The 56,479-nt window shown below is 42.7% G+C and carries 70 protein-coding genes (1 of these 70 only partly in view); 57 read left to right on the top strand and 13 right to left on the bottom strand.

The features are described 5' to 3' along the window. Positions 1–24 precede the first annotated feature (24 nt). The 5 genes from KJS65_RS11630 (at position 25) to KJS65_RS11610 (ending at position 4,313) form a co-directional block, all read left to right on the top strand. Complete coding sequence (locus tag KJS65_RS11630) at positions 25–411, top strand: DoxX family protein (RefSeq protein WP_213649960.1); 387 nt, start codon at positions 25–27, stop codon at positions 409–411. 40 nt (positions 412–451) lie between these two features. Continuing rightward, a complete protein-coding gene (locus KJS65_RS11625) occupies positions 452–1,222 on the top strand; it encodes a pirin family protein (RefSeq protein WP_213649959.1) in 771 nt (256 codons plus the stop codon). 124 nt (positions 1,223–1,346) lie between these two features. Then, entirely contained in the window at positions 1,347–2,543 is a 1,197-nt protein-coding gene (locus tag KJS65_RS11620) for an acyltransferase (protein ID WP_213649958.1), read from the top strand. Positions 2,544–2,895: 352 nt separating this feature from the next. Further along, positions 2,896–3,255, top strand: a complete 360-nt coding sequence (locus KJS65_RS11615) for a replication termination protein (protein WP_136604829.1) — start codon at positions 2,896–2,898, stop codon at positions 3,253–3,255. A 35-nt stretch (positions 3,256–3,290) separates the two neighbouring features. Then, positions 3,291–4,313 carry a Gfo/Idh/MocA family protein gene (locus KJS65_RS11610; RefSeq protein ID WP_213649957.1) on the top strand — a complete coding sequence of 341 codons (1,023 nt, stop codon included), beginning with the start codon at positions 3,291–3,293 and terminating at the stop codon, positions 4,311–4,313. 54 nt (positions 4,314–4,367) lie between these two features. Here KJS65_RS11610 and KJS65_RS11605 read toward each other — a convergent pair whose 3' ends face one another. Next, positions 4,368–4,937, bottom strand: a complete 570-nt coding sequence (locus tag KJS65_RS11605) for a TraR/DksA C4-type zinc finger protein (protein ID WP_213649956.1) — start codon at positions 4,935–4,937, stop codon at positions 4,368–4,370. Positions 4,938–5,046: 109 nt separating this feature from the next. Further along, positions 5,047–5,976, bottom strand: a complete 930-nt coding sequence (locus KJS65_RS11600) for a cation diffusion facilitator family transporter (RefSeq protein ID WP_213649955.1) — start codon at positions 5,974–5,976, stop codon at positions 5,047–5,049. A 261-nt stretch (positions 5,977–6,237) separates the two neighbouring features. On the opposite strand from KJS65_RS11600, the gene KJS65_RS11595 reads away from it, so the two are divergent. The 11 genes from KJS65_RS11595 to KJS65_RS11550 all read left to right on the top strand — a co-directional run bounded on the left by KJS65_RS11595 (position 6,238) and on the right by KJS65_RS11550 (position 12,648). Continuing rightward, complete coding sequence (locus KJS65_RS11595) at positions 6,238–6,615, top strand: DivIVA domain-containing protein (protein ID WP_136604833.1); 378 nt, start codon at positions 6,238–6,240, stop codon at positions 6,613–6,615. Between the two features lie 672 nt (positions 6,616–7,287). After that, positions 7,288–8,151 (top strand): GNAT family N-acetyltransferase, encoded by an 864-nt coding sequence (locus KJS65_RS11590; protein WP_213649954.1) that lies wholly within the window; start codon positions 7,288–7,290, stop codon positions 8,149–8,151. A gap of 27 nt (positions 8,152–8,178) precedes the next feature. Beyond that, a complete protein-coding gene (locus KJS65_RS11585; RefSeq protein WP_213649953.1) occupies positions 8,179–8,607 on the top strand; it encodes a GNAT family N-acetyltransferase in 429 nt (142 codons plus the stop codon). A gap of 58 nt (positions 8,608–8,665) precedes the next feature. Beyond that, positions 8,666–9,250 (top strand): GNAT family N-acetyltransferase, encoded by a 585-nt coding sequence (locus KJS65_RS11580; RefSeq protein ID WP_213649952.1) that lies wholly within the window; start codon positions 8,666–8,668, stop codon positions 9,248–9,250. 81 nt (positions 9,251–9,331) lie between these two features. After that, positions 9,332–9,883, top strand: coding sequence for a GNAT family N-acetyltransferase (locus KJS65_RS11575; protein WP_213649951.1), 552 nt, complete (start codon positions 9,332–9,334; stop codon positions 9,881–9,883). Between the two features lie 63 nt (positions 9,884–9,946). After that, positions 9,947–10,255 (top strand): hypothetical protein, encoded by a 309-nt coding sequence (locus KJS65_RS29835; protein ID WP_244864497.1) that lies wholly within the window; start codon positions 9,947–9,949, stop codon positions 10,253–10,255. A 9-nt stretch (positions 10,256–10,264) separates the two neighbouring features. Continuing rightward, positions 10,265–10,486 carry a hypothetical protein gene (locus KJS65_RS29830; RefSeq protein WP_244864496.1) on the top strand — a complete coding sequence of 74 codons (222 nt, stop codon included), beginning with the start codon at positions 10,265–10,267 and terminating at the stop codon, positions 10,484–10,486. Positions 10,487–10,543: 57 nt separating this feature from the next. Continuing rightward, positions 10,544–11,095 carry an HAD-IIIA family hydrolase gene (locus KJS65_RS11565; protein ID WP_213649950.1) on the top strand — a complete coding sequence of 184 codons (552 nt, stop codon included), beginning with the start codon at positions 10,544–10,546 and terminating at the stop codon, positions 11,093–11,095. A 111-nt stretch (positions 11,096–11,206) separates the two neighbouring features. Continuing rightward, entirely contained in the window at positions 11,207–11,512 is a 306-nt protein-coding gene (locus tag KJS65_RS11560; RefSeq protein WP_213649949.1) for a hypothetical protein, read from the top strand. 87 nt (positions 11,513–11,599) lie between these two features. Next, on the top strand, positions 11,600–12,169 hold the full coding sequence (locus tag KJS65_RS11555) for a GNAT family N-acetyltransferase (protein ID WP_244864495.1): 570 nt from the start codon (positions 11,600–11,602) through the stop codon (positions 12,167–12,169). Positions 12,170–12,258: 89 nt separating this feature from the next. Then, positions 12,259–12,648, top strand: coding sequence for a tautomerase family protein (locus tag KJS65_RS11550; RefSeq protein ID WP_213649948.1), 390 nt, complete (start codon positions 12,259–12,261; stop codon positions 12,646–12,648). Positions 12,649–12,759: 111 nt separating this feature from the next. On the opposite strand, the gene KJS65_RS11545 is transcribed toward KJS65_RS11550, so the two are convergent. Next, positions 12,760–13,824 carry an anti sigma factor C-terminal domain-containing protein gene (locus KJS65_RS11545; protein ID WP_244864494.1) on the bottom strand — a complete coding sequence of 355 codons (1,065 nt, stop codon included), beginning with the start codon at positions 13,822–13,824 and terminating at the stop codon, positions 12,760–12,762. Positions 13,825–14,110: 286 nt separating this feature from the next. On the opposite strand from KJS65_RS11545, the gene KJS65_RS11540 reads away from it, so the two are divergent. The 12 genes from KJS65_RS11540 to KJS65_RS11485 all read left to right on the top strand — a co-directional run bounded on the left by KJS65_RS11540 (position 14,111) and on the right by KJS65_RS11485 (position 22,695). Beyond that, complete coding sequence (locus tag KJS65_RS11540) at positions 14,111–15,118, top strand: phosphotransferase (protein WP_213649947.1); 1,008 nt, start codon at positions 14,111–14,113, stop codon at positions 15,116–15,118. A gap of 34 nt (positions 15,119–15,152) precedes the next feature. Further along, positions 15,153–16,079 (top strand): aminoglycoside phosphotransferase family protein, encoded by a 927-nt coding sequence (locus KJS65_RS11535; protein WP_213649946.1) that lies wholly within the window; start codon positions 15,153–15,155, stop codon positions 16,077–16,079. A gap of 4 nt (positions 16,080–16,083) precedes the next feature. Continuing rightward, the gene (locus tag KJS65_RS11530; RefSeq protein ID WP_244864493.1) at positions 16,084–16,755 is read left to right on the top strand and encodes an HAD family hydrolase; all 672 of its coding nucleotides are present in this window, start codon (positions 16,084–16,086) and stop codon (positions 16,753–16,755) included. A 70-nt stretch (positions 16,756–16,825) separates the two neighbouring features. Next, positions 16,826–17,365, top strand: coding sequence for a GNAT family N-acetyltransferase (locus KJS65_RS11525; protein WP_213649945.1), 540 nt, complete (start codon positions 16,826–16,828; stop codon positions 17,363–17,365). A gap of 60 nt (positions 17,366–17,425) precedes the next feature. Next, the gene (locus KJS65_RS11520) at positions 17,426–17,971 is read left to right on the top strand and encodes an NUDIX domain-containing protein (RefSeq protein WP_213649944.1); all 546 of its coding nucleotides are present in this window, start codon (positions 17,426–17,428) and stop codon (positions 17,969–17,971) included. Further along, on the top strand, positions 17,956–18,471 hold the full coding sequence (locus tag KJS65_RS11515; RefSeq protein ID WP_213649943.1) for a GrpB family protein: 516 nt from the start codon (positions 17,956–17,958) through the stop codon (positions 18,469–18,471). The genes KJS65_RS11520 and KJS65_RS11515 overlap by 16 nt, the downstream gene beginning before the upstream one ends. A gap of 17 nt (positions 18,472–18,488) precedes the next feature. Then, positions 18,489–18,821, top strand: a complete 333-nt coding sequence (locus KJS65_RS11510) for an HIT family protein (RefSeq protein ID WP_213649942.1) — start codon at positions 18,489–18,491, stop codon at positions 18,819–18,821. Positions 18,822–18,870: 49 nt separating this feature from the next. Then, positions 18,871–19,278 carry a DUF2500 domain-containing protein gene (locus tag KJS65_RS11505; protein ID WP_213649941.1) on the top strand — a complete coding sequence of 136 codons (408 nt, stop codon included), beginning with the start codon at positions 18,871–18,873 and terminating at the stop codon, positions 19,276–19,278. 382 nt (positions 19,279–19,660) lie between these two features. Then, the gene (locus KJS65_RS11500; protein ID WP_374706153.1) at positions 19,661–19,948 is read left to right on the top strand and encodes a DUF3977 family protein; all 288 of its coding nucleotides are present in this window, start codon (positions 19,661–19,663) and stop codon (positions 19,946–19,948) included. Positions 19,949–20,430: 482 nt separating this feature from the next. Continuing rightward, positions 20,431–21,591 carry an MFS transporter gene (locus KJS65_RS11495; protein ID WP_213649940.1) on the top strand — a complete coding sequence of 387 codons (1,161 nt, stop codon included), beginning with the start codon at positions 20,431–20,433 and terminating at the stop codon, positions 21,589–21,591. Positions 21,592–21,705: 114 nt separating this feature from the next. Then, positions 21,706–22,200: an NUDIX hydrolase gene (locus KJS65_RS11490; protein ID WP_213649939.1), complete on the top strand. Its 495-nt coding sequence runs from the start codon at positions 21,706–21,708 to the stop codon at positions 22,198–22,200. Positions 22,201–22,227: 27 nt separating this feature from the next. Further along, positions 22,228–22,695, top strand: a complete 468-nt coding sequence (locus tag KJS65_RS11485; RefSeq protein ID WP_213649938.1) for an SRPBCC family protein — start codon at positions 22,228–22,230, stop codon at positions 22,693–22,695. A gap of 96 nt (positions 22,696–22,791) precedes the next feature. Here KJS65_RS11485 and KJS65_RS11480 read toward each other — a convergent pair whose 3' ends face one another. Then, a complete protein-coding gene (locus KJS65_RS11480) occupies positions 22,792–23,604 on the bottom strand; it encodes an alpha/beta fold hydrolase (RefSeq protein WP_213649937.1) in 813 nt (270 codons plus the stop codon). Between the two features lie 179 nt (positions 23,605–23,783). On the opposite strand from KJS65_RS11480, the gene KJS65_RS11475 reads away from it, so the two are divergent. The 4 genes from KJS65_RS11475 to KJS65_RS11460 are packed head-to-tail and all read left to right on the top strand — an operon-like array spanning position 23,784 to position 26,556. After that, complete coding sequence (locus tag KJS65_RS11475) at positions 23,784–24,758, top strand: helix-turn-helix transcriptional regulator (RefSeq protein WP_213649936.1); 975 nt, start codon at positions 23,784–23,786, stop codon at positions 24,756–24,758. Further along, complete coding sequence (locus tag KJS65_RS11470) at positions 24,755–25,300, top strand: GrpB family protein (protein ID WP_213649935.1); 546 nt, start codon at positions 24,755–24,757, stop codon at positions 25,298–25,300. The genes KJS65_RS11475 and KJS65_RS11470 overlap by 4 nt, the downstream gene beginning before the upstream one ends. Before the next feature lie 42 nt (positions 25,301–25,342). Further along, complete coding sequence (locus KJS65_RS11465; RefSeq protein WP_213649934.1) at positions 25,343–25,756, top strand: DUF6508 domain-containing protein; 414 nt, start codon at positions 25,343–25,345, stop codon at positions 25,754–25,756. Between the two features lie 23 nt (positions 25,757–25,779). Then, positions 25,780–26,556, top strand: coding sequence for a Cof-type HAD-IIB family hydrolase (locus KJS65_RS11460; protein WP_213649933.1), 777 nt, complete (start codon positions 25,780–25,782; stop codon positions 26,554–26,556). Between the two features lie 77 nt (positions 26,557–26,633). Here KJS65_RS11460 and KJS65_RS11455 read toward each other — a convergent pair whose 3' ends face one another. Further along, positions 26,634–27,167 (bottom strand): SMI1/KNR4 family protein, encoded by a 534-nt coding sequence (locus KJS65_RS11455; RefSeq protein ID WP_213649932.1) that lies wholly within the window; start codon positions 27,165–27,167, stop codon positions 26,634–26,636. Between the two features lie 129 nt (positions 27,168–27,296). On the opposite strand from KJS65_RS11455, the gene KJS65_RS11450 reads away from it, so the two are divergent. From KJS65_RS11450 to KJS65_RS11435, 4 genes are all read left to right on the top strand, one after another. Further along, positions 27,297–27,728: a GNAT family N-acetyltransferase gene (locus tag KJS65_RS11450; RefSeq protein WP_244864492.1), complete on the top strand. Its 432-nt coding sequence runs from the start codon at positions 27,297–27,299 to the stop codon at positions 27,726–27,728. A 77-nt stretch (positions 27,729–27,805) separates the two neighbouring features. After that, positions 27,806–28,198, top strand: coding sequence for a zinc ribbon domain-containing protein (locus tag KJS65_RS11445; RefSeq protein ID WP_213649931.1), 393 nt, complete (start codon positions 27,806–27,808; stop codon positions 28,196–28,198). Between the two features lie 44 nt (positions 28,199–28,242). Further along, entirely contained in the window at positions 28,243–28,482 is a 240-nt protein-coding gene (locus KJS65_RS30270) for a DinB family protein (RefSeq protein WP_374706152.1), read from the top strand. 19 nt (positions 28,483–28,501) lie between these two features. Next, complete coding sequence (locus tag KJS65_RS11435; protein WP_213649930.1) at positions 28,502–28,927, top strand: NUDIX hydrolase; 426 nt, start codon at positions 28,502–28,504, stop codon at positions 28,925–28,927. Between the two features lie 81 nt (positions 28,928–29,008). On the opposite strand, the gene KJS65_RS11430 is transcribed toward KJS65_RS11435, so the two are convergent. The 7 genes from KJS65_RS11430 to KJS65_RS11400 form a co-directional block, all read right to left on the bottom strand. Beyond that, on the bottom strand, positions 29,009–30,781 hold the full coding sequence (locus tag KJS65_RS11430) for a stalk domain-containing protein (protein ID WP_213649929.1): 1,773 nt from the start codon (positions 30,779–30,781) through the stop codon (positions 29,009–29,011). 70 nt (positions 30,782–30,851) lie between these two features. Continuing rightward, positions 30,852–31,196, bottom strand: coding sequence for an EamA family transporter (locus KJS65_RS11425; protein ID WP_213649928.1), 345 nt, complete (start codon positions 31,194–31,196; stop codon positions 30,852–30,854). Positions 31,197–31,198: 2 nt separating this feature from the next. Then, positions 31,199–31,603: a DUF2304 domain-containing protein gene (locus KJS65_RS11420; protein WP_213649927.1), complete on the bottom strand. Its 405-nt coding sequence runs from the start codon at positions 31,601–31,603 to the stop codon at positions 31,199–31,201. Continuing rightward, entirely contained in the window at positions 31,593–32,345 is a 753-nt protein-coding gene (locus KJS65_RS11415; RefSeq protein ID WP_213649926.1) for a glycosyltransferase family 2 protein, read from the bottom strand. Before KJS65_RS11415 ends, KJS65_RS11420 begins: the two co-directional genes overlap by 11 nt. Then, entirely contained in the window at positions 32,323–33,600 is a 1,278-nt protein-coding gene (locus tag KJS65_RS11410; RefSeq protein ID WP_213649925.1) for a glycosyltransferase family 39 protein, read from the bottom strand. Before KJS65_RS11410 ends, KJS65_RS11415 begins: the two co-directional genes overlap by 23 nt. Positions 33,601–33,808: 208 nt before the next feature. Next, entirely contained in the window at positions 33,809–35,032 is a 1,224-nt protein-coding gene (locus KJS65_RS11405) for a sensor histidine kinase (protein WP_213649924.1), read from the bottom strand. Between the two features lie 6 nt (positions 35,033–35,038). Then, entirely contained in the window at positions 35,039–35,746 is a 708-nt protein-coding gene (locus KJS65_RS11400) for a response regulator transcription factor (protein ID WP_213649923.1), read from the bottom strand. Between the two features lie 340 nt (positions 35,747–36,086). On the opposite strand from KJS65_RS11400, the gene KJS65_RS11395 reads away from it, so the two are divergent. From KJS65_RS11395 to KJS65_RS11320, 16 genes are all read left to right on the top strand, one after another. Continuing rightward, positions 36,087–36,374 (top strand): hypothetical protein, encoded by a 288-nt coding sequence (locus KJS65_RS11395; protein WP_213649922.1) that lies wholly within the window; start codon positions 36,087–36,089, stop codon positions 36,372–36,374. 54 nt (positions 36,375–36,428) lie between these two features. After that, entirely contained in the window at positions 36,429–37,433 is a 1,005-nt protein-coding gene (locus KJS65_RS11390) for a serine hydrolase domain-containing protein (RefSeq protein WP_213649921.1), read from the top strand. A gap of 45 nt (positions 37,434–37,478) precedes the next feature. Then, positions 37,479–38,000 (top strand): GrpB family protein, encoded by a 522-nt coding sequence (locus KJS65_RS11385; protein WP_213649920.1) that lies wholly within the window; start codon positions 37,479–37,481, stop codon positions 37,998–38,000. 73 nt (positions 38,001–38,073) lie between these two features. Next, positions 38,074–38,331 (top strand): DUF2164 domain-containing protein, encoded by a 258-nt coding sequence (locus KJS65_RS11380; RefSeq protein WP_213649919.1) that lies wholly within the window; start codon positions 38,074–38,076, stop codon positions 38,329–38,331. A 276-nt stretch (positions 38,332–38,607) separates the two neighbouring features. Beyond that, positions 38,608–39,060: a VanZ family protein gene (locus KJS65_RS11375; RefSeq protein ID WP_213649918.1), complete on the top strand. Its 453-nt coding sequence runs from the start codon at positions 38,608–38,610 to the stop codon at positions 39,058–39,060. A gap of 24 nt (positions 39,061–39,084) precedes the next feature. Further along, positions 39,085–39,819 (top strand): class I SAM-dependent DNA methyltransferase, encoded by a 735-nt coding sequence (locus KJS65_RS11370; protein WP_213649917.1) that lies wholly within the window; start codon positions 39,085–39,087, stop codon positions 39,817–39,819. 5 nt (positions 39,820–39,824) lie between these two features. Beyond that, the gene (locus tag KJS65_RS11365; protein ID WP_280531313.1) at positions 39,825–40,181 is read left to right on the top strand and encodes a YrdB family protein; all 357 of its coding nucleotides are present in this window, start codon (positions 39,825–39,827) and stop codon (positions 40,179–40,181) included. A gap of 130 nt (positions 40,182–40,311) precedes the next feature. Next, positions 40,312–41,211 (top strand): homoserine kinase, encoded by a 900-nt coding sequence (locus KJS65_RS11360; protein ID WP_244864490.1) that lies wholly within the window; start codon positions 40,312–40,314, stop codon positions 41,209–41,211. A gap of 258 nt (positions 41,212–41,469) precedes the next feature. Then, positions 41,470–41,868: a VOC family protein gene (locus KJS65_RS11355; RefSeq protein ID WP_244864489.1), complete on the top strand. Its 399-nt coding sequence runs from the start codon at positions 41,470–41,472 to the stop codon at positions 41,866–41,868. Between the two features lie 48 nt (positions 41,869–41,916). Continuing rightward, positions 41,917–42,402: a GNAT family N-acetyltransferase gene (locus KJS65_RS11350; RefSeq protein ID WP_213649915.1), complete on the top strand. Its 486-nt coding sequence runs from the start codon at positions 41,917–41,919 to the stop codon at positions 42,400–42,402. A gap of 46 nt (positions 42,403–42,448) precedes the next feature. Further along, a complete protein-coding gene (locus KJS65_RS11345; RefSeq protein WP_213649914.1) occupies positions 42,449–43,048 on the top strand; it encodes a GNAT family N-acetyltransferase in 600 nt (199 codons plus the stop codon). Positions 43,049–43,106: 58 nt separating this feature from the next. Beyond that, positions 43,107–43,406 (top strand): antibiotic biosynthesis monooxygenase family protein, encoded by a 300-nt coding sequence (locus KJS65_RS11340; RefSeq protein WP_213649913.1) that lies wholly within the window; start codon positions 43,107–43,109, stop codon positions 43,404–43,406. 42 nt (positions 43,407–43,448) lie between these two features. Next, positions 43,449–43,988: an NUDIX hydrolase gene (locus KJS65_RS11335; protein ID WP_213649912.1), complete on the top strand. Its 540-nt coding sequence runs from the start codon at positions 43,449–43,451 to the stop codon at positions 43,986–43,988. A gap of 21 nt (positions 43,989–44,009) precedes the next feature. After that, on the top strand, positions 44,010–44,438 hold the full coding sequence (locus KJS65_RS11330) for a DUF6886 family protein (protein WP_213649911.1): 429 nt from the start codon (positions 44,010–44,012) through the stop codon (positions 44,436–44,438). A gap of 248 nt (positions 44,439–44,686) precedes the next feature. Beyond that, positions 44,687–49,213 carry a glycosyl hydrolase family 8 gene (locus KJS65_RS11325; protein ID WP_244864488.1) on the top strand — a complete coding sequence of 1,509 codons (4,527 nt, stop codon included), beginning with the start codon at positions 44,687–44,689 and terminating at the stop codon, positions 49,211–49,213. 154 nt (positions 49,214–49,367) lie between these two features. Next, a complete protein-coding gene (locus KJS65_RS11320; RefSeq protein WP_213649910.1) occupies positions 49,368–49,985 on the top strand; it encodes a histidine phosphatase family protein in 618 nt (205 codons plus the stop codon). Here KJS65_RS11320 and KJS65_RS11315 read toward each other — a convergent pair. Next, positions 49,980–51,437 carry an ATP-binding protein gene (locus tag KJS65_RS11315; protein WP_244864487.1) on the bottom strand — a complete coding sequence of 486 codons (1,458 nt, stop codon included), beginning with the start codon at positions 51,435–51,437 and terminating at the stop codon, positions 49,980–49,982. The genes KJS65_RS11320 and KJS65_RS11315 overlap by 6 nt on opposite strands. 246 nt (positions 51,438–51,683) lie before the next feature. On the opposite strand from KJS65_RS11315, the gene KJS65_RS11310 reads away from it, so the two are divergent. The 5 genes from KJS65_RS11310 to KJS65_RS11290 all read left to right on the top strand — a co-directional run. Continuing rightward, positions 51,684–52,142 (top strand): RidA family protein, encoded by a 459-nt coding sequence (locus KJS65_RS11310; protein WP_136604877.1) that lies wholly within the window; start codon positions 51,684–51,686, stop codon positions 52,140–52,142. Between the two features lie 104 nt (positions 52,143–52,246). Beyond that, positions 52,247–53,191 carry an aminoglycoside phosphotransferase family protein gene (locus KJS65_RS11305; RefSeq protein ID WP_244864486.1) on the top strand — a complete coding sequence of 315 codons (945 nt, stop codon included), beginning with the start codon at positions 52,247–52,249 and terminating at the stop codon, positions 53,189–53,191. A gap of 2 nt (positions 53,192–53,193) precedes the next feature. Beyond that, positions 53,194–53,811, top strand: a complete 618-nt coding sequence (locus KJS65_RS11300; RefSeq protein WP_244864485.1) for a histidine phosphatase family protein — start codon at positions 53,194–53,196, stop codon at positions 53,809–53,811. A 179-nt stretch (positions 53,812–53,990) separates the two neighbouring features. After that, positions 53,991–56,309 carry an AraC family transcriptional regulator gene (locus KJS65_RS11295; RefSeq protein ID WP_213649909.1) on the top strand — a complete coding sequence of 773 codons (2,319 nt, stop codon included), beginning with the start codon at positions 53,991–53,993 and terminating at the stop codon, positions 56,307–56,309. Positions 56,310–56,458: 149 nt separating this feature from the next. Then, a protein-coding gene (locus KJS65_RS11290; RefSeq protein ID WP_213649908.1) for an ABC transporter permease crosses the window boundary here: on the top strand, positions 56,459–56,479 show its 5' end (the start). The gene runs 891 nt beyond the window's last position; the window shows 21 of its 912 coding nt (coding positions 1–21); the start codon lies at positions 56,459–56,461; its stop codon lies beyond the right edge, outside the window.

The following is a 56,479-nucleotide window of genomic DNA, read 5'->3' as shown; positions in this document are numbered from 1 at the left end:
TAATGAAAATGGAGGAATATAAAAATGATAGCATGGGGATTGCTGATTATCAGATTGATCGTTGGATTGACGTTTGCAGGACATGGGGCACAGAAATTATTCGGTTGGTTTGGAGGTCCTGGCTTGAAAGGAACGGCCGGCTGGCTTGGTTCCATGAATGTAAAGCCTGCGCTACCAGCAGCAATCGTTACGGGTTTGTTTGAGCTTTTGGGCGGGCTGCTCTTCGCAGCTGGCGTGTGGACACCTGTTGCGGCAATCATGATTGCATTGACGATGATTGGGGCCATTGTGACAGTCCATGGTAAAAACGGCTTCTGGGCTACAGCGAATGGCTTTGAATATAACCTGATTCTGATTGCTGTTGTTGTAGGTGTGGCATTAACCGGCCCTGGAGCGTATCACTTGTTTTAATCGTAACCATTCCGTCTATCAGGATAAGGAGGGTTTACCTATGAAAATGCGTTTATATACACCAGCAATGCAGGGCAAAGGGATTTTTGGCGGCGGTAAAATTACGGAACAAAAGCCCATTGGATTTCCGGGAGAAGGCTCAGTGATCAACCGAGTCGGTCCTTTGTTTTATTGGGCATGGGCACATACTCCTGAGGAAGGTTATATTCCACTCCATCCCCATTACAGCTTTGAGATCATGACGTATGTGCTGAAGGGCAAAGCCGAGCATGGGGATTCCCTCGGAACTCGCAGCACCGTGGGCGAGGGTGGAGCCCAGGTCATCAAAGCCGGTAGCGGCGTCAGCCATGAGGAACATTTTTTTTGCCCGGATATGGAAGCATTTCAAATCTGGTTTGAGCCAGACCTGCAATCAGAAGCCAAGAAGAAACCTGCGTACGAGCAGTATGAGCATGACGAGTTTCCGATTGAAGAGCAGGAGGGCTTGAGCGTAAAGCAGATCCTAGGCGACGCTTCCCCCATTCATCTGACCGCCGAAGCACGGATGTGGGATATTGAACTCATGCCGCAGCAAGAATTCAGTCAACCGCTGACCAAAGGCAAAGCTTTGGCTGCACTTGCAGTAAGAGGAGGAGGAAGCTGGAAGTCAGGCGAAGGACATTATGAAGGCTTTCATGAGCGGGACTTTATGCTTCTATCTACGGATGAGGATGAAGCGTTATTGCTGCAGGCAGGAGATGAATCTGTCCGGATTTTCCTGATTGAAGTTCCTGAACGGGTAAACTATGGGCTCATCCCCAAAAAATATTAAAAACATTTGTCAAAAGAGCGCGTCAGATGATATATTCTGGCTGGCGCTCTTTTTTGTTTTTGTTTAGGTGAAAGCATGGGAGTTTATATTTTTATGAGCTATTCTTCAGGACAGGAGTGAGCTTATGCCGAAGAAAGCCAGAATTCGTGAAATAGAGCTGCTGCGCGGGCTAGCCTTTCTGGCCGTAGCACTCCAGCATGCGATTGCCCACTTTTCCGTAGTGGAGGGCGTTAAACTGGAAGACGGTGTCATCATGACGTTATTACTGATGGCCGCCAAATTTGCCGTGCCAGTGTTTATTTTTATTACAGGGCTGGTGCTCTTTTATAATTATGACGGGCAGATTAATTATTTTTCTTTTGTTCGCAAACGTTTTATGGATATCCTTGTGCCCTATATACTATGGTCCGCTATATATTTCCTGGTAAGCCCTGCATGGAATGTGCATCAGCTTAGCAAATGGGTTAATATGCTTTTCACCGGTAAAAACAGTTATCATCTCTGGTATATCGTTATGATTTTTCAGTTTTACCTGCTGTTTCCTCTGTTCCGGTACTTCATGCGGAAATGCACGCAATGGTTTCCTTATAAATGGCGCGCAGTTGCACTCACTTGTGCAGGGTTTCTCTGTCTGCTGCTGTTGGAAAATCTATTTCGGATCAGTGATGTCATGACACGGGTAAATCTGCCTTTTCTTACGCCATTTTTAACGAAGTACGCGGACAGGAATTTCCTGTATTTCATGATTTATTTTATTCTTGGCGCTGCAGCCGGGATGCACCCGGATCGTTGGAAGCTTTGGCTGGAAAAAGGAAAGCTGATGTATTGGACTGCTTTTATAGGCTTGTTTGGATATTACACGTATATTACCGTTCGAAGCTTTGGTTCCGGTTCAGAAGCCGGGCTTCATATTTCGTTTAACCAGCTTAATCTGCTAAGACCGCTGATCACTATTTTTCTCGTCTGTTCGATTTTTGTATTCTACGAGTGGTCCCAAAGAAGAACCCAGCAATCGGGACCAACAGAGCTGGATTTCATGAATACGCTTGGTAGATATTCGTACGGCGCCTACCTAGTGCATGCATTGATGCTTAGACAGAGCTACAAGATCGACGAATGGCTGTTCGGAGGCTGGAATGTGACGCTGCGGATGTTGATGACCTTCCTGATCTGCATCATTTTATCCTATGGATTAACGATAGCGATGTCTTATCTTCCTTTTGGGAAATGGACGGTTGGGGTCTCCTCGCTTCCCAAAAAGCAACGCCGTTACGTCCCGAGTCAGGGACAAACCCCCTTGCGTTCAGTGGACGGAAGTTGATTTATTAAAATGATAAAGAACCTGCTCTGGAGTAGGCCATCCTTCCTTTGAACAAGGAAGCGGCTGAAAAAGCGGAGCGGGTTCTTTTTTTACCTCTAACAATATTATTTCAACACCTGAAAAATTCACAAAAGGAAACAAATCCAATCTGATCCACTATCTGCGAAGATGACTTTTTACCGTTCCCGCAGTACAAATCAAGGTATAAAAAATGTTCTTCGGCCTATTTTTGAATGATTGCAGATCGTATTCGATATAAAGTGAAAATTACATGTTATGCAATATGGAAAATAGTCGTTTATAATGGATTTGAATTGGTTAATGAAGGAAAAGAAGCAAAGGGGGAAACGGTGTGGCTTTTATGATCGCCCAGCGTGCTTTTATTAAAACGTATCTGATTACAATGGTTGAACAGCATCGGGGATACGGGTATCAAATGCTGGAGGAAATGAGACAGGAATTTAAAAGCTACGGTTATTCTCCCCCGCAAAGTGAAATATACCGGGCGCTGCATGAGCTGGTTCAGGAAGGGGTATTTTACCGGACCAAACAGCTGAAGGGGAATGATCCACGTGTGGATTTTCAGGAGATTGTGCTGTACCACTTTACCCAAGATGGTCCTGAGAAGGCCAAGCTGTACAAGAAGCAGGTCAAAACGGATTTGGATCGCTGCCTCGGCATGCTGAACAAGGCGGTCAAGGACAATTATTAACAGGGTACCGAAAAGCTGAAGGAGGAGAAGGAGAGATGGAAAAGAAACTTCGCTGGGGAATACTGGGTACGGCCAGCATTGCGCAAACTGCTTTTATACCTGGAGTTCAGGATTCTCGAAAATGCATCATTCAGGCCATAGCAAGTCGTCAGCCGCAGAAGGCTGCAGAGGCAGCGGAGAAATTCAATATTCCGGCCTCCTACGGCAGCTATGAGGAGCTTCTCCAGGATCCTGAGGTAGATGCAGTATATATTCCGCTTCCTAACCATTTGCACAAGGAATGGACGCTTAAAGCGGCTCAGGCGGGTAAGCATGTGTTATGTGAGAAGCCTGTGGCACTGAATGCCGTTGAGGCTGCAGAAATGGTTACGGCTTGCAGCAAGGCGGGAGTGATCTTCGCTGAGGCATTCATGTACCGGTACCATCCCAAGCACCGCCGGATTCAAGAGATTGTGGATAGCGGGGAGATTGGTACTATAAGAGCCATTCATGGCTGCTTTACTTATAATGATCTGAAAGATAAAAGGAATGTAAGATATCAGAAGCATATGGGTGGGGGTTCCATCTATGATGTAGGCTGCTACCCCATTTCCGCCGCACGGATGATTCTCGGACAGGAGCCGCTTGCTGCAGCAGTTCTTGCTTCATTTTCCTCGGAGCATGAGATTGACCTGATGGCCTCAGGCGTTATTGAATTCCCGGATGATGTTGCACTAACGTTCGATTGCGGTATGTCTGCATCTCCGCGCTGTGAGCTGCAAGTGCTCGGCAGCAAAGGGCGAGTTGAACTGCCGCTGGCTTTCGGCTGGGAGCATGACGAAGAACCTCCGCAGCTAATCGTATACGAGGGGGATACCAGGAGGGAAGAGCGCCTGGGTGTCTTCAACTCCTTTGCACTCGAAGCAGACGCTTTTGCCGACGCGGTGCTGGAAGACGAAATGCTGCCTTTCGGTCCGGATGATGCCGTGAGCAACATGAAGGTCATTGACGCCTGCATGAAAGCAGCTAAGGAAAAGGCTTGGGTACCCATTGAAGCAGATCCGGCGCAGCGCATATAAAAGAAATCCCCGACTCTCATGATGAGAATCGGGGATTTTTGTGAGCCAGGATGATTACATGCCATCGTCATAATCCTCGACGTCACGTTTGGCAGCCATAGCCGGGGAGTTGGAGGTGCCGTATTCTTCAACAGATTCCCAAGCATCCGCGTCATCGAAACGACGATCATACTCTTGCCTGCGCTCGCCTGCTCCGGTTGGAGGTGGGGTAATGACCTGTTCTTCGACAGGACGGTCATTACGCAGCGACTTCTCTGGTGTATCCTTGATGCAGTATGCAGTATAGGGGATAGCCTGCAGGCGTTCAAACGGGATATCCTGGCCGCATACCTCACAGACGCCATATGTCCCTTTTTCCATTTTTTCCAAAGCTTGATTCACCTGGTCCAGTTCATCATTCAGAGTATCATTGACCGCAAGGTCGCGTTCCCGCTCAAATACCTCTGTTCCCAGATCCCCAGGGTGGTTATCTACGGTAGACAGGTCGCCTGTCGAGTCGGTTAAGGATTCGCCAAGGGCAGCATTTTCTTCTCCGTTAACTGAAAAATGATTTTCCAAATCCTTCTTTTCATTAAGTAGTGTATGTTGGAGCTCCTGGAGCTGAGCATCGCTTAAGTGGCTCATGATTAAAACTCCCTTCAGTATGTTGTAAGATAAGTTTCTGTACTGTTTCCTTACCCTAAAGCACACGGAGGCAATCACGGATGCTGTACTTGGAGCATTTTTACCGATGTTAAATTGTGTATTCGTCTGCCATACGACAAGGGAATGTTCCATTTTCAATCTGAAGGGTCGGATGCTCGATCCCGAATCGTTCATGGAGCTCATGTGTTGCTTGTTGAATGATCTGATCATTGTTTCCTGGTTCACTGATCACCAGATGCACCGTCAGGGCGGTTTCCGTAGTACTCATACCCCAAATATGAAGGTCGTGAACATCCGTCACGGAAGGAATTGATGCCAGATAGCTCTTGATGGCTGCTGCATCAATTTCCGGAGGGACGCTGTCGAGAGCCATATTGAGTGAGTCTTTTAGCAAATTCCATGTGCTGATAAAAATCACGACCACGATAAGCAGACTGACTACGGGATCAAGCCACTGCCAGCCAGTAAACATAATCACGATACCCGCGATGACTACTCCGAGCGAGACACCAGCGTCCGCTGCCATATGAAGGAAGGCGCCACGAACATTCAGATCACCTTTTCTGCCGGAGAGAAAGAGTAGGGCTGTGCCGGCATTGATAGCGATACCTACTGCGGCTACCCATATGACGGTTGAACCGGTGACAAGCTCAGGATTCGCAAACCGTTGAATGGCTTCCCAGGCAATGATGAATATTGCGGCCAGCAGGAATATGGCATTAAATAATGCGGCTAAAATGGACGAACGCCTAAACCCGTAAGTTCTGCGCTCGGTAGGGAGCTTTTTGGAAAGAAGACTGGCAACCCAAGCCAGAACAAGCGCAAGCACGTCGCTCAAATTATGTCCTGCATCCGCCACCAGCGATAAAGAATGACTTAGATAACCATAAGCGGCTTCTACGATGACAAAAGCCATATTCAGTATAATTCCGATCAAAAAGGCTCTGTTATAGCTGGCAGGTCCATGGTGGTGACTGTGACCTTCGTGTGAATGACTGTGAGCATGAGATGCTGACATGATAAAGACCTCCTGTAAGCTGAGAATATGATTATTTAATTAACATATGAATATGTACTCATGTATTAATAATAACACAATGCATTAATAAGTCAATGTCTGGAAAAAAACAAGCGGTAAGGCATGTTTTCTTTGGAACATCCTCCAAAAAATCGCGGAACCATTTTCATATTTACCCGGGTTGTGATATAAAAAATAAAGGGGATGTATATAATTAAATGATTACCCGTTTAAGTAGCAACCGATTTGGAGGTATTGGCAATGGATGAGCATATGCAGCGCCGACTGGATAAACAGAGAAAGCTGTTTAAGCAGCTGGGTATACAATTGGATGCTCTCTCAATTCACGAGAAGGTGTTCAATACAAAGCTTAGAGGGTACGATCCGGAAGAGGTGGATTCCTACCTTGATGAAATTATTAGCGATTATGAACGTTTTTACGCGACCATCGCCGATTTGATGGATAAATGGCAGGAGCAGCAGATTGCAATGCGCGATATGAAGACAAGTTCCCGTCCCGAACCCGAGCGTTTCGCAATCGATCCGAAGCAAATTGAGGACATCGTACTCAAAATGGAGTACAATCTCAGACAACTCAAGACTAAAATTAGACCCGAACCTGATTTCTTCGTGGATTGATACAGCAGCCTACATATGAAATAACGAACTCCTCCAGGAAAGCGAAAGCTTTTATGGGGGAGTTTTGTTATGCGGAGGGGAATGAAAAAGGGTGTAAGGGAGTGTTTGAGATGGTAAGATGGTAAAATAAGGTTGTGAGTTATTTGAAATTGGTACGATTACTAAAATCATATTTTCTTATCCATTAGTCAAGAGATTTATAGTATTTCAAGGAGGTTACGACTTTCTGATAAAATCGGGAGATATGCGGAGTTAACTCCAGCAGACAATAACACCTTAAGTTATGAAGTGTGGTCTAATACTGCACATAACCAAGTTTTCACGCATGGGGCCAGTCATCTGAAATACGTGTAATCATATATAGTGAAAGGATGAAAGACATGACGTTCCATTGGGCTACTGTGTTGTATCAACTAATATTCATTGCCGTAATTTTTTTGTTTTTTTACAGCTTATTTAGATTTGCTCGAAAAATCATGCTACATATTAAAACAACTAAACAAACATTAGAAAGATTAGAAAATAAAATAGATTTGATAAACCGGAAAGATAAATAATCATCATCATAAGTCCGACGTTCCCTTTGGTCAATTAAGACACTTGAACCTTAGGAGCGCGGAACGATAGTTGCAACTTCTATAACAAACAAAGTTAATTTGGAGGAATAACATTATGGAGCAATGTAGATTAGAACAGGCTGATAAAAACTCATTTGCAGTTCATCAAGTTATATATTCCAACTCCGATATTGAGATGTGGTATGACTGGAATACTCGCTTGAATGATACGCAGTTTACAGATCAATGTTTTTGGATAATGTGTGGGGATGACAGGATTGGAGGGGTGGTAAAGATTGATGATACTCTAATGTTTCCTTTTGTAATTCCTCCATTTTCTGATCGACAGCAAATGTGGAGGATCCTATTAAAATGTTGCAAAGATATAAGTAATATCAACGGAGTTCTGCAAGATGACGTAGATATACTGCTGTCATTAGGTTTTAAAGCCAATGTAATTCGGCAGGTCATGTGCTGTCCTACGGGTGCAAGTAAAAAGCCGGTCATTCCAAATGGATTGTCTCTTTATATGTTGGAGGATTCTTTTGACATAACAAAAATTAAAGAGGTAATGAAGGAAGGATACCGTGGGGGAATTGACTACGAGACCTTCGGTGTTCCCAATGATGAGCAGATAATGGAGGATATATCGTATCTTTTGCAGGTTTACAAGCATAGGAATCTTTCGATATATGTCGTAAATGAACAGAACCAAGAAATCGTTGGACTTTGTATAGCGGGTATCAGTAAAAACATGCCATTAGGATTTGCGGAAATCGGAGAATTATGTGTTGTTCCTCAATATAGAAACAAGGGAATTGCGGAATTTATGCTAAATTACATAAAAGACTCTGCAAGCGTTTATACAGAGGTTGTGAAATTATGCGTTACTGTAGGCAATTATGCAGAAATACTTTATCGTAAAGCAGGATTTCAAGCAGGACCTAGATTTGTGAAAATGACTAAAAGATCAATGTAGCAATTTTTTATTTTAAAGGGGATAACAATGAGCGAAGAATATATAACACTTAAAAGAATGCCTACTATAGCAGAATATATAAACCTTTGTAATGCAGTTGGTTGGAAAGCGTTTATGAATTTTGAAGTTGCAGAAGAATCCTTGAACCAGTCATTATTCGGTGTCGTTATTCAATACAAAGATGAAATAGTAGGAATGGGAAGAGTCGTTGGAGATGGAAAGATATATTTTTATATTCAAGACATCGCAGTCATGCCGGAGCATCAAAGCAAAGGTATCGGAAGTATGATCATGGAAGCAATCTCGGAATATTTAAACGAAAATGCACCGGAAAAATCATTTATAGGTCTATTTGCAGCCAAGGGGAAAGAGCCATTTTATAATAAATATGGTTTCAATAAACATGATGGAATGACAGGAATGTTCGGAGTCATTCATGAAAGTAAAATAATGTGATTCTTGTGAGTGGATCCATCAAAAATAACAAATAACGCTTAGTCATGGGGGAAGAACTATGAAAGAAATAAACTATACCCATTATTTTTGGCAAGATGAAGTACTCAGATTACGCTCGATTCAGGCTGAAGATTGGGAAGGGCATTATTATAATCGCTTTGATACGCCGGCACGTCGTTTATTGGAATGTGCAGTTGAATTACCACCCACAATCACAGAGGCGAAGAAATTCGCTGAATCATACTCTGATTTTGATTCTGGGAACGGTCGGATCATGTTTACGATCGAAAGTTTGCAGGGTGAAAATATTGGAGGAATAAACTTAAATAGCATTGATGAGAGGAACGGAACTTTTAGTATAGGTATACAGGTTGATCAGGATTTTAGAGGACAAGGCTACGGTACGAGGGCTGTTAGAATTCTTTTAAGATATGCTTTTTTCGAAAGACGGCTTCATAAATTTAATGATTGTGTTCTTGAAGGAAATGAACCTTCTGCAACCATGATGAAGAAACTCGGATGTGTACAAGAAGGGATTCGACGTGAAGTTATTTATACAGACGGACAATACCACAATCTAATTCTATTTGGTTTAACGAAGAATGAGTTTATAGAGCATGAGAGATTAAGAGAGACTTTGTAAGAAGCATCGCCTAACAGATAATTATAGCGTCAGCTAGCACCTTGGTCAGACAGAGGCATAGATAACAAGGGAGTGAAGCATATGCCACATATTATTGGCTCAAGAATCATTTTAAGAGAGTACAGGAAAAAAGACTTAGAATCAATGAGGTTGTGGGTGAATAACCCTGAAATAACGAACAATTTATCGGATGTGTTTTTATATCCCCATTCACAAAATGCAACAGAATCATATCTGAATTCTTTACTTGAGGGGAAAACAGAACAGAAAGGATTTGTAATTGCTGATAAGGAAACAGAAGAGTATATAGGACAAATCGATTTGTTTCACATGGATTGGAAGAACAGAAGTACCGAAATGGGGATCGTTATTGGTAATCCTAAATTACATAACAAAGGATATGGGTCTGAAGCTATCCAATTAATACAGAAATTCGTTTTTCTGCAACTAAATTTAAATCGACTACAACTTGAGGTACATGATTACAATGATAAGGCAAAAAAATGCTATTTAAAATGCGGATTTAAAGAAGAAGGACGACTAAGACAAAAACATTTTTCGAATGGTCAATACACTGATGTCGTATATATGGGTATCTTGAGAGAAGAGTTTGTCAACAAGAAAGAAATATAATGTATTCCATTAGCTTTTGTATCTAAAAAATTCTGTGAGTGAATTAGAGAAGGGAAGAGGAAGTTGAAAAGAAGGCTGCTTTCTTTGGCCATTTTTGCAGCGCTATTAGTTGCTTGTTCCAATGAACAAACTTTTGATGATTTTTTTTATGCGAAAATGGAAAAACATAAAAAGGACTTTGATGAAGAAGTTCATTATTCGTATTCTCTTGTTCATAAGGAAGAAAATGTTGTTAAAGAAAACGATGCGATTACTATTTTTAGAGAAAATAATCTTCAAGGAGATCAAATATTCATTGCATATTTTGAGCGAGAGAATGGTATATGGATGTGGAAGAATACTAGAGGGGCAGAGTGGAATTCTTTTGTGTAATGGTCTTCAATGCAGGATGAACCATACATATTTTCAGGAACTATCAATGATAATTCCATTTCAAAGGTGTTTGTAGGTGAGGAACAAGCAAAAATAATCGACGTCGATGGAGACAAAAGGTATTGGTATGCCATCAGTCATGTTAAAGATGCAGTAGTAAAAAGAGTGAAAAAAGATGGAACACAAGAGGTAGTTGAAGAAATAGACGAAAATTATAAAGGATCTAAGTAAAACGGTAATAGGTTAAATGCTATCATGCTGCTTGTTCAAAATAATGGAGGGGCACACATGCAAACGTTCAAGTTAGAAGCTGTTTTTATTGACCGTGATGGAACAATCGGTGGAACGGATGAAGTAGTATTACCCGGAGATTTTAAATTATTTCCTAAAACGAAAGACAGCATTGAAAAATTGAAAAAATTGGGAATCAAGCTTTTTGGATTTACAAACCAACCGGGAATCTCACGTGGGGAAGTGACAAAAGATGCTTTTGAGAGTGAGATGAAAGAATTTGGGTTTGATGATGTCTACATATGTCCTCACCAACACACCGAAGGCTGTGAATGCCGGAAACCCAACCCCGGAATGTTACATCAAGCTGCAACTGAGAACGAGCTGAATCTGTCCAATTGTATAGTAATAGGTGATAGATGGTCTGATATTTTAGCTGCAAATCGTGCCGGTTGTAAGAAGATCTTAGTATTAACAGGAGCAGGTAATGATGCCCTTCATAAATATAAACATATGTGGTCCAATATTGAAGCGGACTTTATCGCAAATGATTTCGAGGATGCCGTTCGATACATTATAAATTTAGTAGGAAACCTAGGAAACTCCTAAATAAATACGAACCCGAAATGAACATGGAATAGTTGATCTCTTACCGTATCCATCGTTCTTATTCAGTCCGTCGGCCCCGTGAGTTCCGTATGTACCAGGAATATATAAGGAGTGATTGAAATCGATAAGAGCATATCAAAAAGAAGTATTCTCTTGATCAGTTATATTGTTTTGATTTTCTTTGTGGGTATTATTTTTGTTCCTTGCTTTGAAGTATGGGGACCGGAGAAGAATGTATCTGGATATAGCTATGTGTTTATTTTTAATTCTGTGGTTGATCGTACCGATATCAATGGATTTTTAGTGCTTTACCAAATTGATTACTTAAGAATTGCTTACACCATTGGTATTATTACTCTGATTTTCTACAGTGTATGGAGATTATTTAGATTATGGGATAAAGAAGATTCCAGGTAACAAGATCCATGTTTATTAAAAATAAGGGCATAGCATATAAATTTGATCAAAAACTATGGCTTCATTGGAGAGAATAGGAGAGATTATATGATGACAGAAAAATTGACAGAGTTTCGTATTGAAAGCAACAACATTTATTTACGCTTAGTGCAGGAGTCTGATCTGGAGGACTACTACGCATTTTTGCAAGATCCTCAAATGATTCGGCTGACTGGCTCACAAAAAGAGTTCACCCGCGACGAGATTGTGGATTGGATCAAGAAAATCAGTTTGATAAACGAGGATCGTATTGATTTAATCATCATGTTGAAGGAAACGGATGAGTTGCTGGGAGAAGTCGTCTTGAACGAAATCGATTCCATCAACCGTAGTGCGAATATACGCATCGGTATTCAAGGGACGCAACATCGCGGCAAAGGCTACGGCACGGAAGCCATGATCTCTATGCTTCGTTACGGTTTCGAAACGATGAAGTTACATCGAATCCACTTAGGAGTTTACACTTTTAATCCACGTGCCATCCATGTATACGAGAAAATTGGTTTCCTACGGGAGGGTATACAGCGGGACGCTATATATTTGGACGGAGAGTTTCACGATATGATGATTATGGCTATACTTGAAGATGATTTTCGCTCGTTACATGGAGTAGGTTAGGCCTGAATTATTCACATTACTTTGCAGAATTATTAATTATCTTAACTGCCATATATATTGGAATCAATGACTAAAAGGGGACGGGGACAATGGCGCAGGTTAAAGTATATGGTTTGAAGGAGTTTATGAAACCCAAACAAACCCTTCTTTCGGAAGTTATTCATTCATGCATTATTGATGCATTTCAATATCCTGTGAAGAAGAAGTTCCACCGATTTTTCAATCTGGAAAGGGAAGACTTTATTTATCCAGAAGACAGATCGGATAGATATACCATAATTGAAATCAGCATTTTTGAAGGAAGATCCGTAGAGGCAAAAAAGATGTTGATCAAGTTATTGTTTGAGCGAATATATCATGAAGCTCAAATTGATATGAACGATTTGGAAATAACAATTTTCGAAACGCCAAAACATCAATGGGGAATTAGAGGACTACCAGGGGATGAGCTCCAACTGAACTATAATGTAAATGTGTAAAAGGAGATATGGATGACGAGTGTGACCCAAAATGACGATCGAGCTGTTTCAGGTATGCGCCTATCTCCCTTAGTTAAAGTAATATAAGGAAGATGGACGATTGAAAACCACTTATTTCTTATCCCAATTCCATACTTCGATACGCCCCAATCGGAATTCCCGGAACTGGGGTTGTTCTTTCAGCTTTTCTAGCTCCCGTACAGGACCTGTGACAGTCGCACCGTAAACCTGAACTTCATTTTTCAATAAAAAAGCAAGTCGCTCTTTATCTTGGTTCACACCGTTATATTCGATGTTGGTGGTCATCCATTCAAGTTCAGACATCATATTCTCTATATGCTCAGACATTTTGCTTTTATCTGCCGCCGCAAAATATAGCTGCCACGATGAAAGCTCATTATTATCTTCATACCCAGACGTTGGTCTAAGGTTTAAATATGGAACGTAATAATCCGTGCCCCCAGCAACCGAATGAGAAGTGTCGAAAGCTTTAAGTTCTCCTGCATATACGGGCATTCCTGTCGCTACAACATTATACTGCGCAAGCATTCCCATAAGATGCTCTGGTGACATTAACGTGTTTATAGAAAATGATAACTCTGCTACGTTTCCGTCTTCAATTTTACTTAACTGTTCAAGATCGCCTTCCTGTCGTTGTGTGTCTTTTATTGGTTTATCAAACATAATGGATGCCGGCAAAATAAATGCAGTATGACTGTTTTTATTCAAATAGGTACTCATATTCTCGATGGAATAGGTTAGCTCGCCAAACATGCTTTTTTTCGCTCGAATCTCTCCTGTAATGACCTGCCAATCCCCTACATTTCGATAAAGCTTAAGTGTTGCCTTTTGTGTCAGAAATGGGGAAACCTCGATTGTTGAATTTACGGGCCTTTCCACTCTAACGCCATTTTCGTGCAGCTCTACGATCGTAATGATTGATCTAATAAAAGTAGCATTTACACCTGAAGTATTAAAATAAATGTGAATGACAGAAATATAGACCGTATACAATAAAAATAATAGGATTACTGCAGATGCTGCATTTCTCAGCTTATTCATTCGTGTCCGCCATATCATTCGATTAAACTTCTTCTTACTCCATTTCGGAGGTTCAGTAATTAAATCCTCGTACCTGTGCACATCGGTTTCCTGCTTTTCAAACTCATCCTGCATCGTAGAAGCGCTCCTTCCCCTTGAGTCATATAACAGAAAATTTCCATGATCAAGAGATACGATTTTTTCTCATTATTATACTATAATTACATTCTAAGGGATGTATTGGTATAAAATAGAGTCAGGTATATGATCTATCTAATGGTCTCAGGCGGGGGCCATGATTAGAAGGGAGCAATCCTAGTGGAGTTAGAAAAAGAACTGAAAGAGATTAACGAAAGGCTGAATCAAGGATTGCTGATTGATGTTCGAATATCATTAATGAACAAAGAAAGAGGACACTGTATTGGAGTATTTAATTAAAGAGCTGATCACGTATTATTTTCATGAATCAATAGAAAAAATAGAATCGGTTCCATTTGGACTCACTAATTATTCTCAAGTACTTACGATAAATCATAAGAAATATGTTGCAAGAATATATGATAAGCACTCTAAAAATCTTGAGAAACTAAAGTTTGAAATCGAATTAACAACATTTTTGGAACAAGGTAATTTATCATTTAAGGTTCCAGGATTTTTAACAGCCAGTACCGGGGAAAAATACGTCAAGCTGTCGAATGGGCAATTAGGGTCCATGATGTATTTTATCGAGGGAGAAGTCCCGGACTTAACACAGATAACAGATGCACGTGAATATGGAAGAGCCGTTGGAGAACTCTCGGTTATATTCAAGGAATTCAAAACGAATTCGAATGTGAAAAAGCTGCAATTTCATGATATATATAACCTTCATCCATTAAGTAATGAAAGAGCTGTATATGATTTTTTGAATCAACCGCCTTTTGAAATAGATCGAAACCAACGGTCTATTTTAACGAATGCATTTCAAACGGTGATAAAGAATGAATTACTTATAGACTCCTTACCTAAGCAAATCATTCATCATGATCTGTTAATTTTTAATTTACTAATTGATCGTAACAAAAGAACGATGAATGGTGTTTTAGATTTTGACTTTGCTTCGCATGATGTTCGTGCTTTGGAGTTAGCCATTTGTATTAATCATCTTTTTCAAATTAACGATAGTTCACTCCCCTTGCTGCAACTATTCTTAGATGAGTATGCTCAATATATGACATTGACAGAAGAAGAAATTGAATGCATGCCCTTTTTAATGAAGATGTACTATGTAACACTAATAAGTATTTATATAGGGCAATATTATTCAGGGCAAGAGGTAGGAAATCATTTTCGATTCATACTGAATCAATTAGTTAGTAGAACAGAATGGTTAAAGCAGAATGAACATGGACTGCTGGAAACCTTAAAGTTGAGTTTTAAAGCAAAATGAAATATTAAGATTATGGAGAGAGGCTGAAGATACGATGGACGAAAAGATCCAGGAGCTTTTAAACATAATCCGGCAAAGATTCGACTTCGGTCGAGCTGAATTACTTAATAAAGTCTACTCAACCGTAAGGAAGTATATGTTGTATCAATCCGAAAAACCGTTATATTTACTGCGTGTATATGAATTGGATTCCCATGCTCGCCGCCTTGAGGAGTATCAATACCTGCGACAACACTATGATAATGGGGTGAAATGTCAAGAACCGGTTTTTTTTGAAGTTATCAAAGACCTGAAGCTTTGCTGTTTACTGCTTAGCTATACAGAAGGAGAAAGCGGTGAAGAGGTTCTGCCGTACTTGACACCCCAATCTCAATTCAAACAAGGAATAACCGCAGGGGAAGAGTTAAAAAAGATCCATATGATTATTCCTGTCATCCCCATAAACTGGGTTGAACGAAGATATGATAAATACATTCAGAAAAAAATGAAAGTGAAAGAACTGGGTATTCCATTTCATAAGCAGGCGTACATTGAACATTATATTGAGAATAATTTTGATTTGCTTAGCGATAGCTCCGTATGTTTCCAACACGATGACTTTCATCCATCAAACATGATTTTTAAAAGAGAGAAATTCGTTGGAGTTATAGATTTTAGCAGCTTTGACTGGGGTGATCCCTGGGAAGAATTTTTCAAGCTGCCGAAGTATACCTGTTTCATTAGCAAACGATTTGCTTATGGGCAAGTTCAAGGTTACTTTAATGGATCTATTCCGGAAGATTTTTGGTTGAAATATAATTTATTTGTTGCACTTAATCAACATGCAACATTAATTGGCGGATTCCAGAATCATAGGACCAAAGAGGCGCTGGATAAGATAGAACAAATCATTGAAACGCATGATTTTAGTAATGGCGGTCCTCCGGAATGGTACCAAGAAAATAAAGCAGTTATGGGGTAACATTATGAAAAATATGAATAATATCAAAGCAATCATCTTTGATCTAGATAACACAGTCCTCGATAGAACGAGTACGTTCAGTCAATTCACGAATTTATTTTTAAATACTTATTTTAATCACTTGGAATCAACTCAAGAGGTATTTGATCGAATCATTTTTCTTGATCAAGATGGGTATAAGGACAAAAATGAGTTATTTTCTGAGCTGATTGAAGAGTTACCATGGAAGGCGATGCCTCAGCATCACGAATTACTGGAATTCTATAAAACGGAGTATGTTAAGAGCGCGGTCTTGATGAATGAGGCAAGAGAAGTTATCACATATTTGCGAAAAAAATACAAAACGGGATTAATAACCAACGGAAAGACCTCCATACAATATGGAAAGATGGATACATTAGGAATTAGAGATCATTTTGATTTGATTATTGTATCGGAAGAGGCAGGAGTAAAGAAACCTGATCCGCGGATATTTGAGCTTGCACTAGACGGACTTCATTTAAGACCTGAGGAATGTATCTACATAGGAGATCATCCGGTTAACGACATTGAGGGAGCAGCTAAGATAGGCATGGAAACCATCTGGATTAAAGTCAATCAGCCATGGAAAGACGAACTAATGGCTAGACCTTTATATTCTATTGAAGAATTAAATGAATTATTGGAGCTGCTCTGAGAAATGGAATAGAGCAGCATAATTTTAGTACATAAACGGTTTATGACTGGACGGGAGGAAAGAAGATTTTATGAAAGTCTCGATTAGTTTGACTGACCATTCTACAAAATTTATTGCAAACAATCTTTACCCGTTATATTTGCATGATTTATCCGAGATATGGGGATGGAAACCCAATAAATATGGTGTTTATGAAGATGACGACACGTTGACTTTAAAAGATCAGAATAAGGTTTTCGATATATGGTGGGAGAAACCAGATGTGCTTTATCCCTATTTAATTCGAGTAGAGGGAATTCCCGCAGGTTTCGCGTTTGTAGCAACTCCACCATACACCCCTCATGGGAGTGAATTTTACTTGAATGAGTTTTTTATGTTAAGGCCGTTTCGAGGTAAAGGCATGGCTGAAGCTGCAGCGGTTCAAGTGTTTCATAGCCATATCGGTGCTTGGGAAATACAAACGAATCCTACAGATACCAATAAGAGAGCTCAATCATTCTGGAGAAAGACAATTCATAACTATATCCCTGGATCATACCATGAGGAGTTCGCCGAAACAAAGAATGACGGATACAAGTTGATTTTTCGATTTAATAACAGTCATTTATAGAAGATAAAAGCGCAGTAACTGAATGAAACGTTTAAAGATCTCATATGGGAGTTGTACTTCATGGAGCTATTAGCTGAGCTGTCTGACTTCGACGCAGGAGTCGGCCGCGTGACATTAAATAATAAGTATCAGCTTAGGAGGGCATCAAGAGCAGTAATCTTCAATGAATTCAATCAAATTGCTCTTCTGTTTGTATCAAAGCATAATTATCATAAATTACCTGGTGGAGGAATTGAGCAAGGAGAGAATGTAACAGAGGCGTTGATACGGGAAGCACTTGAAGAAGTTGGAGCTGAGATTAGCGTTCACTCCGAGGTCGGGGTCATTATTGAATATAGAGATAAACATGAAATGATGCAATTATCTTACTGTTTTCTAGCTAGTCTTGAGAAGATCAAAGAGGTTCCATCATATACAGAAGAAGAAAAGTCTAATGGCTTTGCCTTGAAATGGGTTGATATGGAGGAGGCCCTAGCTCTTCTTAATGATGATAGACCGAAGGATTATGTAGGTAAGCTCATTCGAAAGAGAGATTATATATTTTTGACAAAAGCAAAGGAGCTAATCATGAATGCGAATGGAGAAAAGAAATGGAACAAGTCATAGTCTCTGAATATGACCCGCAATGGGCTAATGAATTTGTACTAGAAAAAGCTAAAATCATGAATGCATTAGGTGAACTTTTATTGGGCATAGAGCATATTGGAAGTACCTCCGTTCCTGGATTAGGAGCAAAACCGATCATAGATATCATGGTGGGTATAAACGAATTGGATGAATTGAATCAACCACATATGACTGATTTAGCTCGAATAGGATATCAATTTATCAACCATGCGAACTTTCCGGAGAGAAGATTTTTTCGCAGAGGGGAATGGCGAGCAGGTACACATCATTTACACATTTATCAATACAAGGGTGACAACTGGAACGAGAATTTATTATTCCGGAATTATCTCATCAATCATCCTGAAGCTTTGACTGAATATATCAAACTGAAGAAGGACTTAGAGAAACGATACAAGAACGATCGGGTTAAGTATACGGAAGCTAAAGGGCCATTCATTCGTAAGATTATTGAACAAGCAATAATGGAGAATAAGTGAAAACCCGGGAGGTAATTATGACGCATGATTTTTATTGTGATGAAGTTTTAAACGGAAAAACACAAGTTAACAAAGTAATGGAGACGGACAATGTTCTGGCTTATCATCACACTAGACCGTTCTATGAACATCATATTGTAGTTATCCCCAAGATTCATGTGCAATCTTTGATATCTGAAGAAGAAGAAAATAATGATAGCCTCTTATTAGAATTAATGAAGGTTGTTAAAAGAGTTGCATCAGAAATGACAATGAAAACCGGATCCTCAAAGATTATTACCAACTTAGGAACGTACCAAGACTCAAAACATTTTCACTGGCATGTGGTAAGTGGTGAGAAAGTCAGATAGAGAGTTTTTTGTGAGAAGAACAGTAAGTATCAAATGAAGGAGATAACTTATGCATAATTATGGTGAACCGAATGGTTTTATGGGCTTCATAAGTGAATTACCCTTGTTTTTCAAGTTATTCGGAGGGGTATTAGTAACGTTTGTGGTAGTAATCTTTTTGGTTGTTATCATTAAAGGACTAAAAACTTGGACTTCAAACAATAACTCTGAAGTTCTAAGAAGAAGATGTAAGGTCGTTGATAAGAGAACGGAAGTATGGGGTGGATCGGGCGAATCGAGTGCCAGTACGAATTACTATATTACTTTTGAATTTGAGGACAACAGCCGAAAAGAATTGTATGTAAAAGATAATCAATTTGGGATGATTGTTGTTGGAGACATCGGAGAATTAACCTTTCAAGGAAGTAGATTCAAAGAATTTAGCAGAATAAATGAACAAGGCAGCTCACAATTGTAAATAGGAGAGAATAATAATTTCGTTATTGCCTGGAGGAACTTATGTCTAATCATTCCGAGATCAATCAAAGCATAAAAATTGGAAGGAGAATACAGTGAAAAGGGGAGTCCTATCCGTTATTTTATCATTCTTTATCATTGGAATATCATCATATAAATTATGGTCATTATATCAACCGAGAGTGGGTCCGGTGGGTGATGGTTATCCTGATTATGCTTATACCTCAATGTATATAGGGATAATTTTAGGGATTTGTTGTTTAATACTTGGAATAATTCATATCATAGTCGAGAAAATGAAAATAAAGGAGCAAAGCAATAAGAATAGACCTCCAAAATGAACACAGGGGAATAAAGAATGTACCAATTTAGGAGAGGCTCCAATGAACTCGAAACAACGTGTTGAGATGAGGGTGGATTCAAAACCGGGTTTGAAGAAATACATAGAAATCGGGTATGGAAACAGATGGTTTGTTAGAACCGAGATTGAAAACAAGGACGGAACCGAAACGGAAATCAGAGGGATGATAACGCCATTTAAATTACTGTCCATTTATCTACGGATATGGATTGGCTATAAAGTATTAGTTATTGATTTGAAGGAAGGCATAAAAATCAGTACAAAGCCGAAAAAATGTATCAAGTTCATATTGGGGTTTTACGGGATATAGCATCCGCTGAATAGATCCCTCATACGTTGCCTTTTTTATCAACATCTATTAAAATAGACCAGACCATTTAGTTAAGAAAGGAGGCAAAAAGTCATGGAAGCTGTTTTCAGAAGTATAGAATTAGAAGTGAAGTCATATTTACATCTAGGAGATTTGCTTACAACGGGATTAGTCTGCCCATTTTTAAGCCAATTTCATATTGAGAACAGCAACCGGAAGCTTTTTGTCTTTTGAAGATCCTTCATTTGTTTGTGGATTTTGATTAAATACGAAGCAATTACTAGGGCGCCGGTTTTATAAGGCGTTTTTTTGTGTTCTAAAAGAAGAAAAATTGAGATGAATATGTATAAATGGAATCTTATTGGATGATGTCTAATTGTAGAAAGGGTGAGACAATTGCTTAAGAATCTTAGGCAATATAGGAACGTTTCAGTGTTTCAAGCGCTTCTAAGTTAAAAAAATTTAGAAGCGAGGAATATGATATGGAAAATCAAAAAATATTTAATAAATCATTTCTTTTTTTGTTGATCAGTAACCTTGCCGTTTTTATTGGGTTTGAAATGCTGCTTCCTATTTTGCCGGCTTATTTGATAAGTCTTCATGCGACTACCATTCAAGTGGGTTTGGTGACAACGTTATTTACTGTAGGCGCTGTACTCATCAGGCCTTTGGTAGGATTCTATTTCATTGATAACCAGCGTAAAGCTCTAGCCATTGGCGCTACTGTGGTTTTAATGAGTATTACATTCGTGTATCCTTTCCTGAATATATTATGGCTTTATTTATTGTTACGATTTTTTCATGGCATTGCATGGGGCGTATCAACAACAGCTAATGGTACAATTGCAGTCGATCTGATTCCTAAAACTCGGTTAGGAGAAGGAATGGGGTATTTCTCTATTTCAACGACTGTGGGGGCTATCATCGCACCGAGTTTAGGTATATTTATATATGACTCATTTTCCTTTGACATCTTAATTTGGTCATCCGTAATTCTTAGTCTAACGGCAGTCATTGCGCTTCAATTTTTGCATTCGCCTGCTCCAGTAAAGAGGGAGAAACCGCCATTTCAATTTTTAAAAATGATTTTTGAAAAAGATGCGTGGTTTCCTGCATTACTGTCGGTCATTACCACATTTGCTTATGGGGCGATTGTTACATTCTTAGTTCTTTTCGGAAAACAAAAGGGGTTAGAGCATATTTTTCTGTTCTTCCTTATTAATGCCGTGGTTTCAACTGTATTACGTCCGTTTACCGGAAGATGGTATGACAAAAAGGGACCTTGGATTATCATCATTGTGGCGGCTATGTCAGGGTTCTTGTCACTCGTTATCCTGTCTTATGCAACAAATGATTTTCATCTTATTGTTGGTGCGATTCTGTTCGGTGCAGGCTATGGAACTGTCTCTCCATGCTTGCAAACATGGGCAGTTCAAAAGGTAAGTGAAGAAAAAAGCGGTGCAGCGAATGCGACGTTTTATTCCAGTTTTGATGTTGGTATTGGAATTAGCGCATTTATATTAGGTATTTTAGCTGAGTGGGTTAGTTTAGAGATGATCTTTCGCATGGTCAGTCTAAGTTTTATTGTTGTTGCTGTGTTGGTCTATAAGGATTATTTAAATGAAAAGGGAAGACATAAATAATCCGAATTAAAAACAAATCCACTTCTATGTTCATAGAGGTGGATTTGTTATGATTGAAATATTCGATTCTGGGAGCTAGAGTGAAGAAAAATAAAATGATTAGGGGGAACAAGGATGACAATGCCGACCCATATCGTAGCCGCAGGTGGAATCGTAGAAAATGAACTAGGTCAGATTCTTTTAGTAAAGACACAACATGGTGGTTGGGTTTTTCCCGGTGGACAAGTAGAGGTTGGTGAAAATTTGGTGGATGCATTATGTAGAGAAATAGAAGAGGAGAGCGGTATTATTGCCATAGTATCCCACATGATTGGGGTTTATTCAAACACGGGAATATATAAATGGCATGATGGAATAACCGATGTGCCTACAAAGTTGATGCTGGATTTTGTATGTAAGCCAGTGGGCGGAGAATTATGTACTTCAGAGGAAACATCGGAAAGCTGCTGGATTGATAAAGGAAAAGTGCTTGATATGGTGACTGCACCTGCCATTCGTACCCGATATCAAGTTTATTTGGATTTTGATGGACAGATTCAGTACATGGATTATGTCACCAAGCCACAATTTGAAGTGAAAATGCATAAGACTATATCCGAAAAGCAATGAAATCACAGACATAATGAGGTGTCCCGCTTGATCATCGTCGAAACCGAAATTCTCATTGATCTACCTATAGATGCTTGTTTTGATCTAGCAAGGGATATCACGGTACACACCCAAACGGTGTGGAAGCATACAAGGGAAAGGGCAATTGGGGGAACGACCGAAGGCATGATTGGTGAAGAAGGAGTTGTAACCTTCCAAGCTACCTATTTTCTGATTAGACAAAAGCTTACATCAAAAATCGCTCATTATAAGCGACCATATGTTTTCGTGGATGTAATGATGAAGGGGGCATTTAAGAGTTTAAGACATGAGCATACTTTTGAAGAGGTTAACCGAAAGACATTAATGAAGGATAAGTTGATTCTTGAAGCCCCATTCGGAATCCTAGGCTGGATCACGGAGAGATTAATATTAAAGAAATACATGAAGAGTTTTCTGGAGCACCGAAACAATCAATTAAAGCTGGTGGCTGAATCAATACATGACCGTACCTAACCGGCCAAAAAGGTGGATCGCAGGATCCACCCGGGTTTCCTCTTAACCTTCTAATGTCTACACGCTGAAACAGCCGGCTCTTTTCCTTGATAATTCCTACAGCTCGTCGAGAAACTTCTTTACAACGCGATAAAATCCCTCCAGATCATCGGAATGGACGCCGTGACCGCATTCTGCAAAAACTTCAAGCTTGGTGTTGGGTCTTCTGGATACCATAAGCTCAGCATGATTTGCATCCATGACGAAGCTTTTTTTACCGTGAATCAGCAAAATAGGGCAAGTCGAGGACATCCAATCCTCCCACCAAGCTCCGTTGATGTGTTGTTGGGAAATGCTCATCCCTGCTAGATCTGAACGAAATCCCCAGCCTGCCTCATCTTCAAATACGCTTTCAGAAAAATAATCAATGGCTTTAAGCCCTGCTTGCAGGAGCGAGTCTCTTAATTCCTTTAGAGAAGAGGATCGTGTAGGAAGCATTTCGGCAAAGTTCAGGTTACTGTTTATTTCAACGCCAATGTCTTCCACAATTACAGCGTTGACAAGCTCAGGATACCGGGCTGCAAACTGGTAGGCGTTGACACCACCTAAAGAATGACCCAACAACGTAACAGGTGTTTCACCAAGCTCTTGGCATATAAAATGATGAATATCGGCCAAATAACCTTCTCTTGAATAATCCTTCTCAGGAGCATGCTCACTCCAGCCATGTCCACGCTGGTCCAAAGCGATAACATGCCATTCAGGAAATTTGTAAGCTAGTTCCGAAAAGGTTCTTGCGTTGCCCATGTGACCATGCAGCATAAGTAGTATATTTGGATTTTCTCCGCCAAAATCAAGATAAGAAAGCTTTAAAGTACCTGATGTAAAATACTTTCTGACTGGCAAACGACTGTGATGTGAATGCAGCATATGGTTGTTACCTCCTAGTAGGTTAGTAAAAGTTAACTCGATTGCAATCTGGCTTTTACAGGTTATCCGGAATACAAGTTCATTTCCTTCACGCCATGCGCTCAGGCTGGACTTGAAATTCATTTTAAATGATAATAGTGACAAGTATTGTCATAATCATAAATAACGGAGTAAAAGCGATGTCTAAATCCAAAAGACTTATGGAACTAATGATGACCGTTAATCGGAAACGTAAGTTTACAGTGAAGGAGCTCGCACAAGAGTATGGGGTGTCATCGCGAACGATTCTCAGGGATTTGCAGGAATTAAGTGAATTGGGAGTTCCTTTATATTCGGAAGTAGGGCCGCATGGGGGCTACCAAGTGTTAAGGGAGAGAACCTTGCCACCTATAGCGTTCACCGAGGAGGAAGCTGTTTCGATATTTTTTGCGATCCATGCTTTACGTCACTATTCTTCCCTTCCTTTTGAGACGGAATCAACTGCGGCATTAAGCAAGTTTTATTACTACATGTCCGGCGACACCCGGGATCGTATTGATCAAATGAAAAATCGTGTTGATTTTGTGACGCCGGAAAGGCAGGTCACTGCACCGCATTTATCCATATTGCTAGACGCTGCTATTCAGCAGAAAGTCCTGACCGTTGAATATGAATCAAAAGACAATCAAACGAGCAGGGAAATACAGCCTATTGGAATTTATACAAGGAATGGATTGTGGTACTGTCCTGCTTATTCTTTTCGAAATCATGAAATCCGTGTGTTTCGATGCGATCGAATACATTCTGTTGACCTTTCGGAAAAGGCACCGATGGATATTCGGCATATCCACCTAGAGAATAGAGAATTGATCCGCCAAGTAGATCAGGAGTATGTCCATCTTTTCGCGGAATTGACCAAAGACGGTGTTCTGACGTATGAGTCTGAGCCATGGCCTGTGCTTAAGCTTCAGACCCGTGAGGATGGTACCGGTTGGCTGGAAGGAAATATATTAAAGAGCGACATTCCGTTCTTTGCACAATTTTTTATTGGTTTGGGCTTAAAAGTTACTGTGGAGAATCCTCCAGAGCTTCTGAGCTGCATCCAAAAAATTCTGTCCGAGCTCATGTCCAAATATGATCAACAGACCATGAACCGAAGAAAGGGCATCACATGAATAATGAAATCATTGTTGCACCCTACAATCCTGAATGGGCGATTGAGTTCAATGAGATCGCATATAGAATCCGAAATGCACTTCAAGACATTGCACTAAGAATAGATCACATCGGATCAACAGCGGTAGTTGGGCTGGATGCAAAACCGATCATTGATATCCAAATATCTGTCCAGGCATTAGAGCCCGTTGGCGTCTACCAAACACAAATGGAAGGCTTGGGGTACATTTTTAGAGCAGATAACATGGAAAGAACCAAAAGATATTTTAGAGAAGGCAGCGGAACGCGAAGAACCCACATTCATATCAGAGAAGCTGGAAGTTTCTCTGAACAATTTGCCTTATTGTTTAGGGATTACTTACGGAGTCATGCGGAGGACGCGCAAAAATATGCTGAACTCAAGTATACTCTCATGAAATTGTATCAACAGGATCGGCATCGGTATGTCGAAGAAAAAGAGCCTTTCATATGGGAGATAATGAGAAGGGCAAGTCAGTGGAGCCAAGATATCGGATGGAGGCCCGATAGGTCGGATATGTAGCGTCTATAGACACTTTGAGGGATCAGGTGAGGAGGAACCATTTTGCAGGATAATGCAATCATAACTGCAACCGAAATCGATAGATTAATCCAATATCTTGAATTTTTCCAGGGGCCTGCCGATACCTTTTGCAGGGAAGTGAATGGCTACACATGTGAAGCAGAGACCATACTTGCATTCCGCAAGGAGCTGTATGATACGGGTTTCCTAATCGTGTTCGATTGGGGTGCATGGATCCGCGAATATGAGATCTATAAGGATATAGACGGGGATATAGAGGAACATATTATGAGTGCTGATCTGGAGACCTTGAGAAAGCTTGTAACCAGCTATATACGAGGTGATCGGTTTATGGAAGGTTTATTTCTTGCTGTCGCGATGAACGGCAAAATTGCTCAAGTTTTAACAAGGCTTCAGCAATTCGCTTACGGAGGAACCGAAGAGAATGAATCGTAATGACAAAGGTGGCTTGCACAGAAATGTATAAAATCGTATTTTTTGATGTAGACGGAACCCTGCTAAGTGAAACGGACAGAAGTATGCCGCTTAGCACCCAACAAGCCATTATTCAGTTGATGGAGCAAGGAATAAAAGTCGTTATTGCGACAGGAAGGCCTTATAATCTGTGCCAAGAGTTTAAATTGATTGGGTTTGATACATTTATATCTGCCAACGGAGCATTGGTGAAATACAATGACCAAACGATCCATAAATCGGTCATTACGGCGGAAACGGTTCAGGGGGTCTCGGCTTTTGCGGAGCTCAATGGACACAGCCTCTCCTATTTTACGGAGCAATACATGATGAACGGCATTGGACATGATAATCAGCGGGTGATCCATACTTTGAAAGAGACATTGTCGATTATCGATTTTCCGGAAAAGATGATTTCAGTCACAGAAGAGATTTACGGAATGTGTTTATACGCCGATGACAGCGAGGCTCAAAAATTCGTAGACAAATTCCCAACACTGAAATTCAAACGCTGGCATAACTATGTGATGAACGTGTATGAGGAATTCGAGGCCACCAAATCATCTGCGATAAAAAAGGTGCTGGAGCATTTCAATTTTAGCAGTTCTGAAGCGGTTGCCTTTGGTGACGGAGGAAATGACATCGATATGCTGGAGTACGTGGGACTTGGAATTGCCATGGGAAACGGGGAGCAAGAGCTTAAAGAGAAAGCAGATTTTGTAACCAAAAAAGCCAGTGAAGACGGAATTTCCTATGCGCTAAAAAAGTTCGGCATTATTTAATGCCAACCCAATGACTGGGGTTCATTCCCGCCATTAATAGATCAAGATGAAAAAACGGTGATTACATCACCGTCTGTTTAATCCTCTTTCTCATCTTCTTCTTGCAGGCAGCGTTCAATAAAATCAAAGAGATTTCTAGCCTCAACAGAACGGTTACCCCAGTCATGCCAAAAATATAACACCTGCCCGTAATTGCCTTCCTCCGTGGGATCTGTATCCAGACAGAGATAGTCACCTGCACCGTTTTCCGCAATCGGAATCCACTTGGCGTTCCAGAGCATCGGCTTAATTCCAGATTCGATATCCTTTTCCATATCATCCGGATCGAATTCTTCCTGTAAAAAAGCCCAGTTGTCCATCACTGCAGCAATCGGCGTCAGTGTCAGATTTCGAACGAAGCTATGTGAACCAGCAGACCAATTCTGTCCGTTATGTACCTTGTAGAAGCTTTTCATTTCTTCGGGCAGCGTCAACCCTAACTTGACCTCAAGGGACGCAAATTCTTCATCCTCAGCCCCCGGCAGCAGGTTAAGAGCATCTTTAAAATCCGCTGTATGTGAAGTACCCTTTTCAAAAATCTGCTGCCATAGCAGCTCAGCTTGGTTGTTCATATGGTGACCTCGCTTCCTTTAAACCTATCATACCGAAAATTCTTCATTTATGCATTATGGCTTCTTGCCAGCAATCCAGGTACACTTGCATTATGGAAGTGAATTCATCAAGAAAGCAGGAGATCCATAATGACCGTTAAACCAATTACAGAAGATGATCTTTTGGCATTGAGCCATTTATATGAAGAGTTGATGGGAATACCGACCAACGAGGAGCGCATGAAAGAAGTATTCAAGTCTGCTGTAGCCAGCGGCAATTATCATATCTTAGGCGCTTTTCATGAAGGAGAGTTAGCCGGTTCACTGATGGGTATTATTTGCCTTGATTTCGTTGGTACGTGCAAACCATTCATGGTAATTGAAAATGTAATCGTGTCCGATCAAATCCGCAGGCAAGGCATCGGGAAGAAGCTGATGGCTGAAATCGAACAGATTGCAAGAGATAAGGGCTGTGCCTATATTATTTTTGTGTCTGGCGAGAAGCGCAAGGAGGCTCATATTTTCTATGAGAAGCTGGGGTACAGGGACGAACAGGTCGAAGGCTTCCGAAAGCATTTATAGACCCACAGGAAGAGAGTAATGTGTGATATGGATTGCTGCGGCCGAGGCATATGAATGGTAACAAAGGGGGAAATCCAATGATTCAATGTCCTTGGTGCGGACAAGAGGTTGAACTGGTGGATCAGGTATGTCCAGAATGCAAAACTGAAGTATTACCGGAACATCTCATGGGTTCCAATGGAGAAACAAATGCTATTGGGGATGTAGAAGCAGATACGGCTGATTTGGATATTGAAACGGTGATTATGAATGAGTTCAAGTGTTCCAAATGCGGGCATGACGAGTGTATCACGGATGAAGTGGCAATGAGCGGTACGGGAATCAGCAAAATTATGGATATCAATTATCATCATTTTCTGTTCGTATCATGCACGCATTGCGGATTTGTAGAAATATATAATCCCGATGTACTGCGTGGATACAAGTCCGGGAAACTCAGCACGGTGATGGATATTTTGTTTGGACGATAGGTTATAAAAAGGAGATTCCTTTTCGTGAAGATCTCTGGGCTGAGTTGGGTGATTACCGGGATTTACCTGTTGAGAGTTCTCTTTTGTTTATGGAAGCACTGCATCAGCGCTTTGTGATTCTACTGAACAGTTTAGATCCGGATGATTTTAAGAAGAAGCTCTGCACTCAGGTGCTGGGGCAAATTACGTTAGAAACAGCACTCCAGCGATTCATATGGCATAGTCGGCATCATATAGCCCAGACCCAGGCATTCATGAGGTCTGATAACGGGCATATGCTTTAATTACTAGGGAGGATTCAAGATGCACCGTATAGACGTCGTTTATTCCTTAATAACCAATGAAGCTAAAACTAAAGTTCTGATGGTGAAGAACAAGGACAATGAGCATTGGACTTTACCAGGTGGCGCGGTAGAAAAGAATGAAACATTAGAAATGGCTGCGGTTAGAGAAGCACAGGAAGAAACAGGACTGGTCATTAGAGTGTTTGGGATCGTAGCTGTGAATGAGCTTTTCATGGAAGAGAAACAGGAGCATGTTGTTTTCTTCACTTTCAGGGCTGAAATAATCAGCGGACATGAGGGAATTATTAGACCTGATGAAATTCTGGAGATCAGTTGGATAAACCTGGAGCAGGCGGATGAGCTAATGCCTTACTATCGAGGAGGGCTATCTGCGGTCGTGAAAAAGAATATAGAAGTGGATTATTTTTATGAAGGAAAAGTATAAAGATTAACTTGATGAAAGTGGGCCCGGCTCTAAAGCCGGGTCTCCTGCGTTTTAGGTGGAAGTAAATTATCCAGTGAGGGCTTATTTTTTTGCTTCAGATATGGGCAGAAATAATAACGAAAATGGCAGATTACTTCCGGGTGCGGGCGACAGCCATATCTCCACTTTTTCCTCTTGGCTTTGTGTACGGTACAGCACGCTGGCGGAATTTTGCGTATCGCTGCTGTGCTTGATATCCACGATGTCCTGATTCACCCTTGCAGAACCGAAATATCTTCCTCCCCGCGGATTAAAGGAAATAACTGTATCTGGGGCTACATGGTTCAAAATAATTTTGTACATTACCCCGTAGTTCCCCGAATTGATAGCTACGCGATTCTGCAACCCATCCATCCCTTCTTGAAAAGGATCGGTCGTATTGTCTGTTAATGGCAGGCGCTCCGCTTCATCCCCAACGATCCCATCGTAATTAAATATCCGGGTTGAATCCGCAAAGGTTCCGCGAACAATAGATTCATGGGGATCCAGATCGGGCAGGGTGGAGATGGCTTCCAGGGGTTCCTGATCCGCGTGAACCATTAACATCGTATATTGAATCGGTGAGTCACTGACAAGATCGGCATTCATGGACACGACATCACCGGGTGCGGCAGCAGTAGAATTTAGCTTATTGAAGAGGATCGTACTTTCACCGGCAGCCAGTTGAAGACTTTGCTGATCATTTTCCGTAATAGTGGACTGCAAGTATCTCGCTCCCGCCAGTCTTCCGGATAATTCCGGATAAGGTGACGGCCCAGCTATACCCTCGTTCTGGATATGGATGGAGGCAGCTGTGTCATTGTTGTTATGGGCTATCAAATAGAACCTGGCTTTCGTGGTCAAGTTATTTTTGTGATGGATCATAAACCGTGTGGGTCCCGAAATCGTGTCCTGATACAGGATACCTTCCGAATTGACGGTTTCCGGTCCGCTGGCCCGAAATAAAATATAAGGCTCTGTTGTGTACTGATAAGGCAGAGATGTATAAGACAATACTGATTTTCCATTGATTTCAAACGTATTCCCGACCGGTGTGAACCGCTTAGCATATTCGTCCTTAGTGTAAAGAATATCTGGTGTAATCTCAATTTGCTTACGGTATTCATTGGACAAGCCACGCTGATCAGTCACTTCCAGTTTGATCTCGACGATGCCGGCTTCAAAAAAGGCAGAATCATTGTTCTCCCACTTTCGATTCACGATGGCGTCCTCATCGTCAGTACTCTTATCCGTGATGGAAACCGGCTCCCCAATCCTGTATTGATCCTTATCTGTTGTAAAATAGGCTTTTGGCGCTTCATTATTCTTTGCAGTAGAGGACGAGGCTGATCCCGGAGTCAAGAAATTCAGGAGTATCTGATTCCCCTGCAGGGTATATGGAATTTGAAAGGCCGCGATAAGTGAGGTTAACGGAACCATAAGGACACCATGATCAGCATAGGCGGCTCCCTTCATGACTTGCGGATCTCCATTTACTTGATAGGTATTCGAATTCACCAGATATGCAGCCTTGATACCGCGGTCATTCACCCGCGTTTCTTTCGTTTGGGCACTATAGCTTACCGTATACCCCAAACTTTCGGATAATGAGCGGAGGCTGACATAAGTTACTCCTTTTTTCACGGTCGTGATACGACTCAGTGAATAAGAACTGCCATTATGGAGCAATTGGCTGCTGTTTAAATAAATAACGGTCACAGTAGTTGGATCTTTGAGCTCCTGCTTGTCCATAGCGGATTCGGCATTTGCCGGTAATGTCACTTGAAACGGAGCCATAAGGATGAACATGAGGAAAATAGCTTTTTTTAACTTCATTAGATTGTAAACTCCTTTATCCATATCGATATTTCAAATCAAAAATCTTCTCGACGTCGCGGCAGATATTTTACCTCACGGCAATAATCACTGCACCCATGACGATAACACCTGCTCCGATCCAGCGGTTAAGTGGAATGGATTCTCCGAAGATATACCATGCTGCAAAAATACCGATGGCGTACGCCAAGCTTTGTAAGGGATACGCCAGGCTTAACGGCAAACGGGATAAGACCAAAAACCATAATCCTGTAGCGATGGCATACAATGCTAAGCCTAATAGAATCAGCGGGGAGAACACCACGGATAATAGACTGCTGACATGCAGGCCACCCCGCGCCTGCAATCCCATTTTCCAGATGATTTGTCCAGCAACAAGCAGCATAATATTAAGAAGAAGCATGAAGTAAGCCATATTTAGCTGATCACCTCCATGGAAGCTTCCTTCTTTGCTGCTGTTTGCCCGATGCCGACCTGCATTTCCAGCTTCTGGATACGCTGTTCCTGTAACCCCAAGGTCTGGGTCAGCACAACGACACGGTATGTCAGCGAGGAAACAGCCATCGTTAAATGCAGCAGGATAAACAGCATGGACACAACACTCAGAAGATAGAGGAGTGAAGGTGCGTAGAAAATATGAATTTGTGCCGCGATATCGTTCAAGAGAGATGGGAACAGCGACAAGATCATCATGACTGCACTTAATAAAAGCCAAAGCAATGCATATTGCTCCCTTAACTTGCGCTTGCGAATTAAGTATAGGATCGTTCCGGCAAAACCGAGGCTAATACAAAAGCTGAAAAAGTAAATGTTAAGATTCATAACGATTTTCCCACGCTCTCTTTTTCAGGGTCTTCATGAGAAGGACGGAAATAATTACTTTGCTCATATAATAAACGGACTTTATTGCCGAGATGCTGGATACGCCGCCCTGACGCTCGTTCATGACGACCGGGATTTCAGTGAACGAAAGCTCCCGGTTATACAGCAGCATCAGCGCCTCAACTTCGGGATAGTCGGTTGGATACTCGCGGGCAAACAAGGTAATGGCTCTTCTGCTGCATAACCGGTAACCCGATGTGGGATCCGTAATCTTTTGTCCCGTAAGACGACTGAGAAGGGTGGACAGAAGGTCAATACCGATTTTGCGCGCGAAGGTCGATTGGAAGCCTGCTTTGGTAATAAAGCGCGAACCGACCACCATGTCAGTATGGATGTCCATCATTACGGATAGCAGGCGGCCCAAGTCCTGGGGATTATGCTGGCCATCGCCATCAATTTGCACGGCATAATCGTAGTGATGTTCTGCCGCATAGCGGTAACCCGTCTGTACGGCACCTCCAATACCCAGATTGCAAGTCAAATCAATCACGCTGGCTCCGGCTTTTTTGGCGATCATGCTGGTCGCATCGGTGGAGCCGTCATTAATAACGAGCACATCTGCATAGGGTGTATCACGGCGCAGCTGTTCAATAACATGTGTAATGCCCTCGGCTTCATTGTAGGCTGGAATAATGACGAGTACAGTGGGTGAATTCGGTTTATTTTCTGGTACATTCAGCATAGTTCGCTACTCCTTCCTGCGGATCATTTGTGCCGCTCTTAGTTACCTTCTGCCATACCCAGCTGAGTATAGCGATTCCGGTGATGGTGTCCATGATGATGATGATCGGCATCGCGGTATAGTTATAGCGATACTCTGGTACGAAAGCCAGCCGGGTTAACGTCATGATGATCAAGATCAGGGTAAGCAGCGCAATGGACTGCCGCCATCTCCGGATGTGTGCGACCAAGGCAACTGGACAAAAATAGACGAGTGCCAGATGCAGCTCGCTGCCCAGCGGACTCGGCAACACAGGATACAATGGACTATGACCGCTGCCAAAATACATATTGGCGTATATGTATTTGAGTTTTCCGACGGTATACCATTTGGTAAACTGCCAGGTATGCTCCGTAAAACCAATCCTTAACCGCTCCTTGGCTACTTCCATCTGGGTTTTTCCATGGCGGTCAACCAGACCGTCTTCATAATTTTTGTCTGGATACGTTCCTGCCTGGAAAGGATTGACCTGCGTAGAGGCAATGACAACCTCATGCAGAGTAACGGCATTGCGAATCACCCATGGTGAAAGTACAATTCCCGTCCCAATGCAGGTGAATAACAGCAATCGCAGGGTAAGTTTTTTTTCTTTTTTCCAGAAGTAGTGGAAAGCATAGACCGGCAAGATCAGAATGAGAAATTCGGACCGGGTGAGTACCAGAAGACCCATGAGAGCTCCACCCAGCAGAGCGGAGATGTTCGTTTTTTTCTCAAATACAAGCAGTTGAACAAAGATATACAGCATGAGAAAAAAGGTAGCGAGCGTCTCGGTAAGAACCGCACCATTGCTCCAAATGAATGGAGGATATACGCTGCAAACCAGCAGGACGATCAGGGAGGCAGTCTGACCTGTAACCTTCCTGGAGACCTTATAAATCATCCATAGGGTGACTAGACTAATAATCAGTTGGATGTAACGGATGTATGGAAACGGATCATGCTTATGATAATCGACCAACGTGTATACAGCCGCCATAAATAGCGGATAACCTGGAGTGACCTGGGCATTCGGTGTGGAGTCCTTGTAGGCGTAAATCCCCTTTTCCAGCAGCTGCCGCACCATGGTATCGTAGTTTAAGGTGTCATGGGATATGTGGTGGTTGACCGTCATTAAAAAATCCAATCTTAAATATACGGCCAAACCGAATATAAGAATTATGAACGTAATCAGCAGCGGTTTTTTATAAGTGAAAACCCTGGAGGTATTAATATACATATGCGAATTATGCTCCTTCCTGGACAAGTGAATCAGTAATATGGTTGTTCTTAATGCTTTTAAGATTACTAGAGACTTCTTAACGCAAGTCTACCCAAATCCTTAACAAACGCTTAAAAATATCGGTATAATTGCTTTCATATAAAAGGGGATTGACGATATAAAACACAAAAAAACCTCCATAACGATGGAGGTAGGGGTAGTAATTCTATGAAACCGAGGGGAAGCGGGTCTCGAAGCACGTCTGATTGGCTGAACTCTGCACGGAGATCCGTCCTCCATGAACTTCAATAATACTCTTGGTGATAGCAAGCCCGAGTCCTGTGCCGCCTGTTTCCTTTGATCTGGACTGTTCGACACGATAAAACCGGTCAAATATATAAGGAAGATCTTTTTCGGGAATGGGATCTCCATAATTGCAGATCTGTATGGCAATTTGCCCATCATTCTCTTCGTGAATGTATATATCGATATATTTGCCCCGACTACCGTATTTAATAGCATTGGATAACAGATTCTCAAAAGCGCGGACAAGCTGATCTCCGTCGGCGCGGATCCGCAGCAGGTGCTCAGGAGCATGGATTTGAATAGCCATACCTGTGGGCTCTAGACTGGGAACGAACTCATCGGAGAGCTGGCGGAAGAAGTCGGTGATATCCAGATCACTGAGATGAAGAGGCATCCCGTTGTTGATACGGGTGTATTCAAACAAATCATCGATAAGCTTTTTGAGGCTCAAAGACTTCTCGTAGGCAATGTTCATATAGTATCGAAGCTCCACCTCGTCGGTATAACGGTCCTTATCGATGATTTCCAAAAAACCGAGTATGGAGGTCAGCGGGGTTCGAAGATCATGGGATACCCCTGTAATCAGATCATTTTTCGTTTTTTCTGCGTTCCTTTCTTCTTGTATGGAATGGTTTAGCTGTGCGCTCATCAAATTAATACTGTCCGCAATCTTGCCTAGCTCGTGGTTTTCTCTGACACTGATATCATAATCAAAATGGCCTTTGGCGATTTCGTTTAAGCCGTGGTTGATCTCCTGCAGGTAGCTATGGATCTGTTCGGATAAGCTGTTGATGTTGGTCGCGATTGTACCTAATTCATCCGCGTATTTCACGCTGGCTGAAGCATTTAATTGTCCATCTGCCATATCCTGCAGAACTCCGGAAAGTTCATTCGCATAACGGACGATGGGTCTACTGCCCACAATATATAGAAGGAGAAAGAACGCTGTCGCCGTAACAAGGAGCAAGGGTTTTGAACCGATATGATTGATCATCCATATAAAAGGCATATTAAAAAGAGGTTGCTCCAACATGTAGGTGACGAACAGTCGGCTGAGCAATACGAACAGAAACGTGAGTGCAGTACATAGGATGAAGATGATCAGAAACTTCCAACGGATTGCGATATACAGCTTGGTTTTCATCAACAGCTAGACCTCCTTCACTGACTTCATTTTATAACCGATCCCCCATACGGTCCTAATGTAGTAGGGTTTCTGGGTATCCTTCTCGATTTTCTCCCGGAGCTTGCGGATATGGACCATGACTGTATTTTTGGATTCCATAAACGGCTCATTCCACACCTCCTGATAAATTTTATCCATACTCAGCACAATTCCCTGATTAACGGCAAGGAGCTTTAAAATGTCAAATTCACGGGGAGTAAGCTTGACCTCTTGTTCACTTACCGTTACGGTGTGGGTCGCCGTGTTGATGACCAGATCGTCAATGGCAATAACATCTTCAGCTGCGAGGTCCCGGTAATTTAACAGCTTGTATCTGCGCAGCTGCGATTTAACCCGGGCGACTAATTCTAAAGGATTAAACGGTTTGGAAACATAATCATCAGCTCCGATGCTGAGACCCGAAATTTTGTCGATATCCTGGCTTTTAGCAGACAGCATGATGATCGGCGTATTGTTTTTCTCACGAATTTTCATACATGCCTGGATCCCGTCCATCTGGGGCATCATGACATCAAGAATAATCAAATCAATATCGAAGTTGCGTAGTGAATCAAGCGCCTCGAAACCGTTTGAGGCCTTGTAGAGAAGGTATCCTTCATTCTTTAAATATATTTCAATGAGTTCTATAATCTCTTTCTCATCATCAACGAGCAGAATCGTTTCTTTGGTCATGCCGGAAAACACCTCTTTATATAATTTTGGAACTGGTAGAATTCCTATCAATAGATAGTAACGAATACATCTTAATATTATTATCATTAATATCTTAACTTTAACTTAATTTTTTCCTTATGGCGACATAGAATTAGGATAAGCATTCAAAGGCTTTTTATGCATAAATGGGAAGGAAATGCTTGCAGTTTTTCATGAGCGACAGACATTTTGCTGATTGCAGTCTGTGATGCACTTGGGAAAAATATACTGTACAATACAAAGGGAAAAGAGCAATATACGAGATTCTAAATTTGATAGATATAATCAATTGCGTTTTAATTTAAAGAGGAGGGAACTCATGGAGTATCATGATCCTTTTTATCAGCTGTTTCAATTAAACGAATTGGGATTTAAAATCATTAGCTTGTTGCTTATACTTGTTATTGTAATCGGTATCATTATTTTATTTATTTATCGCAACCGGATATCCGGCAAGAAGATGATGTTTTTTGGTGCGGAGCTCATTCTGCTTGGATTCATGTTCAATGTTATTCTGGATTTTAAATTTCAGATGCCAATTCTGAGTTTTATTACGATTCTGCTGGGGACGCTGGTAAGTCTGATGGGCATGGTGAAAAAAGATTAAGGTTGTCTGAACTGGCATAAGGAATACCTACAATCTGAGAGAGTGGTGACTATTTTGAAGGGAATAGATACGATCCATCAATTGATAGAGGGCTGGGTTGCAGCAAAGAAAATACCCGGGGCTGTCGTGGATATTCAGGTAAAAAACAAAATGAAATGGCAAGCGGCATACGGGACAGCGTCGCTGGACACGATCTTCGATGCAGCCTCACTGACCAAAGTTGTCGTGGCGCTGCCGGCAATCATGATGCTCGTCCAGTCATCAAAACTGTCGCTGCAAGATCCGGTTCAAAAATATATTCCTGAGTTTCGCCATGCCGAAGTTACGATTGAGCATTGTCTAAGACATATATCAGGTCTGCCTTCCGTACTTCCGGATTTCAGAGAACGTTACAGTAAAAGCGATATTAAGCAGCTGATTATGGCACAGGAGCTGGAATTCAGCCCCGGTGAACGCGTGCAGTACAGTGACTTGGGATTGGTTCTTATCGGCTGGATTATTTCCCGGTTGACGAAAAAGCCTTTGGATGAATTTGCCCGGGAAGCGATATTTATGCCGCTTGGCATGACAGATAGTTATTTTAATCCGCCTGCAAATCTGCATGAACGGATAGCTCCGACGGAGTGGGATGGCAATAAGTATCTTATTGGTGAGGTACATGATGAAACATGTTACCGTCTTGGAGGAGTGGCAGGCAGCGCGGGATTATTTGCAACGGCCGAAGATATATCGAAATATGCAAAATCGTGGCTTTATCCTGAGCAGTACTCATTATGGACCAGAGCTTCGGTAGATGCCTGCACCCAATCCGCTTTTCATGGACGAGGTATTGGCTGGCAGGTACAGGACAGTCCGGAAGGAATACTTTCATGTGGCCCTCATTGGCCGATGGGCAGCTTTGGACATACAGGATATACAGGTACGAGTATCTGGATCAATCCAGTAGATGAAGTGACTATCGTGTTCCTGACGAATGCGGTCCATTTAGGCAGGGATCATGTGCTGAAGGATTTGCGGCCTATTCTGCATGAAGCGGTATTAGATATTCGCGTGGATTAGTGAAAAGGTATAGATAAATCGAGCATTCAATTGGTGGTGAGATCTTTGGAAATTGACGAATCGATCACGGTGGTCCCTTATGACGAACATTGGGCGGATGTATTCACAAATGAAAAGACTGCACTTCTGAATATCTTCGGTACTGATGCCGTAGAAATCGAACATTTCGGCAGCACCTCGGTCAGAGGCATGGTTGCCAAACCGATCATTGATATATTGATTGGCGTTTCTTCACTTGAACTGGATGAATCAATACTCCGCCAGCTGCAGCAGCGTAACTATGAGAGCTTTGGGGAAGCGGGTGTAGAAGGGCGGTTATATTTTCGTAAACGCGCGGAACACTCCTTCAATTTGGCCGTTGTAATTTTCCAAGGGGAACAGTGGGTCAACAATATTCAAATTCGTGATTACCTCAGAACCCATCCTCAAGTGGCAGAACAATATTCGATGCATAAACGTGAGTCCATTCAAAAGGGAATAACTACATTACTGGCTTACTCCGACGAAAAGGCGGAATTTGTGCAAAGTGTATTGAGGCAGGCTAAAAAATACAGCCAGGAAAGCTAGGAGCAGGTCATTTGGAATTGCCCTATTACATTGGAAAATATAAATGTTTAACTTATAAGGAGGTTTTTATTTTATGATGTCTATCAAATTGCCTAAAGAACAAAAAATAGAGCTGGCCCAAAGTGTTCAGGCTTATTTTGAAGAGGAACGTTCCGAAAGCATCGGACAGCTGGGAGCGGAGCAATTAATCGATTTTATGATCAGTGAGCTCGGACCCTATATTTATAACCAGGCGATCGAAGATACAAGAGCATTAATTACCGAAAAAATGGCTCAAATCGACGATGAACTGTACACCCTTGAGAAGCCGATTCAAAACTTAAGAAGATAGACCTGACAGGAGTTGAACAGCGACATGATCAGGCGCGGAGGTTCATGAAGCATTTTCTGAGGGGATACGAAAGGCAACATTCGATTCACGCAGATTCATTACAGCATATGGAGTTATTTCTGAGACTGCGCGAAATTATCGTTTACGTAGGAATGTATCGGAGCTTTGATTTTTCGAGCCTCAATGATTGGACGCAGAAATACATACAAGAGAGCCGAAATAGGCTGGAAGCAGGGACTCCGATCGTTCAAAATCTGTTGTAGCAGGTGATAGCCTTTGAATCGAAACAACCACAAAATCATAAACGTTCTCGTATGGATTTTTTTTACCGGATACAGTGCCTGCTTGCTATATTGGATGTTTCGGGGATTTGGCCGAACCGCTCACCCCGAAATCAGTTATAATCTGGTTCCGTTCAATACTATTTTCAGTTATATGTTTAACGTGAATCAGCATAACATTGGAACGACGATCATTAACTTAGCCGGTAATGTCGGGGTTTTTCTTCCATTCGGATTGGTGTTACCCTATCTCTTCAAAAAATTAACAAGGTACAGCGTGTTTTTTGTTTGGTTTACCGGCTCTATCATTATTCTGGAGATCATGCAGACCGTACTCAAGGTAGGTACAGGTGATATTGATGATGTCATATTAAATGTTATCGGTGCTTCTGCGGGTTATGTTGTGTATCGGTTATTTTTCCTGGAAAAATCAAATTACTTCATGTGAAAATGCCAACCTGGAGGAGATCGAGTGAAGCACAGAGGTTCCGAATTTTATGATGATGCGTTGATTTTCAAAAGGTATTTGGATCGAAGAAGCTGGACTGAAAATGCCAACGATACCATGGAAAAGCCGATTATACTTCAGTTGATTGGCAATGTGTCCGGACTGAGAATTCTGGATTTGGGATGCGGGGATGCCTCATTCGGTAATGAGCTTCTCGATGCAGGAGCTGTTTCGTATACCGGAATTGAAGGCTCGGCGAATATGGTAGAAGAAGCGAAGAAGACAATACGAAGATCGAAAACCGAGATTATATATACTGCAATTGAGGATTGGGATTTTCCGGATTCGCATTTTGATATGGTCATTTCCAGGCTTGTTCTGCATTACATAGAGGATGTTGAAGCGATTTTTAAAAAGGTATATCGATCCCTGATGGCCGGTGGTAGATTTGTTTTCTCCGTTGAGCATCCCGTGATGACATCCTCCTATGGACTTCCAAGAGAGGAAGGCATGAAGCAGAATTGGATCGTCGACCAGTATTTCCATACGGGAATTCGTAAGCAGGAGTGGCTTGGTGGAACAGCGGTAAAATACCACAGAACGATTGAGGATACCTATTCGGCGCTCCAACATGCGGGCTTTAATATAACCAGCCTTAGAGAATCCAGGCCCGATGAAGCGAACTTCCAGCATAACGAAACTTACGAGCGGCGCATGAGAATTCCTTTGTTTTTGTTTTTCAGCGCCCAGAAAATATAGAGACGGTGATCTATACGTTAAAAATATTAAACCTTTTATTGAGATTTATTTTGGAGCTTATTTTATTGTTTTCCTTATGTTATTGGGGATTGCATGTGCAATTGGGCGTATTCATGCAGATTGTTCTGGGTATCGGTTTACCAATCCTTGCAGCAGTCGCCTGGGGGTTATTCATATCACCGAAAGCCCCGGTTCGCGTTCCATTATTTGTTGTGCTTTTCATTGAAGCTATTTTGTTCGCAGCGGCTGTTCTGTGTTTCATCGGTTCTGGCTTCGTAACCTTTGCCGTGATTTTTGGGGTCTTGGCCGTCGTCAACCGTTTTATCATTTTGAAATGGAAGCAGCAAGGTTTCGACACTTAACTAAAGGATGTGTTCATAGATGTTATTCCCGGTATCGTATTCTACGTTATCTGATCAAGCTATTAATGATTATTTGAAAAAACAATATCATCTGAACAATAATACTCGTACTAGCTACCTCTTAAGAGGCATGAATGATACTTATCTCGTGACGACACCGGAAAAGAAATATGTATTCAGAGTATACCGCGGTGACTGGAGGGGAAGCGAGTCTGAGGTTGCTTTTGAATTGGAGCTGCTTCATCATTTGGACCAGAACGGCATTTCTGTATCGCTTCCGATTCCGGATCAGCAGGGCAATCTTATTCAAAAACTTCAAGCTCCGGAAGGAACTCGCTATGCGGTACTCTTTACCTTTGCGGAGGGAACTGAAAAAGGTATCGATACGGAGGAAATCAGTGAACGGTTTGGTCAAGCTGTTGCCGAGATTCATCTGAAAAGTGATTCTTTCCATACGACCAGCAGCAGACAAGAACTGACCCTGGATTATTTGATACATCAAACGCTGGAAGCCGTTCAACCGCATATGCAGCATCGCCCAGAGGATTTTCAGGAACTTAAACAAATTGCAGCAAGACTTGAAAATAGTCTTCGTGAACATGAGCTGAATACCTTGGACTGGGGCATCTGTCACGGGGATCTGCATGGAAATACGAATGTCAGCTACATGGATGATTTGACGATGACACATTATGATTTTGATTTATGCGGTTACGGCTGGCGCGCTTATGATATTGCTGAATTCAGGCTCGCCCGGGAAGTAAGATTAGGACATGACCCTGCTCAGCTGGATCTGCTGTGGAGTGCTTTTATCAAGGGATATCAATCCATCAGAGCACTAAGCGAAAATGATCTTCAGTCAGTGCCGGTATTTGTGGCAATTCGCCAATTATGGCTCTTTGGCTTATGCCTTAAAGATCCACATATCCACGGCAGCATTGATTATGGCGACGATTATATCGATGATAAGCTGCACTTTTTTAGAAACTTATCCATATTCCAAGAAGACATCAGCGTGACTCAGTCCTAAAAAAGAGCGGCTTCATGGACAATGACATTCATCATCTGATGGTGAAGGAGATTGGAGTAATAAAAGAGCGGTCATTGCCGCTCTTTTTCTTATAATGAAGCATATTTTTACAGTCTTTATCCAGTTAAAGCATTCCCCTTATTTGGAACGGAAGGTATAATTATGAAGTGGTGATCATGAGGGAAAGTATGCATCAGCAGAATGAGAGCAGCAATTATACGTCTTATTTCTGAGACTTATGTAGTAAGGGAGGTAATTATGATGAACGAAGGTAGGATTTTAGGAATTGCATATAATGTTATTCCGGTTTCTGATATGGAGCGTTCCGCAGCGTGGTATGTGAAGCATTTCGGATTCAATATCCGCAATCAGAGAGAAGGCTACTTAAGTTTGTTCCGGGGGAATCGCCCGATATTGGATCTGATCCAAAGCGATAACAATTCAAGAGCAACCTTTGAAGTGAATAACCAAAAGAGATGGGTCATCACATTCTTTACGGATGATATTGAATCCCTGCATAGCGATTTGAATTCGGAGAATGTAAAGGTCGGAAATATAGCGGATGAAGGCAAATATGGCAAGTTTTTTGTGCTGGAAGATCCGGATGGTAATTTGTTTGATGTATGGGAGCATCATGACTGCGAGCTTGTTTTCTGAAAAAGGCAGTCCGTTGTTCGCTGAATCTCAATTTGGAGGGGAATAACCATGATTCGTTTATGCAGCCGCCAAGACCAACAAGTGATTTATGAGATTATCAATGACGCATCGCAAGCTTACAAAGGAATTATCCCGGAAGATCGCTATCATGAGCCCTATATGCCAGCTGAAGAATTAATGGGGGAAATGGAGGATGGCGTTGTATTTTGGGGATATGAAGAAGATGGCGAAATCGTTGGTGTGATGGGAATCCAGGATAAAGGGGACGTATCCTTGATCAGACATGCGTATGTAAGGACCCGGCAGCGTAACGGTGGCATCGGAACCAAGCTGCTTCATCATCTTATCTCGCAATCGGATAGGCCTGTCCTCATAGGAACCTGGGGATCAGCGGAGTGGGCAATCCGATTTTATGTAAAGAATGGGTTCCGATTGGTGTCCAAGGAAGAGAAGGAAATACTGCTGCGTCAATATTGGAACGTACCGGAACGTCAGATCGAGACCTCCGTCGTGTTATGCGATGATCGCTGGTAATTAGCCCGCTGTCTGGTTATGAAAAAACATTAAAGGATGAAGTCTGATGCGTATAAATGAGATATTTGATTCTACTCCTTTAATGGAGACGTCGCGCTTATTATTACGGAAATTGAGCGTGGAGGATGCTGAAGAATATTTCTCATTAGCATCCAATCCATTGGCGGCAAAACATACGATATGGAATGCTCACATCACCATTGAAGATTCCATTTCTTATTTATCCGGGCTCCAGGCAAAAATGGACCATGGTCAGGCTTTTCACTGGGGGATCATCGACAAGGCGACCGGTACATTCATTGGGCGTGTCGGATTTATTCATTTTGATACACTGCACAGACTATCAGAGGTCGGATTTGCGCTTCATTGTGACTGGTGGGGGCAAGGCATCATGTCAGAAGCTGCATTGCCAATGATCCGCTACGGATTTGAAGAATTAGGACTTAACCGGATTGAAGGACGCTGTAATGCGGATAATTTGGCTTCGGAACGGGTTTTGCTTAAAATAGGTATGACCTTTGAAGGGATATTAAGACGCCAGCTGAAGATCAAGGATGAATTTATCGACCAGAAGATGTATGCGATTCTGAATAGTGACTTTAATGAGCTGCAAGACGGTGCACTAGGCCGCATCAAAGGGATTTAACATATCCGCAGGCATTTATGGAGTAATGTATGTTGTGAAAATTGGATCGAGGTGTTCAATGATACTTGAAGTTGCTATTTTACAAGTAATCCCGGGAGAAGAACAGAATTTTGAGAAGAGCTTTGCGCAGGCATCAGCGATCATCTCCGGTATGAAAGGCTACATCCAGCATGAACTACACAAGTGCATGGAGGAAGCCAATAAATACATCCTGCTCGTCAAATGGGAGACGCTTACAGATCACACGGTAGGTTTTAGAGAATCGCCTGAATACCAGGAATGGAAAGCACTGCTGCATCATTATTATGATCCGTTTCCGACGGTTGAGCATTATGAGCTCTTATACAAAAGTGCCTGATTTCTAAGAAATAACATAAATAAAACCAAGAGGTAGATCCATATGATTGCATTTACGATTTGTTTTATAAAAAAGGGTGACCGGATCCTTCTTCTCAATCGCAACAAGTCAAGCTGGATGGGCATGTGGAATGGTGTGGGCGGAAAACTGGAGCCGGGGGAGACTCCGAGAGAGTCCATGTTAAGAGAAATAATGGAAGGGACGGGTATTGTTCCTGGACGTCTGCATTTCAAAGGCTTGGTTACGTGGTTAACCGATTCCAGAAAAACAGGCGGTATGTATACCTACATGGCAGAGCTGCCTGAAGAATTTCATTATCCGACTCCGATCCAGACAGACGAAGGTATTTTGGACTGGAAAGAGCTTGAATGGATTTTGCATCCGGATAACCGGGGTATTGTATATAACATTCCAAAGAGCCTTGAAAAAATCCTGTTTGATGAACATTGCTATGATCATACCTGCACCTACCAAAATGGGGAATTGGTACGGCATGATTCCGTTCGTATAGAGCCGGATATCGAAAATATCACAGATACAAAACTGCTTGAAGAACGTATCCTAGATAGAACTCACATTTAGAACAACAAAAATGGAGGGTGCATGAAACTTTACCATTTTAGCGAGGAAGAGAATATCGGAATATTTCATCCTCGGATTGTATATACGAGGCATGACGGGATCTCAGAGGAAGACGAGATTCGATTTTTTGGACATACATCATCTAACAGTGTCTTAACACTGGAAACCGGCTGGTACAGGAGTATCATGGGAACCACATTGTACCGATATGAGCTTCCGCTGGAAACCTTTGAGCTGTTTGATGAGACAGCTGGTTATTTTATTTCCAGGGAAATGGTAAAACCTGTCGAAAGAACCGAGATTCGGAATTCTTTGCAGCACTTAATGAATTTAGGCATTGATGTCCGGTTTACGCCAGATCTTAACCCGTTACGGGAAGCTATTCTCCATTCATCAGTCAAGGACTTCGGCATTCACAGATTTGAGCATGCTATTTCACCTGATTACTAAAGAGAAGAAGTGGCCTACTGCTGCTTCTTTTACTTTGCTCTGCAAAAATAACAACAATAAAGGTAGAAAAGCGAAGTAACTGAATCCAATATATCGAGAATTGGACTGAGCATATACGCTATATTATCAATAACGGGATATCTGATTGTCCTGCCATGGGAAGGGAGTGTTGCTTATCGTTAAACGGCAAGTGTTTTGCTAACCCAAAAGTTAAAGCGCTTTAATTATAAAGGGGAAGGGGTAAAAAAATGAGGACTAGGAATAAAAGCAGAACTGCCTGGAGCAAGACGGCCTTATTGTTAACCGCTCTCGCTCTGCTTGCCTGGCCATTTCAAGGAAACATATACGCGAATGGAACGGGGAATCTCCAGAGTGGAGCCATAAGCAAAAGCGCTGCAGTTCTGGCTGAATGGATGTTTAAGGACAAGGGTGAGCAAGGGGTTCACATGGCTACCGGTGGGAAATACCAATCCTCGTCCGTTCTGCAAAATGTGGGCGGTACCTTTGAATACTATGATGATGAAGCACATGATCTGAGCTATCAAGGCTGGGATCCGGAGGAAGGTCAGAAATACTGGCTGGCAACCTTATCAACGGCTGGATACAGTCAAATTAAGCTTTCCTCTGAGCAAAGCTCATCCGGGTCCGGTCCGAATGAATTCAAGATTCAGACGAGTACGGATCTCTCCAATTGGACGGATGTGCCGAACGGTAACGTGAAAATGAATACCGCATCGAGCTATGACTGCCCTAAGCAGTCTTGCAAATTGAAGAATCTCGCCCTGCCATTAGCAGATGATAAGGAGCTTCTGTTCATCCGCTGGATAGTGAGTGCCAATAAGGCTACCAATACGGACGAAAATCCATCCGGCATTGGAGGAGGGGGATCCAGCCGCATCCGCATTATTCAGGTAACAGGTGAGCCTATTAAAGGAAAACAGCCTATACATCCAACGCTGGATTTGACCCACAGCCCCCTGGATCAGGCAGAAAAAGCATCAGCTGCTGATCCGCTGAAGATCAAGTTTAGCAAAAAGGTGAATCTAGCAGATGAGCAGGACATCCGTGTAACGGATGAACAGGGGCAACCAGCACCTGGTCTCAAATTTGAAATCACCGACGGAAATCTGCTGCAGATTCAGCATACCCCCCTGACATACAGTACGAAATATAAAGTTTTCATCGGCAAGTCAGCCATCAAAGGGGATGACGGAATTTTGCTGGCGCGCGATCTTACCTGGAGCTTTACTGTGCAGGATTCCCCGACGATGCCGAAGCTGATCAATATGACGTTTAACGGAGATCCGAAAACCAGTCTCGCTTTTGCCTGGTATACGGACATCAAGACCGAGACAAAAATTCAGTTGATAGAAGCTTCCCGCATGCAGGAAAAGGAATTTTTGGCTGCTGCTGCAAAGGAATACAGCGGCTCCGCTGAAGAAATTTCAACCTACATGACGAAGGAAGACAGAACTACCGGCAGTAAAACGAAATTTTACAGTCATAAGGTGACGGCGGACCGGCTAATACCAGGAACTACATATAAGTACCGCGTGGGCAATGGAACGGAGTGGAGCGCAGTCGGCTCCTTTACCACCGATACAGAAAAGTCACAGCCATATCGATTTATCGTAGGCTCGGACTCGCAGGCTTCCAATAAAGCAGAGTTTGAACCTTGGGCAGATACGTTCAAGAAAGCGAATAATCATATTGGCAGTCCCAAATTCCTCATTAATTCAGGAGATTTGGTCGATAACGGTGACTTAGAGGAGCAGTGGCAGTGGCTGTTGGGCGTAGCCCAAGATCAGCTGCTCAATGTGCCTTTTGTACCGGTGCTGGGCGGACATGAGGTCTCGGATTGGGACGGAGATGAAACGACGCCCAACAATAATTTCTATAATCATTTCAACCTGCCGCGCAACGTGGTCAAGGCGACTCACGACGGGTCCGTGTATTCTTTTGAATATGGGGATGCGCTGTACATGGTCTTTAATTCGGAGTTTGACGGCAAGCTGAAGGAAGACGGCTCAGTAGATTGGGATGATGACAAGCATGAGCAGTTCTGGAATCAAGTGGATTGGATGCGTAATACAGTAGCAAAAAGCGATGCCAAGTGGAAATTCGTCACCTTCCATAAGTCGCCATATGCAGCTGGAGATAATTCGGCCCAATGGGAAGATCAGCGTATACAATTCTATAAAAAGAACTTGATTCCGTTATTTGATGAGCTTGGCATCGATATGGTATTCGAAGCGCATGACCATATGTATATGAGATCGTTCCAGATGTATGGGGATAAAGTGGTTGATCCCAAGGATTTGCAAAAGGACGTGGAAGGTAACGTTATAGATCCTAAAGGAACGGTCTATCTCATGTCCAATGCGCTTGGCAACAAGTTCTATTACAAGAACAACCAGTATAAAGCCGGCGCCGATGGTGAACCGGAAGAGATCATCGGTGCGGACGGCAAGCCAGTTCCGTATGATGATTATTTTGCAGCCATTGACGAGCAGCCTGAGAAGAAAATGTTCACCGATGTCTCCATCTCGGATCAGGTATTGAAGTTTGATGCCATGACAGCAGCAGTCGCGGATGAAGGCAAAGCTGGTTATAGTAAAGACGGACTTGGCGTATATGATCATTACGGTATTAAGCGGACTGACACTAAACCAGCACCTGTGGAGCAAGCCGCGGTGGAGGTGAAAGACGGCAAAGCGATCGTCACATGGAAAGCACCTTCATCCGGGAAAGAACGGGTCAGAGGTTTCCGTATTTATGAGAAGGACGATAAAATCAGCAAATACTGGAGCAAGTATGTACCGGTTCAATCGGGCAATGATCAATACAGTCTCACCATTGACAATCTTGATCCTGCGATTCAGTACCATCTGGTCATCCGTGCCGTTGGTGTAAGAGATAATTCGGATAAAGTAGAGGTGGGTACCCAAAGCATTGCTTCAGGAAATGAACCGCCATCTGCTCCATCGGAGCTGGAAGGCAAGGGTATGACTCCATTCCAGATCAACTTGTCCTGGAACGCATCGAGCGGTTTGCAGCCGGCAGGCTACCATGTATATCGTGATGGTCATTTGGCCGGTACAGCGGAAGGCACCGCTTTCCAGGATATCGGGTTACAGCCGGAAACCGTGTATCAATATACGGTCAAGGCTTTCGGCACAAACGGATCAGAATCACGTTCTACGGCTGTAATCGCTGCAAAGACAAAAGCGTCTTTCCTGGGCAGCGGAGCTGTAAAGCCATTCCCGCAGCATACGGCTTACGCGGCTGGTTCGATCAAACCGAATCATCAGAGTGAGACTCAAATCGATGCGACGGTAACCCGCCTCTATAACGAATGGAAGAAAAAATATTTGAAGTCGAATCCGTATCTGAAGTCATCGGACCCGTCACAGTATTATGTGTGGTATGCCGATGGAGACTGGTTCGAAAAAGAGCATGATGATGCTCTCGATATAGATTATGATGCAACTACCGTCTCTGAAGCACATGGTTATGGGATGCTGATTACGGCATACATGGCAGGTCAAGATCCTCAGGCCAAATCGTATTTTGACGGACTGTATCGCTATTTCAGAGCCCATCCTAGCAGCATCAACCCGGACCTCATGGCTTGGAAACAGGGTGACACTGGCAAGGACATCGTAGATGTGGATGGGGTGGATTCCGCGACGGACGGAGATATGGATATCGCATACGCCCTGCTGTTGGCGGACAGTCAATGGGGAAGCAGCGGTAAGATTAATTATTTGGCAGAAGCCAAAAAAGTGATTCAAGCCATTATGAAAAATGATGTTAATCATACCGAGTGGACATTAAAGCTGGCTGACTGGGCAGAGGATAACGATGTAAAATACGGCAGTGCGACGCGTCCCTCTGATTTTATGCTGCAGCACCTCAAGGATTTCATGCAGGTTTCCGGTGATCGCAATTGGGAGCTTGTCATTGACAAGACCTACGAGGTAAGCCGTGAACTCTTCACGAAGTTCAGTCCGAAAGCAGGTTTGCTTCCTGATTTTGTGGTGAAGAAGAACGGAAGCTATGCTCCTGCTGATCCAGAGTTTCTAGAAGCTGAAACCGATGGAGATTACAGCTATAATTCATCCCGCACACCATGGCGGATCGGGACGGATGCTTTAATAACAGGAGATGGGCGGGCAAAAGAACAGCTGAATACGCTGACAGGTTGGATTCGTAAGACAACCAAGGATGATCCCTCGAAGATTCTTGCGGGCTATAAGCTGGACGGTTCTGCACCGCTTGAGGATTATCCGGATCTGTCCTTTACTGCTCCATTGATGGTTGGGGCGATGCTCGATTCCTCCAATCAATCCTGGCTAAACCGTTTATGGGATTATAATGCGGCTGTTTCAACAGAGGAAGATGTATATTTCGGCAATACGCTTCGGCTGCTGAGTATGATTGTCGTGTCCGGTAATTGGTGGTCACCTACCCTTACAGATACGCAAGCTCCGGTTCAACCGACATTAGAGAAATCTGAAGCAGTATCCGGTACGTCTATCCAGTTGAAGTGGACACCATCATCGGATCTCATGGGGGTTGCAGGCTACAAGGTATACCGGAATAATACCGTTATTACTGAAACGAAGGACCTCCAGTTTAAAGATACGGGTTTGACTCCAGACACATCCTATTCATATTTTGTGGCTGCTTATGATGCGGCCGGCAATCTGTCACCGATGAGCAATATCAGAATCGTGAAGACAAGCGCAAAGGCCGATGGTACGACACAATAAAATGTGATTGAAAAAGCCCTGGCTTATCCAGGGCTCTTTTTCATGAGGGAAGATGGATTTAACAATCAAGAAAATATGGAGTGCAAGAGTGAGCTATTATATAATTGAATGATGTAAAATATGACAGTGGCACAATTGTAGGGAGGTCTGAAATATGAGCGCGACTTTCTATCTTGTAAGACATGCTATAAAAGAAAGGGCAATTGGGGATGTCCCAATCACAACAAAAGGGGTCATACAAGCACAATCGACAGCAAGATATTTTGGTAATTTACCTGTAACAATCATACTTTCAAGTCCACTTCGAAGAGCGAAAGAAACCGCTGAATATATTGCATTAGAGACGAAATCACCGATGAATATGGATAGTCGATTGCGGGAACGTGCTAATTGGGGTGATCTTCCAGGGCAAACTTTTGAGGAGTTTGTTGCCATGTGGGAGCGGTCTACATTTGAACCCGAATATATACCACCCGTTGGCGATTCAGCAAAGGCAGCAGGTGAGCGTTTATCCTCTTTATTAACAGAATTAGCCAAGAAACACCCGTTACAAAGTAATATCGTAATCGTTACTCATGGAGGTTTAATAACTGATTTTTTGGTGAATACATTCCCCGAGAACCAACTGGAAGTTTGGCATCCTAATTTCGTTGCCGTACAAAGCGAGCTGGTTCCCGAGTGTTCTATAACAACACTAATTTATGAAAGCGGAAAGTATAAAATTGCAGGCTTTGCATCCGTTGATCATTTAACGCCAATCGATCTGTCATAAGTCTTCAGGTTCGTTTATCTTGGGCAGTTTCACGGTGAAGGTGGTTCCATGATCCGGAACGCTGTCGATCTGAATGGAGCCGCCATGATTATGAATAATATTTTGTGTGATCATAAATCCAAGACCTGTCCCCGTTTCTTTGGTTGTGAAAAATGGCTGTCCGAGTTTTTGAATTTGCTCCGGAGTCATACCGCTGCCTTCATCCTGAACACTGATCAGCACCTCGAGATCGCTGAATTCGGCTGTTATGTGAATCGTCCCACTTGTGCCCATGGCATCCATACCATTTTTAAGCAGATTGATAAACACCTGTTTCAATTGATTCATTTCCCCGGTAATCCATAGAGAAGTGTCCGGACAATGAAAAGTAATCTCGATATTTTTTAATGCAGCCTGAACCCTCATTAAGGTAATGACCTGATCCAATATGGGCAGGACATTCACGGGTTTGCTTATGTGGTTGCCCTGTGGTTTGGATAAAACCAGCAGCTCATTGACAATAAGCTCGATTCGTTTGAGTTCAGATTCAATAATATCGAAATACGATTCGGTACTGCGTTTTGATGACCTCATCAGCTTCATAAACCCATTAATGGAGGTCAGCGGATTACGGATTTCATGTGCGATTCCTGCTGCAAGCTGTCCGGCCATATTTAGCTTTTCGGATTGCATAATATATTCCTCTTTTTGCTGCTGATCCGTAATATCTTTGAAAACGCCAACGGCGGCTGGCTCTCCTTCATAATTGATAATCAGCGTAAAACCTTCTACAAACTTTTGCTGTCCATCCAAAGCGTTGATCATATAGCTGATACTTCGGAGTGACTGGTGCGTAACAAAGTTTTTTCTGCGGTCAGAAAGTGCTTGATGATAGGAAGTATCGACGACTGAATCGGTAGACATCCCGAGAACTTCGCTTTTATCATTGGCATGAACGAGCCGGAGTGCTGCTGGATTGACGTATTGGATGATCCCTTTTTTGGTGATCAAGACGGCCAGCGGCATTTTCTCAAGAAGCTGATAATACGAATTTTGGATATCCAGCAAAATAACTTCAGTTGAATGAAGCAGCCCCTCCGTCTCGGTTAAAAGGGTGCGATCTTCAAATTGCACCAAATAATGCGATGGAAAAGGGTCCTCATCATAAATAATCGTGAGATGAATGGTCATATTCAGTTGTCGACCTGCTCTATGTAGTACTTGCTGTTCAAATTTTCCGTATGTAAGATGATTGGATTCGAGCGACTTGCCGAATTCCGAAATGACAGTCAGCATATCATGATATGTAATGTCCAGGGAAGGGATGGAATGGAGTTCGTGCCGTGGATGTCCCAAAAGATCACATAATGCGGGATTAACCTTTAGAAAGGTTCCATTGAGCGAGATGAGAGCCATTCCAAGAGCAGCATGCTGAAAGGTCGGATCATAACTCTGGACATGATCACGTAACACCGATAATCTCCTCTCTTATTCCATTTTTATGTCGGATTGTACCCATATTATAATCATGATAAGGGACGGTCTTCAATGGAAGAATCAAATATTTTTAGCGTTTTCGACGGAAGTATGTTCTTTTCCATGAGATTAAAGACTTTTCCATGACAGGATTTTATTGGTATCCAGGCGAATATAGTAGATCATTGATTCTTTAGTAAGTGTAAAAATCTGCTGGAATATAATAGGAATGGAGTGCTGAATATGACATCAGAAAGTATTGAATCCAGGTTGGAATCGCTTGGAATTATTCTTCCGGGGTCGAGTTCCCCGGCCGCAAGATACGTCAACTGCGTGATCGTGAATGGACTGATGTTCGTATCGGGAAAGGGCCCTTCAGGTCAACCGAAGGGAAAGCTGGGAAGTGATTTTTCGACCGTGGAAGGCTATCAATTCGCCCGGAGTACCGGACTTGAGATTTTGGCGGTTGTGAAATCTGCTCTCGGAACACTGGATAAAGTGAAACGAGTGGTGAAAATACAAGGCTTTGTGAATGCGCAGCCTTTTTATGAGGAGCATCACAAGGTATTAAATGGCTGTTCGGATTTGATGATGGATGTTTTTGGCGAGCGGGGAAAGCATGCGCGGTCTGTATTTGGAGCCGTGTCCGTAAGAGATAACCTGCCGATCATCATTGATTCGATTTTTGAAGTGGAAGAGTAAGCATTATACCAACAATCAATGCTTTTTATCGAACCACAACACGGCCTAGGCAATTCCGGTGTGTGGTTCTTTATATTCTATGAAGCAAGGAGCAGGCAAAACGGATGATGAAAATGACCGAAATTCAAGTGCGGATGGAACAGATCCCGCTGCTTGCAGGCAGCGATTCCATGATACATATCGACAAAGGGTTTTCCGGTGATCAAAAATTCATAGTGACAAAAGGAAGCCGAGAATACCTGCTGCGAGTCTTTGACATCAAGCTGTATCCGCAAAAAGGAGTGGAGTATGAAGCTTTGATACGGATGCAGCATTACCAGGTTCATTGTTCGAGACCCTTGGAGCTTGGCCGATGGGATGACATTGAACTGGGATATATGATATTGACCTTTATCGAAGGTGAGGAAGCCGCTGTTGGAATATCGGATTATTCACCTGAAATACAGTATGCCATCGGGCTGGAAGCGGGAGCGGAGCTGTTGAAAATACATCAGTATCATGCGCCTGAATTCATTCCATCCTGGTACGAAAGGCAGGTCAGAAAATATCACCGCAATACGGATCAGTACCGCAGCTGTGGGGTTCGAATTAAGGAGGACACCAAGCTTTTCGCGTTTATAGATGAGCATCTTCATTGGATGCTGCACCGGCCGAACCGGTTCCAGCATGATGATTTCCATCTGGCGAATCTGGTTGTCAAGGAGGGGCATTTGTCGGGTGTGATTGACTTTAACCGGTGCGATTGGGGGGATCCCATCCATGACTTTTTGAAAATCAGCTTTTTCTCGAGCGATTTGAGTGTTTCATTTGCCATCGGACAGATCCATGGATATCATGGTCAGCAGGAGCCGGACGAGATATTTTGGCAGCTGTATTCGCTTTATTTGGCCATGAACCTGGTTGGTTCGGTTGCTTGGACGCTCAGAGTGCATCCGGAGGGAATAAGTGACATGATGGATAGAATCGACAGGGTGCTGGAGGATCATCAATATTTTGAAAACATGGTTCCGGTCTGGTACACCAATCACAACATGAGACAGGAGGCTTGAATGTGATTGCCGTACACGGAGCGCGGATCGCTGAGGAGGCAGTCGTGATTCAAACGGTCATATATATGGTGAGACATGCGGAGTCGAAGTACATACCGGGTATGGAAGAAGCCAGGGGACTTTCCGAAAAAGGGATGAAGGATGCCCTCTTCGTTAGAGATATCCTGCGTACGGAGGATATCGACGCTTTTTTTTCGAGCCCATATCAACGGGCTATTCAAACCGTGGAACCATCGGCTCGTGAAGCGGGCGGGGATATCATTCTTATTGAAGACTTGAAGGAAAGAACCCTTGCTGGCGAGGATTTTCATGTACCGGAGGGTCATTTTTTCAGCTGCAAAAAGCAGCTTTACGATGATTTTCATTTTACGATTCCTGGTGGAGAGTCGAGCTCAGAAGCGCAGTACCGAGGTTCGCAGGTCATATTGAAGCTTCTTGAAGAGCATCGCGGTAAAAAAATAGCTATCGGCACCCATGGAGATATCATGACGTTGATCATGAATTATTTTAACAGGGAGTATGATTTTGAGTTTTGGAGATCGACATCCATGCCTGATGTGTATAAACTGGCTTTTGAAGATAAGGAATTAAAGCAGGTTACGAGATGCTGGGCGGAATAAAATTTGATAATAGAAGCTGCGCTGGATAATGAAATCTGGTCAGCTTCTTTTTTTTGACTGAAAATGTATTAAGTTTGTGGGGGTTTTTGTGGATGTGACTACAGATGTAAAGACGCTGGTTCACATCTCTGCTATATTGGGATTAATATTGCAAACGATGGCAAAGGGTGGGATTTGTTTTGAGGACAGCTTCCGGTGAACGTGCTACACTGATTTTCCGTTTTTTTATACCTTATGCGCTTATTCTGCTGGGTTCCTTGCTTGTTGGATGGTTTGCTTATCATAAAACCTCGGCTCTGGTGGAGAGTGAAACGAAGAAAAGCAATGCGGCAGCGCTCGGACAAATCCGGGAGGCGCTGGACCGGCGTTTTGCGGAAGTGGAGACCATTGCCGAGCAAATGTCCAGTGAGTCCAAAATCCAGTCCTTTCAATTCGTCAAAGCCCCTTTTCAGAACACTAATCCATATCGATTATGGGATCTGGAGCAAAGCTTGTTTGATTACCGGATGTCGAACCATTTTATCGTGGATTATTATATCGCCTATAAGAGCAGCGGCATGTTTATTTCTCCGCGCAAGGTGTATAACGCACAGCAATTTTACAGCCTCCAGCTTCGTTACGACAACATGTCCTATGATGAATGGTACGCTCAGCTTTTTAATCAATATTATTATAAAACCTATAAACCCGGTATGCCCGTGATATACGAAGGAAAGGCATATTCGGTCGTCAGTTATATGCAGTCGTTTGGAACAAGAGACAGCGGCGGAGTCATTACCGTGCTCATTAACAACCGTCAGATCCAGGAGATGCTTCAGCATATAGATTCGGAGCAGGGCGGATTCGCTTATGTCGCTGACCAGAATGGAAACCTCATCAGTCACACGGGACTGGAGGGACAGTCCATAGATTTGAAAGCGCTTCCTGTCCGAGAGGGGTTTTCGCAAATTCAGTGGAACGGGAAAAAGATGCTAATTACACAAACGACTTCCAGTTATAACGGCTGGACCTACGTATCTGCCCAACCGGAAACGGTTGTCCTGGAAAAGGCCAATTACATCAAGGAACTTACATTAACCGTATTCCTTCTGGCGCTTATCGCAGGGCTCCTGGTAGCTGGTTTTCTGGCTTACCGCAGCAGCCGCCCTGTGTTTAAGCTGCTCCAGCTGCTGCCACTGAAGCCTGGGGGGAAAGAGAAACGTCCGCTCGGCAATCTGATGGATGATATCAGGAGTTCGGTATCCGCCTTGGTGGAGAGCCATGATGCGCTGAACAGCCGGCTTGAAGCCCAGGTTCCGCTGCTGAGAAATGTGTTTTTCGACCGCCTCCTACAAGGCGGTTTTACATCAGAAGAGGAAGTTGAGGCGGCGATGGAGCATTCCCGTGTTGAGCTTTGCGGAACTTATCTGACTGCCGCGATTATCCGGCTTCGGGGCTATCATGCACCGTACAATGAAGAAATGCTGATGGAGCTGGATATCGTGAAGCTGAACATCCGGGATGTTATCTCTTCGAGCAGTACGGCAGAACAAGTCTTTGTACAGGTTCATGATTTGGGCGAAAACAAGCTGGCTCTGCTGATCCATGGTGAAGGGGATTCCTCCGAATATTTTATGGACATGGTAAAGCAGCTCGTCCACCATTTATATGGAAGATTACAAGATGCAAGCAATGCAGGTCTTTTATTAGCTGTCGGAACCTGCCAAACCAGACTGACGGAGATTTATCGTGCATTTGGAGAAGCTGAATTCATCTTGCTTCATGCTGCATGGAGCGAGCAGCAACCATTATTATTTTACAATGATGCGCAGGTGCCCGTTCCCGCTTATTTTTATCCTTCGGATGTTGAACAGCGATTGATTCAGCTGGTGAGATCGGGCAACAAGCCGGAGACCGCCCGCTTGATGGAACAAATCAGGGATAAAAATGGGGGAGAACATCAGGTACCGGCAGTCGTCGAACGGCTTCTTGCTCAAGAGCTGTGCGGAACGCTGATGAAATGCTGCGAACCCTCCGGCTCGGGTGAGGATCTGATAACCCATGAAGTGGAGGTCGTGTTGAAGGCTTCCGATCCGGCATTGTCCCCTTCCGAAGCGATTCATATGTTGTTTCAGACATTGCTGCAGCTCTGTCAGAAGTATGAGGACCGCAAACGAAGTCATAATGATTCTCTGGCAGGCAAGCTGATCGAATATATTGACCGTCATTATCCGGAGCCGGATCTTAGTCTTGCGGTGCTTGCGCAGGAAGCTCGGACTTCCGAAGCATATGTGTCATTTTTCTTCAAAGAACAAACGGGCATGAACTTTTCAGACTATTTGGAGAATGTCCGCATGGAGGAGGCCAAACGACTGCTTGCCCATAGCGGCAGACCTGTGAGTGAAATTGCGGGACTTACAGGCTACTTGTCCCTGAATACGTTCAGCAGAGCTTTTAAACGTGCGAATGGTTTCAGTGCAACGGAATTCCGGAAGGAAAACCAGCCGCGGGAAGCCTGAATGTAAAGAAAAGAATAATGCCCATAATGCGGAATAATGTTCATTCTAAAATACGGCATAGCAGCCAAAACATGCAGATTTACCTCCGAAAAGGCTCTCGTCTATACTTCAGTCACCAGCCGGTATAAAAAACTTAAACGGGGGTGACTATGCTGAATCTTTGGAAGGAC

It is taken from the genome of Paenibacillus sp. J23TS9, from assembly GCF_018403225.1.
Classification (GTDB): domain Bacteria; phylum Bacillota; class Bacilli; order Paenibacillales; family Paenibacillaceae; genus Paenibacillus_AQ.
The sequence above is the reverse complement of the archived record's forward strand: the minus strand, read 5'-3'. Positions and strand labels throughout refer to the sequence as shown.

What these genes read in the sequence shown, in the direction of transcription:
- KJS65_RS11575 (WP_213649951.1), top strand. Translation starts at nt 9,332, where the DNA reads ATGCCACATATTATTGGCTCAAGAATCATTTTAAGAGAGTACAGGAAA.
- KJS65_RS11325 (WP_244864488.1), top strand. Translation starts at nt 44,687, where the DNA reads ATGAGGACTAGGAATAAAAGCAGAACTGCCTGGAGCAAGACGGCCTTA.
- KJS65_RS11305 (WP_244864486.1), top strand. Translation starts at nt 52,247, where the DNA reads ATGATGAAAATGACCGAAATTCAAGTGCGGATGGAACAGATCCCGCTG.
- KJS65_RS11505 (WP_213649941.1), top strand. Translation starts at nt 18,871, where the DNA reads ATGCATAATTATGGTGAACCGAATGGTTTTATGGGCTTCATAAGTGAA.
- KJS65_RS11525 (WP_213649945.1), top strand. Translation starts at nt 16,826, where the DNA reads ATGAAAGTCTCGATTAGTTTGACTGACCATTCTACAAAATTTATTGCA.
- KJS65_RS11550 (WP_213649948.1), top strand. Translation starts at nt 12,259, where the DNA reads ATGGCGCAGGTTAAAGTATATGGTTTGAAGGAGTTTATGAAACCCAAA.
- KJS65_RS11405 (WP_213649924.1), bottom strand. Translation starts at nt 35,032, where the DNA reads ATGAAAACCAAGCTGTATATCGCAATCCGTTGGAAGTTTCTGATCATC.
- KJS65_RS11420 (WP_213649927.1), bottom strand. Translation starts at nt 31,603, where the DNA reads ATGAATCTTAACATTTACTTTTTCAGCTTTTGTATTAGCCTCGGTTTT.
- KJS65_RS11555 (WP_244864495.1), top strand. Translation starts at nt 11,600, where the DNA reads ATGATGACAGAAAAATTGACAGAGTTTCGTATTGAAAGCAACAACATT.
- KJS65_RS11310 (WP_136604877.1), top strand. Translation starts at nt 51,684, where the DNA reads ATGACATCAGAAAGTATTGAATCCAGGTTGGAATCGCTTGGAATTATT.
- KJS65_RS11395 (WP_213649922.1), top strand. Translation starts at nt 36,087, where the DNA reads ATGGAGTATCATGATCCTTTTTATCAGCTGTTTCAATTAAACGAATTG.
- KJS65_RS11450 (WP_244864492.1), top strand. Translation starts at nt 27,297, where the DNA reads ATGACCGTTAAACCAATTACAGAAGATGATCTTTTGGCATTGAGCCAT.
- KJS65_RS11350 (WP_213649915.1), top strand. Translation starts at nt 41,917, where the DNA reads ATGATTCGTTTATGCAGCCGCCAAGACCAACAAGTGATTTATGAGATT.
- KJS65_RS11490 (WP_213649939.1), top strand. Translation starts at nt 21,706, where the DNA reads ATGACAATGCCGACCCATATCGTAGCCGCAGGTGGAATCGTAGAAAAT.
- KJS65_RS11415 (WP_213649926.1), bottom strand. Translation starts at nt 32,345, where the DNA reads ATGCTGAATGTACCAGAAAATAAACCGAATTCACCCACTGTACTCGTC.
- KJS65_RS11630 (WP_213649960.1), top strand. Translation starts at nt 25, where the DNA reads ATGATAGCATGGGGATTGCTGATTATCAGATTGATCGTTGGATTGACG.
- KJS65_RS11580 (WP_213649952.1), top strand. Translation starts at nt 8,666, where the DNA reads ATGAAAGAAATAAACTATACCCATTATTTTTGGCAAGATGAAGTACTC.
- KJS65_RS11605 (WP_213649956.1), bottom strand. Translation starts at nt 4,937, where the DNA reads ATGAGCCACTTAAGCGATGCTCAGCTCCAGGAGCTCCAACATACACTA.
- KJS65_RS11400 (WP_213649923.1), bottom strand. Translation starts at nt 35,746, where the DNA reads ATGACCAAAGAAACGATTCTGCTCGTTGATGATGAGAAAGAGATTATA.
- KJS65_RS11500 (WP_374706153.1), top strand. Translation starts at nt 19,661, where the DNA reads ATGAACTCGAAACAACGTGTTGAGATGAGGGTGGATTCAAAACCGGGT.
- KJS65_RS11410 (WP_213649925.1), bottom strand. Translation starts at nt 33,600, where the DNA reads ATGTATATTAATACCTCCAGGGTTTTCACTTATAAAAAACCGCTGCTG.
- KJS65_RS11475 (WP_213649936.1), top strand. Translation starts at nt 23,784, where the DNA reads ATGTCTAAATCCAAAAGACTTATGGAACTAATGATGACCGTTAATCGG.
- KJS65_RS11435 (WP_213649930.1), top strand. Translation starts at nt 28,502, where the DNA reads ATGCACCGTATAGACGTCGTTTATTCCTTAATAACCAATGAAGCTAAA.
- KJS65_RS11565 (WP_213649950.1), top strand. Translation starts at nt 10,544, where the DNA reads ATGCAAACGTTCAAGTTAGAAGCTGTTTTTATTGACCGTGATGGAACA.
- KJS65_RS11600 (WP_213649955.1), bottom strand. Translation starts at nt 5,976, where the DNA reads ATGTCAGCATCTCATGCTCACAGTCATTCACACGAAGGTCACAGTCAC.
- KJS65_RS11625 (WP_213649959.1), top strand. Translation starts at nt 452, where the DNA reads ATGAAAATGCGTTTATATACACCAGCAATGCAGGGCAAAGGGATTTTT.
- KJS65_RS11535 (WP_213649946.1), top strand. Translation starts at nt 15,153, where the DNA reads ATGGACGAAAAGATCCAGGAGCTTTTAAACATAATCCGGCAAAGATTC.
- KJS65_RS11355 (WP_244864489.1), top strand. Translation starts at nt 41,470, where the DNA reads ATGATGAACGAAGGTAGGATTTTAGGAATTGCATATAATGTTATTCCG.
- KJS65_RS11545 (WP_244864494.1), bottom strand. Translation starts at nt 13,824, where the DNA reads ATGCAGGATGAGTTTGAAAAGCAGGAAACCGATGTGCACAGGTACGAG.
- KJS65_RS11335 (WP_213649912.1), top strand. Translation starts at nt 43,449, where the DNA reads ATGATTGCATTTACGATTTGTTTTATAAAAAAGGGTGACCGGATCCTT.
- KJS65_RS11510 (WP_213649942.1), top strand. Translation starts at nt 18,489, where the DNA reads ATGACGCATGATTTTTATTGTGATGAAGTTTTAAACGGAAAAACACAA.
- KJS65_RS11515 (WP_213649943.1), top strand. Translation starts at nt 17,956, where the DNA reads ATGGAACAAGTCATAGTCTCTGAATATGACCCGCAATGGGCTAATGAA.
- KJS65_RS11595 (WP_136604833.1), top strand. Translation starts at nt 6,238, where the DNA reads ATGGATGAGCATATGCAGCGCCGACTGGATAAACAGAGAAAGCTGTTT.
- KJS65_RS11455 (WP_213649932.1), bottom strand. Translation starts at nt 27,167, where the DNA reads ATGAACAACCAAGCTGAGCTGCTATGGCAGCAGATTTTTGAAAAGGGT.
- KJS65_RS11590 (WP_213649954.1), top strand. Translation starts at nt 7,288, where the DNA reads ATGGAGCAATGTAGATTAGAACAGGCTGATAAAAACTCATTTGCAGTT.
- KJS65_RS29830 (WP_244864496.1), top strand. Translation starts at nt 10,265, where the DNA reads ATGCAGGATGAACCATACATATTTTCAGGAACTATCAATGATAATTCC.
- KJS65_RS11530 (WP_244864493.1), top strand. Translation starts at nt 16,084, where the DNA reads ATGAAAAATATGAATAATATCAAAGCAATCATCTTTGATCTAGATAAC.
- KJS65_RS11470 (WP_213649935.1), top strand. Translation starts at nt 24,755, where the DNA reads ATGAATAATGAAATCATTGTTGCACCCTACAATCCTGAATGGGCGATT.
- KJS65_RS11480 (WP_213649937.1), bottom strand. Translation starts at nt 23,604, where the DNA reads ATGCTGCATTCACATCACAGTCGTTTGCCAGTCAGAAAGTATTTTACA.
- KJS65_RS11360 (WP_244864490.1), top strand. Translation starts at nt 40,312, where the DNA reads ATGAATGATACTTATCTCGTGACGACACCGGAAAAGAAATATGTATTC.
- KJS65_RS11430 (WP_213649929.1), bottom strand. Translation starts at nt 30,781, where the DNA reads ATGAAGTTAAAAAAAGCTATTTTCCTCATGTTCATCCTTATGGCTCCG.
- KJS65_RS11380 (WP_213649919.1), top strand. Translation starts at nt 38,074, where the DNA reads ATGATGTCTATCAAATTGCCTAAAGAACAAAAAATAGAGCTGGCCCAA.
- KJS65_RS11320 (WP_213649910.1), top strand. Translation starts at nt 49,368, where the DNA reads ATGAGCGCGACTTTCTATCTTGTAAGACATGCTATAAAAGAAAGGGCA.
- KJS65_RS11585 (WP_213649953.1), top strand. Translation starts at nt 8,179, where the DNA reads ATGAGCGAAGAATATATAACACTTAAAAGAATGCCTACTATAGCAGAA.
- KJS65_RS11460 (WP_213649933.1), top strand. Translation starts at nt 25,780, where the DNA reads ATGTATAAAATCGTATTTTTTGATGTAGACGGAACCCTGCTAAGTGAA.
- KJS65_RS11620 (WP_213649958.1), top strand. Translation starts at nt 1,347, where the DNA reads ATGCCGAAGAAAGCCAGAATTCGTGAAATAGAGCTGCTGCGCGGGCTA.
- KJS65_RS11345 (WP_213649914.1), top strand. Translation starts at nt 42,449, where the DNA reads ATGCGTATAAATGAGATATTTGATTCTACTCCTTTAATGGAGACGTCG.
- KJS65_RS11495 (WP_213649940.1), top strand. Translation starts at nt 20,431, where the DNA reads ATGGAAAATCAAAAAATATTTAATAAATCATTTCTTTTTTTGTTGATC.
- KJS65_RS11445 (WP_213649931.1), top strand. Translation starts at nt 27,806, where the DNA reads ATGATTCAATGTCCTTGGTGCGGACAAGAGGTTGAACTGGTGGATCAG.
- KJS65_RS11425 (WP_213649928.1), bottom strand. Translation starts at nt 31,196, where the DNA reads ATGGCTTACTTCATGCTTCTTCTTAATATTATGCTGCTTGTTGCTGGA.
- KJS65_RS11330 (WP_213649911.1), top strand. Translation starts at nt 44,010, where the DNA reads ATGAAACTTTACCATTTTAGCGAGGAAGAGAATATCGGAATATTTCAT.
- KJS65_RS11610 (WP_213649957.1), top strand. Translation starts at nt 3,291, where the DNA reads ATGGAAAAGAAACTTCGCTGGGGAATACTGGGTACGGCCAGCATTGCG.
- KJS65_RS11520 (WP_213649944.1), top strand. Translation starts at nt 17,426, where the DNA reads ATGGAGCTATTAGCTGAGCTGTCTGACTTCGACGCAGGAGTCGGCCGC.
- KJS65_RS11340 (WP_213649913.1), top strand. Translation starts at nt 43,107, where the DNA reads ATGATACTTGAAGTTGCTATTTTACAAGTAATCCCGGGAGAAGAACAG.